At 68.7% G+C, this 53,284-nt stretch carries 63 protein-coding genes and 2 tRNA genes (1 of these 65 cut by a window edge); 35 read left to right on the top strand and 30 right to left on the bottom strand.

All coding sequences use genetic code 11. From position 1 onward, the window contains the following. The first annotated feature begins 32 nt into the window (after window positions 1-32). The 10 genes from ACLBX9_RS28735 to ACLBX9_RS28780 all read left to right on the top strand — a co-directional run bounded on the left by ACLBX9_RS28735 (window position 33) and on the right by ACLBX9_RS28780 (window position 5,880). Window positions 33-1,088 (top strand): peptidoglycan-binding protein, encoded by a 1,056-nt coding sequence (locus ACLBX9_RS28735; protein ID WP_447718184.1) that lies wholly within the window; start codon window positions 33-35, stop codon window positions 1,086-1,088. Next, the gene (locus tag ACLBX9_RS28740) at window positions 1,088-1,537 is read left to right on the top strand and encodes a hypothetical protein (RefSeq protein WP_447721299.1); all 450 of its coding nucleotides are present in this window, start codon (window positions 1,088-1,090) and stop codon (window positions 1,535-1,537) included. Before ACLBX9_RS28735 ends, ACLBX9_RS28740 begins: the two co-directional genes overlap by 1 nt. A 52-nt stretch (window positions 1,538-1,589) precedes the next feature. After that, window positions 1,590-1,784: a hypothetical protein gene (locus ACLBX9_RS28745; protein ID WP_447721300.1), complete on the top strand. Its 195-nt coding sequence runs from the start codon at window positions 1,590-1,592 to the stop codon at window positions 1,782-1,784. A 204-nt stretch (window positions 1,785-1,988) separates the two neighbouring features. Then, entirely contained in the window at window positions 1,989-2,246 is a 258-nt protein-coding gene (locus tag ACLBX9_RS28750) for a hypothetical protein (RefSeq protein ID WP_447718181.1), read from the top strand. Further along, window positions 2,243-2,710 carry a hypothetical protein gene (locus ACLBX9_RS28755; protein ID WP_447721301.1) on the top strand — a complete coding sequence of 156 codons (468 nt, stop codon included), beginning with the start codon at window positions 2,243-2,245 and terminating at the stop codon, window positions 2,708-2,710. Before ACLBX9_RS28750 ends, ACLBX9_RS28755 begins: the two co-directional genes overlap by 4 nt. A 465-nt stretch (window positions 2,711-3,175) precedes the next feature. After that, window positions 3,176-3,730: a hypothetical protein gene (locus ACLBX9_RS28760; protein ID WP_447721302.1), complete on the top strand. Its 555-nt coding sequence runs from the start codon at window positions 3,176-3,178 to the stop codon at window positions 3,728-3,730. Then, window positions 3,696-4,127, top strand: a complete 432-nt coding sequence (locus ACLBX9_RS28765) for a hypothetical protein (RefSeq protein WP_447721303.1) — start codon at window positions 3,696-3,698, stop codon at window positions 4,125-4,127. The genes ACLBX9_RS28760 and ACLBX9_RS28765 overlap by 35 nt, the downstream gene beginning before the upstream one ends. 1 nt (window position 4,128) lies before the next feature. Then, the gene (locus ACLBX9_RS28770) at window positions 4,129-4,581 is read left to right on the top strand and encodes a hypothetical protein (protein WP_447721304.1); all 453 of its coding nucleotides are present in this window, start codon (window positions 4,129-4,131) and stop codon (window positions 4,579-4,581) included. Window positions 4,582-4,696: 115 nt separating this feature from the next. After that, a complete protein-coding gene (locus ACLBX9_RS28775; protein WP_447721305.1) occupies window positions 4,697-5,071 on the top strand; it encodes a hypothetical protein in 375 nt (124 codons plus the stop codon). Window positions 5,072-5,301: 230 nt separating this feature from the next. Further along, window positions 5,302-5,880: a hypothetical protein gene (locus ACLBX9_RS28780; protein ID WP_447721306.1), complete on the top strand. Its 579-nt coding sequence runs from the start codon at window positions 5,302-5,304 to the stop codon at window positions 5,878-5,880. On the opposite strand, the gene ACLBX9_RS28785 is transcribed toward ACLBX9_RS28780, so the two are convergent. The 14 genes from ACLBX9_RS28785 to ACLBX9_RS28850 all read right to left on the bottom strand — a co-directional run bounded on the left by ACLBX9_RS28785 (window position 5,877) and on the right by ACLBX9_RS28850 (window position 14,582). Next, window positions 5,877-6,158: a hypothetical protein gene (locus tag ACLBX9_RS28785; protein WP_447721307.1), complete on the bottom strand. Its 282-nt coding sequence runs from the start codon at window positions 6,156-6,158 to the stop codon at window positions 5,877-5,879. The two genes, ACLBX9_RS28780 and ACLBX9_RS28785, sit on opposite strands and share 4 nt — an antisense overlap. A 2-nt stretch (window positions 6,159-6,160) precedes the next feature. Continuing rightward, complete coding sequence (locus ACLBX9_RS28790) at window positions 6,161-6,406, bottom strand: hypothetical protein (protein WP_447721308.1); 246 nt, start codon at window positions 6,404-6,406, stop codon at window positions 6,161-6,163. 4 nt (window positions 6,407-6,410) lie between these two features. Further along, window positions 6,411-6,647 carry a hypothetical protein gene (locus ACLBX9_RS28795; protein ID WP_447721309.1) on the bottom strand — a complete coding sequence of 79 codons (237 nt, stop codon included), beginning with the start codon at window positions 6,645-6,647 and terminating at the stop codon, window positions 6,411-6,413. Beyond that, entirely contained in the window at window positions 6,611-6,784 is a 174-nt protein-coding gene (locus ACLBX9_RS28800) for a hypothetical protein (RefSeq protein ID WP_447721310.1), read from the bottom strand. Before ACLBX9_RS28800 ends, ACLBX9_RS28795 begins: the two co-directional genes overlap by 37 nt. 39 nt (window positions 6,785-6,823) lie before the next feature. Beyond that, complete coding sequence (locus ACLBX9_RS28805) at window positions 6,824-7,006, bottom strand: hypothetical protein (RefSeq protein ID WP_447721311.1); 183 nt, start codon at window positions 7,004-7,006, stop codon at window positions 6,824-6,826. 2 nt (window positions 7,007-7,008) lie between these two features. After that, complete coding sequence (locus ACLBX9_RS28810; protein WP_447721312.1) at window positions 7,009-7,203, bottom strand: hypothetical protein; 195 nt, start codon at window positions 7,201-7,203, stop codon at window positions 7,009-7,011. Further along, window positions 7,200-7,382 carry a hypothetical protein gene (locus tag ACLBX9_RS28815; protein ID WP_447721313.1) on the bottom strand — a complete coding sequence of 61 codons (183 nt, stop codon included), beginning with the start codon at window positions 7,380-7,382 and terminating at the stop codon, window positions 7,200-7,202. Before ACLBX9_RS28815 ends, ACLBX9_RS28810 begins: the two co-directional genes overlap by 4 nt. Window positions 7,383-7,386: 4 nt before the next feature. Next, window positions 7,387-7,644 (bottom strand): hypothetical protein, encoded by a 258-nt coding sequence (locus ACLBX9_RS28820; RefSeq protein ID WP_447721314.1) that lies wholly within the window; start codon window positions 7,642-7,644, stop codon window positions 7,387-7,389. Window positions 7,645-7,723: 79 nt separating this feature from the next. Continuing rightward, a tRNA-Val gene (locus ACLBX9_RS28825) sits at window positions 7,724-7,799 on the bottom strand. A gap of 263 nt (window positions 7,800-8,062) precedes the next feature. Then, window positions 8,063-10,489 (bottom strand): endopeptidase La, encoded by a 2,427-nt coding sequence (lon, locus tag ACLBX9_RS28830; protein ID WP_447721315.1) that lies wholly within the window; start codon window positions 10,487-10,489, stop codon window positions 8,063-8,065. 246 nt (window positions 10,490-10,735) lie between these two features. Further along, window positions 10,736-12,007 carry an ATP-dependent Clp protease ATP-binding subunit ClpX gene (clpX, locus tag ACLBX9_RS28835; protein ID WP_010684321.1) on the bottom strand — a complete coding sequence of 424 codons (1,272 nt, stop codon included), beginning with the start codon at window positions 12,005-12,007 and terminating at the stop codon, window positions 10,736-10,738. Window positions 12,008-12,191: 184 nt separating this feature from the next. Further along, window positions 12,192-12,818: an ATP-dependent Clp protease proteolytic subunit gene (locus tag ACLBX9_RS28840; protein WP_010684320.1), complete on the bottom strand. Its 627-nt coding sequence runs from the start codon at window positions 12,816-12,818 to the stop codon at window positions 12,192-12,194. Between the two features lie 126 nt (window positions 12,819-12,944). Beyond that, a complete protein-coding gene (tig, locus tag ACLBX9_RS28845) occupies window positions 12,945-14,366 on the bottom strand; it encodes a trigger factor (RefSeq protein WP_010684319.1) in 1,422 nt (473 codons plus the stop codon). A gap of 131 nt (window positions 14,367-14,497) precedes the next feature. Further along, window positions 14,498-14,582 (bottom strand) — tRNA-Leu (locus ACLBX9_RS28850). Window positions 14,583-14,730: 148 nt separating this feature from the next. On the opposite strand from ACLBX9_RS28850, the gene ACLBX9_RS28855 reads away from it, so the two are divergent. Further along, entirely contained in the window at window positions 14,731-16,212 is a 1,482-nt protein-coding gene (locus ACLBX9_RS28855; protein WP_447721316.1) for a multicopper oxidase family protein, read from the top strand. A 7-nt stretch (window positions 16,213-16,219) separates the two neighbouring features. On the opposite strand, the gene ACLBX9_RS28860 is transcribed toward ACLBX9_RS28855, so the two are convergent. Further along, window positions 16,220-17,707, bottom strand: a complete 1,488-nt coding sequence (locus tag ACLBX9_RS28860; RefSeq protein ID WP_447721317.1) for an NAD(P)H-hydrate dehydratase — start codon at window positions 17,705-17,707, stop codon at window positions 16,220-16,222. A 195-nt stretch (window positions 17,708-17,902) separates the two neighbouring features. Between ACLBX9_RS28860 and ACLBX9_RS28865 the strand changes: the two genes are divergently transcribed. After that, the gene (locus tag ACLBX9_RS28865; RefSeq protein WP_010684316.1) at window positions 17,903-18,241 is read left to right on the top strand and encodes a P-II family nitrogen regulator; all 339 of its coding nucleotides are present in this window, start codon (window positions 17,903-17,905) and stop codon (window positions 18,239-18,241) included. A gap of 172 nt (window positions 18,242-18,413) precedes the next feature. Continuing rightward, window positions 18,414-18,593 carry a DUF2735 domain-containing protein gene (locus ACLBX9_RS28870; RefSeq protein WP_010684315.1) on the top strand — a complete coding sequence of 60 codons (180 nt, stop codon included), beginning with the start codon at window positions 18,414-18,416 and terminating at the stop codon, window positions 18,591-18,593. A 306-nt stretch (window positions 18,594-18,899) separates the two neighbouring features. Here the strand turns inward: ACLBX9_RS28870 and ACLBX9_RS28875 are convergent, their stop codons facing one another. After that, window positions 18,900-19,934, bottom strand: a complete 1,035-nt coding sequence (locus ACLBX9_RS28875) for a glutamine synthetase beta-grasp domain-containing protein (RefSeq protein WP_447721318.1) — start codon at window positions 19,932-19,934, stop codon at window positions 18,900-18,902. 334 nt (window positions 19,935-20,268) lie between these two features. Between ACLBX9_RS28875 and glnA the strand changes: the two genes are divergently transcribed. From glnA to ACLBX9_RS28900, 5 genes are all read left to right on the top strand, one after another. Next, a complete protein-coding gene (gene glnA, locus ACLBX9_RS28880; protein WP_010684313.1) occupies window positions 20,269-21,678 on the top strand; it encodes a type I glutamate--ammonia ligase in 1,410 nt (469 codons plus the stop codon). Between the two features lie 167 nt (window positions 21,679-21,845). After that, window positions 21,846-22,490, top strand: coding sequence for an RNase A-like domain-containing protein (locus ACLBX9_RS28885; protein ID WP_447721319.1), 645 nt, complete (start codon window positions 21,846-21,848; stop codon window positions 22,488-22,490). Window position 22,491: 1 nt separating this feature from the next. Further along, window positions 22,492-22,770, top strand: a complete 279-nt coding sequence (locus ACLBX9_RS28890; RefSeq protein WP_447721320.1) for a hypothetical protein — start codon at window positions 22,492-22,494, stop codon at window positions 22,768-22,770. A 13-nt stretch (window positions 22,771-22,783) separates the two neighbouring features. Continuing rightward, window positions 22,784-23,122, top strand: a complete 339-nt coding sequence (locus ACLBX9_RS28895; protein ID WP_447721321.1) for a hypothetical protein — start codon at window positions 22,784-22,786, stop codon at window positions 23,120-23,122. A 40-nt stretch (window positions 23,123-23,162) separates the two neighbouring features. Next, window positions 23,163-23,801 (top strand): VOC family protein, encoded by a 639-nt coding sequence (locus ACLBX9_RS28900; RefSeq protein ID WP_447721322.1) that lies wholly within the window; start codon window positions 23,163-23,165, stop codon window positions 23,799-23,801. 163 nt (window positions 23,802-23,964) lie between these two features. Here the strand turns inward: ACLBX9_RS28900 and ACLBX9_RS28905 are convergent, their stop codons facing one another. Next, a complete protein-coding gene (locus tag ACLBX9_RS28905) occupies window positions 23,965-24,588 on the bottom strand; it encodes a ribonuclease D (RefSeq protein WP_447721323.1) in 624 nt (207 codons plus the stop codon). An 86-nt stretch (window positions 24,589-24,674) separates the two neighbouring features. On the opposite strand from ACLBX9_RS28905, the gene ACLBX9_RS28910 reads away from it, so the two are divergent. After that, complete coding sequence (locus ACLBX9_RS28910) at window positions 24,675-25,103, top strand: cupin domain-containing protein (RefSeq protein ID WP_010684306.1); 429 nt, start codon at window positions 24,675-24,677, stop codon at window positions 25,101-25,103. A gap of 29 nt (window positions 25,104-25,132) precedes the next feature. Here ACLBX9_RS28910 and ACLBX9_RS28915 read toward each other — a convergent pair whose 3' ends face one another. Continuing rightward, window positions 25,133-25,465, bottom strand: a complete 333-nt coding sequence (locus tag ACLBX9_RS28915; RefSeq protein WP_447721324.1) for a WYL domain-containing protein — start codon at window positions 25,463-25,465, stop codon at window positions 25,133-25,135. A 242-nt stretch (window positions 25,466-25,707) separates the two neighbouring features. Then, window positions 25,708-26,619 (bottom strand): aromatic amino acid exporter YddG, encoded by a 912-nt coding sequence (gene yddG / locus ACLBX9_RS28920; protein WP_447721325.1) that lies wholly within the window; start codon window positions 26,617-26,619, stop codon window positions 25,708-25,710. A gap of 99 nt (window positions 26,620-26,718) precedes the next feature. Here yddG and ACLBX9_RS28925 point away from each other — a divergent pair, with 99 nt between their 5' ends. Beyond that, window positions 26,719-27,945 carry a glycerophosphodiester phosphodiesterase family protein gene (locus ACLBX9_RS28925; RefSeq protein ID WP_447721326.1) on the top strand — a complete coding sequence of 409 codons (1,227 nt, stop codon included), beginning with the start codon at window positions 26,719-26,721 and terminating at the stop codon, window positions 27,943-27,945. A gap of 212 nt (window positions 27,946-28,157) precedes the next feature. On the opposite strand, the gene ACLBX9_RS28930 is transcribed toward ACLBX9_RS28925, so the two are convergent. The 3 genes from ACLBX9_RS28930 to ACLBX9_RS28940 all read right to left on the bottom strand — a co-directional run bounded on the left by ACLBX9_RS28930 (window position 28,158) and on the right by ACLBX9_RS28940 (window position 31,296). Continuing rightward, on the bottom strand, window positions 28,158-28,397 hold the full coding sequence (locus tag ACLBX9_RS28930) for a hypothetical protein (RefSeq protein WP_447721327.1): 240 nt from the start codon (window positions 28,395-28,397) through the stop codon (window positions 28,158-28,160). An 872-nt stretch (window positions 28,398-29,269) separates the two neighbouring features. Then, entirely contained in the window at window positions 29,270-29,998 is a 729-nt protein-coding gene (phbB, locus tag ACLBX9_RS28935; RefSeq protein ID WP_010684300.1) for an acetoacetyl-CoA reductase, read from the bottom strand. Window positions 29,999-30,111: 113 nt separating this feature from the next. Then, on the bottom strand, window positions 30,112-31,296 hold the full coding sequence (locus ACLBX9_RS28940; protein ID WP_447721328.1) for an acetyl-CoA C-acetyltransferase: 1,185 nt from the start codon (window positions 31,294-31,296) through the stop codon (window positions 30,112-30,114). 326 nt (window positions 31,297-31,622) lie between these two features. On the opposite strand from ACLBX9_RS28940, the gene phaR reads away from it, so the two are divergent. Further along, window positions 31,623-32,213 (top strand): polyhydroxyalkanoate synthesis repressor PhaR, encoded by a 591-nt coding sequence (phaR, locus tag ACLBX9_RS28945; protein WP_010684298.1) that lies wholly within the window; start codon window positions 31,623-31,625, stop codon window positions 32,211-32,213. A 600-nt stretch (window positions 32,214-32,813) separates the two neighbouring features. Here phaR and rpmF read toward each other — a convergent pair. Beyond that, on the bottom strand, window positions 32,814-33,002 hold the full coding sequence (rpmF, locus tag ACLBX9_RS28950) for a 50S ribosomal protein L32 (protein ID WP_003601373.1): 189 nt from the start codon (window positions 33,000-33,002) through the stop codon (window positions 32,814-32,816). 227 nt (window positions 33,003-33,229) lie between these two features. Here rpmF and ACLBX9_RS28955 point away from each other — a divergent pair, with 227 nt between their 5' ends. Continuing rightward, window positions 33,230-33,595: a ComEA family DNA-binding protein gene (locus ACLBX9_RS28955; RefSeq protein ID WP_010684296.1), complete on the top strand. Its 366-nt coding sequence runs from the start codon at window positions 33,230-33,232 to the stop codon at window positions 33,593-33,595. 5 nt (window positions 33,596-33,600) lie between these two features. Here the strand turns inward: ACLBX9_RS28955 and ACLBX9_RS28960 are convergent, their stop codons facing one another. Together ACLBX9_RS28960 and ACLBX9_RS28965 are read right to left on the bottom strand one after the other, a co-directional pair. Beyond that, a complete protein-coding gene (locus ACLBX9_RS28960) occupies window positions 33,601-34,293 on the bottom strand; it encodes a hypothetical protein (RefSeq protein WP_447721329.1) in 693 nt (230 codons plus the stop codon). Beyond that, entirely contained in the window at window positions 34,290-34,592 is a 303-nt protein-coding gene (locus tag ACLBX9_RS28965; RefSeq protein ID WP_010684294.1) for a hypothetical protein, read from the bottom strand. Before ACLBX9_RS28965 ends, ACLBX9_RS28960 begins: the two co-directional genes overlap by 4 nt. Window positions 34,593-34,712: 120 nt before the next feature. On the opposite strand from ACLBX9_RS28965, the gene ACLBX9_RS28970 reads away from it, so the two are divergent. The 8 genes from ACLBX9_RS28970 (at window position 34,713) to ACLBX9_RS29005 (ending at window position 44,552) form a co-directional block, all read left to right on the top strand. Next, entirely contained in the window at window positions 34,713-37,601 is a 2,889-nt protein-coding gene (locus tag ACLBX9_RS28970; protein WP_447721330.1) for a phosphoenolpyruvate carboxylase, read from the top strand. 121 nt (window positions 37,602-37,722) lie between these two features. Further along, window positions 37,723-40,080, top strand: a complete 2,358-nt coding sequence (locus ACLBX9_RS28975; RefSeq protein ID WP_447721331.1) for an ATP-dependent helicase — start codon at window positions 37,723-37,725, stop codon at window positions 40,078-40,080. 419 nt (window positions 40,081-40,499) lie between these two features. Continuing rightward, window positions 40,500-41,216, top strand: a complete 717-nt coding sequence (locus tag ACLBX9_RS28980; RefSeq protein ID WP_010684291.1) for a PhoH family protein — start codon at window positions 40,500-40,502, stop codon at window positions 41,214-41,216. Between the two features lie 133 nt (window positions 41,217-41,349). Next, window positions 41,350-41,595, top strand: a complete 246-nt coding sequence (locus ACLBX9_RS28985) for a hypothetical protein (RefSeq protein WP_010684290.1) — start codon at window positions 41,350-41,352, stop codon at window positions 41,593-41,595. A 139-nt stretch (window positions 41,596-41,734) separates the two neighbouring features. After that, on the top strand, window positions 41,735-42,019 hold the full coding sequence (locus ACLBX9_RS28990) for an accessory factor UbiK family protein (protein WP_010684289.1): 285 nt from the start codon (window positions 41,735-41,737) through the stop codon (window positions 42,017-42,019). A 290-nt stretch (window positions 42,020-42,309) separates the two neighbouring features. Continuing rightward, window positions 42,310-42,819: a YbjN domain-containing protein gene (locus tag ACLBX9_RS28995; protein WP_447721332.1), complete on the top strand. Its 510-nt coding sequence runs from the start codon at window positions 42,310-42,312 to the stop codon at window positions 42,817-42,819. Window positions 42,820-42,857: 38 nt separating this feature from the next. Continuing rightward, a complete protein-coding gene (gene proC, locus ACLBX9_RS29000; RefSeq protein ID WP_010684287.1) occupies window positions 42,858-43,646 on the top strand; it encodes a pyrroline-5-carboxylate reductase in 789 nt (262 codons plus the stop codon). A gap of 102 nt (window positions 43,647-43,748) precedes the next feature. Beyond that, entirely contained in the window at window positions 43,749-44,552 is an 804-nt protein-coding gene (locus ACLBX9_RS29005; RefSeq protein ID WP_447721333.1) for a TetR/AcrR family transcriptional regulator, read from the top strand. A 297-nt stretch (window positions 44,553-44,849) separates the two neighbouring features. Here the strand turns inward: ACLBX9_RS29005 and ACLBX9_RS29010 are convergent, their stop codons facing one another. Further along, on the bottom strand, window positions 44,850-45,284 hold the full coding sequence (locus ACLBX9_RS29010; RefSeq protein ID WP_447721334.1) for a histidine kinase: 435 nt from the start codon (window positions 45,282-45,284) through the stop codon (window positions 44,850-44,852). 265 nt (window positions 45,285-45,549) lie between these two features. Between ACLBX9_RS29010 and argJ the strand changes: the two genes are divergently transcribed. The 3 genes from argJ to ACLBX9_RS29025 are packed head-to-tail and all read left to right on the top strand — an operon-like array spanning window position 45,550 to window position 47,929. Then, complete coding sequence (gene argJ, locus ACLBX9_RS29015; protein ID WP_447721335.1) at window positions 45,550-46,800, top strand: bifunctional glutamate N-acetyltransferase/amino-acid acetyltransferase ArgJ; 1,251 nt, start codon at window positions 45,550-45,552, stop codon at window positions 46,798-46,800. After that, window positions 46,797-47,504 carry an SIMPL domain-containing protein gene (locus ACLBX9_RS29020; protein ID WP_447721336.1) on the top strand — a complete coding sequence of 236 codons (708 nt, stop codon included), beginning with the start codon at window positions 46,797-46,799 and terminating at the stop codon, window positions 47,502-47,504. Before argJ ends, ACLBX9_RS29020 begins: the two co-directional genes overlap by 4 nt. After that, a complete protein-coding gene (locus tag ACLBX9_RS29025; RefSeq protein ID WP_039893346.1) occupies window positions 47,501-47,929 on the top strand; it encodes a (deoxy)nucleoside triphosphate pyrophosphohydrolase in 429 nt (142 codons plus the stop codon). The genes ACLBX9_RS29020 and ACLBX9_RS29025 overlap by 4 nt, the downstream gene beginning before the upstream one ends. Before the next feature lie 218 nt (window positions 47,930-48,147). On the opposite strand, the gene ACLBX9_RS29030 is transcribed toward ACLBX9_RS29025, so the two are convergent. The 4 genes from ACLBX9_RS29030 to ACLBX9_RS29045 form a co-directional block, all read right to left on the bottom strand. Further along, the gene (locus tag ACLBX9_RS29030) at window positions 48,148-49,125 is read right to left on the bottom strand and encodes a Gfo/Idh/MocA family protein (RefSeq protein WP_447721337.1); all 978 of its coding nucleotides are present in this window, start codon (window positions 49,123-49,125) and stop codon (window positions 48,148-48,150) included. 172 nt (window positions 49,126-49,297) lie between these two features. Next, a complete protein-coding gene (locus tag ACLBX9_RS29035) occupies window positions 49,298-49,729 on the bottom strand; it encodes a DoxX family protein (RefSeq protein WP_447721338.1) in 432 nt (143 codons plus the stop codon). Between the two features lie 37 nt (window positions 49,730-49,766). Further along, window positions 49,767-50,399 carry an alpha/beta hydrolase gene (locus ACLBX9_RS29040; protein WP_447721339.1) on the bottom strand — a complete coding sequence of 211 codons (633 nt, stop codon included), beginning with the start codon at window positions 50,397-50,399 and terminating at the stop codon, window positions 49,767-49,769. Window positions 50,400-50,459: 60 nt separating this feature from the next. Continuing rightward, window positions 50,460-51,395, bottom strand: coding sequence for a ring-cleaving dioxygenase (locus ACLBX9_RS29045; protein ID WP_447721340.1), 936 nt, complete (start codon window positions 51,393-51,395; stop codon window positions 50,460-50,462). A gap of 123 nt (window positions 51,396-51,518) precedes the next feature. Here ACLBX9_RS29045 and ACLBX9_RS29050 point away from each other — a divergent pair, with 123 nt between their 5' ends. After that, window positions 51,519-52,475, top strand: a complete 957-nt coding sequence (locus tag ACLBX9_RS29050) for a LysR family transcriptional regulator (protein WP_447721341.1) — start codon at window positions 51,519-51,521, stop codon at window positions 52,473-52,475. 279 nt (window positions 52,476-52,754) lie between these two features. After that, window positions 52,755-53,284 carry the 5' portion of a GntR family transcriptional regulator gene (locus tag ACLBX9_RS29055; protein WP_447721342.1) on the top strand. 166 nt of this gene lie beyond the right edge of the window, so 530 of the gene's 696 nt are visible here — the first part of the coding sequence; its start codon is at window positions 52,755-52,757; the stop codon falls past the right edge of the window.

Genomic DNA, 53,284 nt, shown 5'->3' on the forward strand with positions numbered 1-53,284 from the left:
TCTCCATCCCCTTCTGAACCCTGGTGCCCGTCATGACCGACTGGAAGCGGATCCTGCCCGCGGTCGCAGCCCACGCGCGCGCCGACATCGTGGCCGCGTTCATCGCGGCCGATGACCGGATCGCGGCGGCCGAGATCATCACGCCGCTGCGCATCGCCCACTTCGTCGCCCAGGTGGCCACGGAGACCGGCGGCCTGACCAAGCTCGAGGAGAGCCTGTTCTACACGGCCGAGCGGCTGTGCGCGGTCTGGCCAAAGCGCTTCCCGAACCTCGCCGCGGCCAGACCCTACGCCGGCAACCCGAAGGCGCTGGCCGAGAAGGTCTACGGCGGTCGCCTCGGCAACGTGCAGCCCGGCGACGGGTGGCGGTACCGCGGCGGCGGCGCGCTGCAGACCACGGGGCGAGCGAACTACCGCGCCGCCGGGTTCGAGGCCAATCCGGATCGCCTGCGCTCGCCGGCCGGCGCGATCGCGGCCGCGCTCACCTACTGGACCGACAACGACTGCAACGCGCTCGCCGACGCCGACGACGTCGAGGCCCTGCGCCGCCGCGTGAACGGCGGCACGATCGGGCTGTCCGAGTGCCGCGCCTACCTGGCCAAGGCGAAGGCGGCGCTGCGCGTGATCCCGGCCCAGGCGAAGCTCAAGGCGCTGCGCTATCCCGTGGGCAAGGTCGACGGCGACCACGGCGACCGCACCACGGCCTCCGTGCAGCTCCTGCAGAAGAAGGCCGGCCTGCCCGTCACGGGCGAGCTCGACGACGACACGCTCGCTGCGCTCGACACCGCCGAGGCGCTCCCCGTGGCGGCCAAGGACGCGAACCTGGCGCGGAGCCGCACCGTCCAGGGCGCGGGCGTGGCCGGGTCCTTCGGCTTCGCCGAGGTCGCCCAGAGCGTCAGCGAACTGAAGGACCAGGCCGAGAGCGCGCAGGCCCAGATCTCGGCCGGCACCGTCTTCGGCTTCGTCATGGGTGCGCTGATCGTCGCCGGCGCCCTCTACGCCCTGTACGCGCGCTGGGACGATGCCGGCCGGCCCATGCCGGACGTCCTCGCGCGCCGCTTCCCGAAGCTCACCGGAGCGCGCGGCTGATGTTCGACTTTTCCTGGACCGCCATCCTCCTGGCGGTCGCGCCCCTCATGCGGGCCGCGATCTCGCCGGTGACGCTCAAGATCCTGGCCGCGGCGTTCGCCGTCCTGGTGATCGGGCGGATCGTCCTGCCCGCGCGCCTGCGAATGGTCTCCCGGACGATGGCCGCCGGCGTCGCGGCCTTCGCCTTCTGCTGGCAGGTCGCGGTGACCGACGGGGCGCAGCGCATGCTCGCCCACGACCACGCCGTGGCGCTGCAGGCCGAGCAGCTGCGCGCCGAGAAGGCGGAGGCGATCACCCACGAGGCGCTGGAGCTGCGCGCCCGCGACCAGGCCGCCCACGACGCCGACCTCTCCAAGATCAAGGAACTGACCGATGCACTCGCCCGTGATCCGCGCCGCGATGGCGTGTGTGTGCCTCGCGATCTCAGTCGGCGGCCGCGCCAGCTTTAAGGGCGATGTCCCCGCGATCGATCCGCTCGCGCCGGCCGACATCCGGGTCACCTTGCCCGAGCCGCCCGAGGGCGTAGCCGCGTGCCTGCGCGAGGCCTTCCCTGATATCCCGGATCGATCGCTGACCCGGGCCGACGTCGTGCGCATCATCGGCCGGGCCAAGGTGCTCGACCGGTCGAAGGCGGCCTGCGGCGAGCGCGCCCTGGCCTGGATCGCCGCCGTCCGACGCGACTTCGCCAAGCCCTGACCGACACCAAGGCCTGCGAAAGTTTCGCGAGCCTTCCGGACGTCGCCGGGCCCTTTGTCTCCCACTCACAGCACCCAACGCGACTTGCCTCTCACCGGAGGCCGGTCCGTGCAAATCAACGCGCGACCGGAACGCCGGCGTGCGCCTCTCAGGCCTTGGGGGCCCACCATGCCCGATACCGGACCGGACGGTCGGAGCTCCTCGATGGAGGTCGCGTTCGCGCGCTTCGAGGGCTCGGTCTCGACCGAGATCAAGAACCTCGCTCACGACGTGAAGAACCTCGTGGCCTCGCTCGCCGCCTACGCCACCACGCGCGACCTCAGCGCGGCCGAGCAGCGGATCGACAAGCTGGAGCGCGCGCAGACTTGGCTCATCCGCACGATCGCGGGCGCCATCATCACCGCCTCGATCTCCGGTGTCGGCGGCCTGGTGTGGTGGGTCGCCAAGGCGGCGCACCCATGAGCGGCGCCGAGTTCCGGGCCTACAAGGCCGCGCTGGCCGCGTGCGTCGTCGCGTGGCTGCTGCTGCTCGCCTTCCTGGCCGGCCCCCACGTCGCGGCCGGTCTCTTCCCGGTCCGCACCGAGCTGCGCGTCGACCAGGTGGCGCGTACGCGTGAGCGCCTGTGCTGGGACCTGTCGGGGCTCAAGGTCCGCGACGGCGCGACCGACGACCTCGACGTTTTCTTGTACGCGGCCGGCATCGCCGGGCGCATGGTGGTCTCTGTCTATGGTGAGGCGGACGGCATCCCATGGCGCAGCATCGGCTCGACGCCGATCGGGCCGTTCCACAAGCGCTACTGCGTGGATCTCGGCCGCATCCCGGCTTCCGCTCCGGTCCGGCTGGAGATGACGGTCTACTACCCCGACGCCTTCGGTCTTTTGCGCGTGCCGTTGCGGATGCCGGACGTCAGCGCGCCAGGCACGTAGCGTCGCTTCACATCCTACTTCACACCGCTTCAGGCGCCTCGGCTTTGGCCGGGGCGCCTTTTGTCGTTTCAGGTGCAGGAACTGGCGCTCCGGTCGCGCGTCTACAGAGTTCCCAAGGCAATAACCTTCAACCCCGCCGGCACCGCCGCGCGGGGCTTTTTCGTGCGCGGTCCCGGGCCGGGACGATCTCCGCCCGGCCGTCGCCACCGGCCGCTAACCCGCCGCGGTCATCCTGCCCCCGAGCCGCGTTGCGTATCGGCTCGGCTCACACGCTGGTGAGATCGGACGCTCCCCCGCCCCGTGAGCAGATCGGGGCGGGGCCGAGCGGACGTGGTCAACAGGCGGCATGACAACACGCGGCTAGCGCACTAGGCAGGCGCGCCTTCGTGCAGTTTGTTGTTTTGAGACACACCCAATAATTTCCGCTAACCATAGCGACCCAAGGCCCTTCCGCAGACCGCGCCGTTGTCTTATATCACAACCCCACCTGCCATCGAGATCGCAGTCAGAGAGGGCAGACTATGCGAACTGATCCTAGAGTTTGATAGCGACCCGGTACGGCGTGGCCTGTTCGTCTATCCCCAGTTGAGAGACGATCTGGCGCGCGCTCGTGAAATCCCACGAATGGGCGCACTGAAAGGCGATCTTGAAGGGTTTGTTATTGGTCAGTTTCAAACTCTGGCCATGACGCCGCGCAAACATAAGAACGCAATGATGGGGCGTCTTTCCCCGCCATCAGCAGGAATATGGGACATTCGTTCCCGAAGAGATCCGCCCGGGATTCGGGTTTTTGGTGGCTTCGCAGCACGCGATGTCTTTGTCGCACTTAATTGGCATCCCCGATCCAGGCGAATTGAGGGATTCGATAAAGAGCCGCTAGGGGATCCGCAGAAAAGCTATGCGTTTGAGTTGGCGGCTTTGAACGCGGAAGATCTTTGGCAAGAAGCCCTTCCTCATCTGCCTCGAGTTGTAGGAGAAAATCCCGATGACTACCTCTCCGAAAACTTTAGTGCTGAGTGATATATCTGGCGCAGCTCCATTGCCCGATGGTACTAAAGAGTATCTTCGTCAGCGAGTGAGGCAGGCTTTTTTCAGTAGTGTCCGTGAAAAACTCGCCACTGCAGAGCGGGCAGGCCTTAAGCGCTCTGACTTAGCGCGACGTATGGGTAAGGGTAAAGCCAATTTGTCCCATCTTCTGGCAATGCCGGGTAATTGGACTTTGGATACCTATACAGATTTATTGGTTCATATTTCGCAGGAAGAACCTGTTCCCTCGTCTAAGCCCTACGCCGGCCGCGCCAAATCAAATCATGGTCCAATCGTACTACGAGATCCGTCACCTGCTCCTGTAAAACTTGATGTAAGCCCGCCCGGTGCAAACTCGGGATCGCAAAGCTATATTGTTGAGTTGCGCTGAAATGGCAAGAAAATCAGTCAGACTTGGGAACGTATTACTCTGCGATTATGTCGCAAGAGGGGAAAACAATAAATTTGTCTTGGTGAATGCATACTCCGGCGATATAGTAGTGCAGCAATTCCCTGCCAGTTTGCCGTTTGGACTATATTGCGAGCACTTGCCGGACAATGTTGGCCATTTCGAGTTGACGTTAGATATTAAAATTAGCGGACAGCTTCTATTTTCTGCTAATGTCGCATTAAGGATTTTCGAACTTGCCCCTCAAGTGATAGCGATACCTAATTTTTTAGCGAATATCGACTCTCCATCAACAATCGAGGTCGTGATAACCGCCGAAGGGTACAAAGATACGGTTGCACTTCTGAAGAGCATACGCATCGGCAACTTTGGAGTTGCTCAAGGCATCGCGTCCGAGCTGAGTCCTGAGCAAAATCCGTCCAATACGATGCGATGAATTTGGCATTTTAGAGTTAGTTCCTCTTCTTACCCTCTCTTCTAAGGGCGCGGTCTTCCGGAAGCTAACGCCGCCTGTGACCTCGACCAAATCAATCTGATTTTAACAGCCGCGAATGTCAGACCTCCCGCCCGCCGTCGCGTCCTGGCGCGACCAGATCGAACGCCTGTCCGAGCACGCCTCGCCGTGCCGGTATCTCGCGCCGGCCAAGTGGGCGGCGATCCGTGCGAACGCGCTCGCCTTCATCGACCAGCACGGCGCCGAGGCGCACCGGCTCGGCTTGACCGCGCCCGAGCTGTTCGGCGTGCACCCGATGACCGGGACCCTGCGCGTGGACTCCTGCGGCGTGCTGATGCTCGGACCAGGCGCGGCCGAGACGATCAGCGCCGATCGGATCGGCTTCGGACAGATGGCCGGCTATCGCTTCACCAAGGGCCAGACGCCCGGCATCCCGGTTTGGGAGTTCGCGGCGCGGGCCCGCGCCGGGTAATCGGCGAGCTGGGCGGCTAATGAAAACTAATCTGCCGCCATGTCTAAGCCAGGCTTGGCCCTAAGATGTTGCACATTTGTCGAGCGATCTGGGCTCCAATCAGTTCTCAGTAATTACACGCAGTAACAGCCCTTGCCAAAGCCTTGATCGATAACTACCCGGAGAATAGCGACGCTCTGCCGTCCATCAATTTGGGGTTAGTTATGAGAGGATCGAGGTGGGTCGCCGGGGTGAAGGCGCTGGCAGCGGTGACCGCGCTCGCTTGTATGGCGACAGCAGCATCAACAACCGCAAAGGCGGATGTCTATAATTATTCATTTTACGCAAACGGTTTGGCATCATTTACCGGCTCTTTTGAAGCAACAATTTCAGGAGTTGGGAGTAATATTTCTTCTTCGTCTCCGGTGACAATCACTTCTGGCACAGGAACGGCGGGCAGCCTAGCTTGGGTCGATTACGGCAATGGTGTTTTTGGACCTGGTCTTGTTTCCGGGCCGGTCAATAGTGTGTTCGGCACGTTCACTCTCAATAACGGCCTTGGAGCTTTTGCTGCAATTGCCAACAACTCTCAACAGCTTGCGAGTGGTCCAGTCTCTGGAACCAGCGACAATTTCTCTTTCGGCAATGTTCTCAACGGTCTTTTCTCTGCAGAAACTACAACATCCTCGAGTGGTGGCGGCGGTGGTGGCGGATCTGGCGGGGCCCCCTCACCCGAAGTGAACCGCTTCCTCGGCCTTGCCCTGGTCGGCGGCGCCTTCATGTTCCTCCGCCGCAAACGAGGCTCTCGCCACGAGGCGACGGCAGCCTAACGCGTTAGCGTCAAGCTGCATGCGGTTGGGCCGCGCTGCTGGGCAGGTTCGCCCGCATCGCGGCTCGGCTGCTTGCAGGGCTCGCGCTGCAGCCGCCGCTCCGCCTCATTCTCGGCTGCATGTCGCTTCTTCGCGGCGATCAGATCGTCGAGCCACGCGATCGCACTCTCGTGGGCCTGAACGACCCGGACATCGCCGAGGGCTTGTCCGATCTGCCAGCGGTGCCAAGCGCGCACATCCGACAGCGCCTGCAGGTAGCCCTTCTGCTCGTCAGTCACGGCTAGTCCGCCCGCACCTCATGCCGCCCGAGTTGGGCCAGCAGGTAGCGACCGGCGTGCGTCAGATACCACGCCGACCGCGTGCGTCCTGGGCCACGGGTAATTCGCGACTCGACCAGCCCCATCTCGACCAGCATCGGCATGACGGACGGATGCGCCTGCATCCGGAGGCCGCCTGGGTTGGCCGCTACGGCGCGCAGGGCCTTCAGCGCGAGGCCGCGGACCGGGGCGTGCGGTTCGGTGGGCATGCTTCTACAGGCCGACGACGGATATGAGCACCAGCGTGGAGACCGTTAGGAGGCTTCCGAAGAGCGCAAACGTGATGGCGTCGCGCCTCTTGACTGACTTTCGCTCCAAAACAGAGGCGATCAAGCTTGATGAGGTGTACCCGGTGATCGGACCGGCCACCCACATGATGACGAACAGGATCCAACCGATTGTCGTCTGCGGGGTCATGGCTTCGACGGGCGGCGTCTCGACGGGCGGCATCGTTGCTTCGGTGTTAGCGCCTTGTCGAGGATGCCAGTGATCATCTGGATAATCGGCTCGGCCGGCGTGCCGTAGATCGTTTCGCACGAGCCCTCAACGAGCGCGCGGATGCGCTTCAGCGCCTCCACGGGATCCATCGGCGGATCGAGCTCGTGTTCTTTAGGCATGCCGGCGAGCTATTGCAGCATCCCCGGCGAGTCCATCAGGCCCAGCCAGATAGCCAAAGCCAAAAGGTCGCTGTCGGTGAGCGCCTCGCTGTCGACCAGCCAGAGCGCGAAGTCGTCGCTCCAGGGCTCGACCGTTTTGCCGAGCAGCCGCAGCGCCTCAACGGCCTCTAGGATCGGATCGATGTCGCCCATCTTTACGTCAGTGCGATCAGCATCCAGGCGCGCGCCTTCGCCTCGATGTCGTGCTCGTCGGCCGATGGGTCGTCGGCGATGGCGCGGTTCACGATCTCCCGGGCGTCCACGCCGCTCATCCCGATACCTTGGATGAACCCACTGAGCCGCCCCATCAGACGGCTGGCCACAAGTTCGCGTCTTGCGTCGTCGCTCATGCTCTCCGCCGCCTGCGTCTAGGCTTCGCCGGAAGCGCCTTGGCCAGCACGTTCCGGATTTCGCGCAGGACCAAGTCGGAGGCGCCAGGGTTATCGACCTCTCCTGCGACGTTGACGAACAGCTCGATGAGCCTGAGCGCTTCGTATGGATCCATCAGCGGAGCGGGTTCTTCGGCCATCGCCTCACTCCTTCACCGGATGCGCCAGCAGCACCGCAGTCCGGATCATGTTGCGCTTCCACGCCGACTTGTCGGTCTCCAGCGCCTGGGCCGCGCGCTCGTTCGTCTCCAGCACCTCTACAAGGTCGAGGGTCCAGCCCTTCGCCAGCGGATAGGCCTCGGCGGTGAGGTCGGCTAGCACCGCGTCGACTGCGGCATAGGTCTCCTGGTCGGAGATTTCGGCGGCTTTGCGCAGCTCGGAGACGGTGGGGTCGATAGCCATGATGCTTACTATACGCTTACCGGACGAATGCTCTGGTAAGCACGATGAGTAAAAACGATCGCTAAGTCGCTGTAATATCTGGTGGGCGGTGAGGGACTCGAACCCCCGACCCTCTCCGTGTAAAGGAGACGCTCTACCAACTGAGCTAACCGCCCCGCGGCCCACCGTTACGGCATGGCACCGGTTTGGTGCAAGGCTTCGCGCGTCCGGTTGCGCCTAAGGGCGGCACTGCATAGCCTCCGCCGCCGAGCCGGGACACGTGCCCCGTAAATTGGATGCCCATAACGATCCGTTGGGCCGATCCGCAAGCCCGGAGCAGCGCTTGCATCATGGGGCAAGCAGTAGGCGTCCGGGCGTCAGGGCATCAAAAAGCCCCCGGCGCCGGGCACCGGGGGCTCGTCTCACACGCTCAAGTGGCTCAGTGCGCCACGAAGGCGGCACCGTCCTCCTCGGCCCGGGCGGGCTTGGCCACGGGCAGCGGCTCTTCCCACTCGATCGCCTCGGGCTGGCGGACCAGCGCCTTCTCCAGCACCTGATCCATCCGCGAGACCGGGATGATCTCCAAACCGTTCTTCACGCTGTCGGGCACCTCGGCGATGTCCTTGGCGTTCTCCTCGGGGATCAGCACCGTCTTGATGCCGCCGCGGAGCGCGGCGAGCAGCTTCTCCTTCAGGCCACCGATCGGCAGGACCCGGCCGCGGAGCGTCACCTCGCCGGTCATCGCGACGTCGCGACGGACCGGGATCCCGGTGAGCGTCGAGATGATCGCGGTCGCCATGGCGATGCCGGCCGACGGACCGTCCTTCGGGGTCGCCCCCTCCGGAACGTGGACGTGGATGTCGCGGCGCTCGAAGAGCGGCGGCTCGATGCCGAAATCCAGGGCTCGGGAGCGGACGTAGCTCGCCGCCGCCGAGATCGACTCCTTCATCACGTCCTTCAGGTTGCCGGTGACCGTCATCTTGCCCTTACCAGGCATCATGACGCCCTCGATCGTCAGCAGCTCGCCGCCGACCTCGGTCCAGGCCAGACCCGTCACCACGCCGACCTGATCGTCCGCGTCGATCTCGCCATAACGGAACTTCGGCGGGCCGAGGAAGACGGGCAGGTTCTCCGGTGTCACCGCGACCGACTTGGTCTTGGTGATCAGGATCTCCTTCACCGCCTTGCGGATCAGGTTGGACAGCTCGCGCTCCAGGTTGCGGACGCCGGCCTCCCGCGTGTAGCGGCGGACCAGCATCATCAGCCCGTCATCGTCGATCGACCACTCATGCGTCCCGAGGCCGTGCTTCTTCAGGGCGTTCGGGATCAGGTGCTTGCGCGCGATCTCGACCTTCTCCTCCTCGGTGTAGCCGGCGATGCGGATCACCTCCATCCGGTCCATGAGCGGGCCCGGAATGTTGAGGGTGTTGGCCGTGGTCACGAACATCACGTTCGAGAGGTCGTAATCCACCTCCAGGTAGTGGTCGTTGAAGGTGCTGTTCTGCTCAGGGTCGAGCACCTCGAGGAGCGCCGCCGACGGATCGCCGCGGAAATCCATGCCCATCTTGTCGATCTCGTCGAGCAGGATGAGCGGGTTCGAGGTCTTGGCCTTGCGCATCGACTGCACGATCTTGCCGGGCATCGAGCCGATATAGGTCCGGCGGTGACCGCGGATCTCGGCCTCGTCGCGGACGCCGCCGAGCGACATCCGGACGAACTCGCGACCCGTCGCCTTGGCGATGGACTTACCGAGCGAGGTCTTGCCGACGCCCGGGGGACCGACGAGGCACAGGATCGGACCGGTGAGCTTGTTCGCCCGCTGCTGCACGGCGAGGTACTCGACGATCCGCTCCTTGACCTTGTCGAGGCCGAAATGGTCCTCGTCGAGCAGCGCCTGGGCGCCGAGCAGGTCCTTCTTGATCTTCGAGCGCTTGCCCCACGGGATGCCGAGCATCCAGTCGAGATAGTTGCGCACGACGGTCGCCTCGGCCGACATCGGTGACATCTGCCGGAGCTTCTTCAGCTCGGCGGTGGCCTTGTCGCGGGCCTCCTTGGAGAGCTTGGTCTTCTCGATCTTCTCTTCCAGCTCGGCCAACTCGTCGCGGCCATCCTCGGAGTCGCCCAGCTCCTTCTGGATCGCCTTCATTTGCTCGTTCAGGTAGTACTCGCGCTGGGTCTTCTCCATCTGCCGCTTGACGCGGGTCCGGATGCGCTTCTCCACCTGGAGCACGGAGATCTCGCTCTCCATCAGCGACAGCACGCGCTCGAGGCGCTGCGCCACCGTAGGTGTCTCCAGGATGCCCTGCTTGTCGGAGATCTTGACGAGCAGGTGCGAGCCGATCGTGTCGGCGAGCTTGGACGGCTCGTCGATCTGGGTCACGGCGGAGACGACCTCGGGAGAGATCTTCTTGTTCAGCTTGACGTAGTTCTCGAACTCCGAGAGCACGGAGCGCGCGAGCGCCTCGGCCTCGACGCGGTCGCCGAGTTCGTCGTGCAACGCCTCGGCAGTGGCCTCGTAGAACTCGTCCGAGCGGGTGAAGTCCACGACCTTCGCGCGGCCGACGCCCTCGACCAGCACCTTCACGGTGCCGTCAGGCAGCTTCAGCAGCTGGAGCACGGAGGCGAGGGTTCCGATCTTGTAGATGGCGTCGGTCGCCGGATCGTCGTCGCCCGCATTGATCTGCGTGGCGAGCAGGATATGGCGGTCCGTGCGCACGGCCTCCTCAAGGGCGCGGATCGACTTCTCGCGGCCCACGAACAGGGGCACGATCATGTGCGGGAAGACGACGATGTCGCGCAGGGGGAGGACGGCGTAGGTGCCCGTCGAACCCGGGACCACCGGCTGGCGCGATTTCGACTGTGACATGCTGACTTCCTCTCAGGACGCCCGGGTTCGGCGCCCCCATGCACGGAGCGCGCCTACAGCCAGGGGCCGACCGGGCCGCGAGGGTCGGATTTCGCTAACTTTGCGGCTGGCGACGCGGACCGGACCTCGAAGGAGCGTGCGGCCACCGCGCTGAGCCTGAGGTGGCTGCGGGGAGCAACATTTTCAAGCCGATCCCCGCAGCGCGCCCGGCCGGAGCCGGGCGCTCAATGCAACCCTACCGGGCGCCTACGCGCTGACGCTGGCGGGCGCGTCCTTGTTGCGGTCGCCGTGGATGTAGAGGGGGCGCGACTTGCCCTCCACCACCTCCGGACCGATGACCACCTGCTCCACGGACTCGAGGCCCGGCAGGTCGTACATCGTGTCGAGCAGAATCGTCTCCAGGATGGAGCGCAGACCGCGGGCGCCGGTCTTGCGCTCGATCGCCTTGCGGGCCACGAGCGAGAGCGCCTCGTCCTGGAAGGTCAGATCGACGTTCTCCATCTCGAACAGCCGCTGGTACTGCTTGACCAGGGCGTTCTTCGGCTCCTGAAGAATCTTCTTCAGCGCGGCCTCGTCGAGGTCCTCCAGGGTCGCCAGGACCGGCAGGCGGCCGACGAACTCGGGGATGAGGCCGAACTTCAGCAGATCCTCCGGCTCGACCGAGCGGAAGATCTCGCCGGTGCGGCGGTCATCCGGGGCCTGCACGGTCGCGCCGAAGCCGATCGAGGTGCCCTTGCCGCGCTGGGAGATGATCCGCTCCAGCCCCGCGAAGGCGCCGCCGCAGATGAACAGGATGTTGGTGGTGTCGACCTGCAGGAATTCCTGCTGCGGGTGCTTCCGGCCGCCCTGGGGCGGGACGGAGGCGACCGTGCCCTCCATGATCTTCAGGAGCGCCTGCTGCACGCCCTCGCCCGACACGTCGCGGGTGATCGACGGGTTGTCGGACTTGCGGGAGATCTTGTCGATCTCGTCGATGTAGACGATGCCGCGCTGCGCCCGCTCGACGTTGTAGTCCGAGGCCTGGAGCAGCTTCAGGATGATGTTCTCGACGTCCTCACCGACGTAGCCGGCCTCGGTGAGCGTCGTGGCGTCCGCCATGGTGAACGGCACGTCGAGGATCCGGGCCAGCGTCTGCGCGAGCAGTGTCTTGCCCGAGCCGGTCGGCCCGATCAGCATGATGTTGGACTTGGCCAGCTCGACGTCGTTGTGCTTCGTCGCGTGGGCGAGCCGCTTGTAGTGGTTGTGCACCGCGACCGAGAGGACCTTCTTGGCGAAGTCCTGGCCGATGACGTAATCGTCGAGGACCCGGCGGATCTCCTTCGGCGTCGGCACCCCGTCGCGGCTCTTCACCAGCGAGGATTTCGACTCCTCGCGGATGATGTCCATGCACAGCTCGACGCACTCGTCGCAGATGAACACGGTCGGGCCGGCGATCAGCTTGCGGACCTCGTGCTGGCTCTTGCCGCAGAACGAGCAATACAGCGTGCTCTTCGAGTCGTTGCCGCCAGTCTTGCTCATATCGGTCTCCGATTCCCCGCGTCCGCAGCCGGCTACGGGCGGACGCGCATCGCATGAATGTAGGGGGCCCGTTTAAAGAAACAGTGTGCTGTGCGCCTTTGACCGAAGGGCCCGAACCTCGATGCAAACACGCTGCCGCGGCGGGATCAAGGCCGCGCCGCGGCGGTCGGACGACGCATTCCGCTTAGGTTGCGGCCGGCTCCGGACGCTTCTCGATCACCTCGTCGATGAGACCGAACTCCTTGGCCGCGTCGGCGGTCATGAAGTTGTCGCGCTCCAGCGCCGTATGGATCGTGTCGTAGTCGCGACCCGTGTGCTTCACGTAGATCTCGTTCAGGCGCCGCTTCAGCGCCTCGATCTCGCGGGCGTGGATCAGGATGTCGGTCGCCTGGCCCTGGAAGCCGCCGGAGGGCTGATGGACCATGATCCGGGCGTTCGGGAGGGCGAAGCGATGGCCGGGCTCGCCGGCGGTCAGCAGCAGCGAGCCCATCGAGGCGGCCTGGCCGACGCAGAGGGTCGTCACCGGGCAGCGGATGAACTGCATCGTGTCGTAGATCGACAGGCCCGAGGTGACGACGCCGCCGGGGGAGTTGATGTAGAAGGAGATTTCCTTCTTCGGGTTCTCCGCCTCGAGGAACAGCAGCTGCGCCACGATCAGGGATGCGCCGTAATCCTCCACGGGACCGGTGAGGAAGATGATGCGCTCACGCAGCAGGCGGGAATAGATGTCGAAGGCGCGCTCGCCGCGGCTCGACTGCTCGACGACCATCGGCACGAGCGCGTTGTTGTAGACGTCGATCGGATCTCTCATCTCGTCCTGCCCCAGAGTGAGGCCCGGGGCTGCCGCGAATCAGGGCAACCCCGGACATGTCAGCGAACACCGGCGATGCTTAACCATCGCCTAACCCTTGCCCGCCGTCCTGGGACAGGGCGGGACTCAGTCGGCCTTGGCCTCGGGCTTGGACTCGTCCTCGGCCTCGGCCTTGTCTGCCGGCTTGCCGCCGGTCGTGTCGTCGTCATCATCGTCCGCGAAAAGCGCCTCTTTCGAGACGGGCTCCTCGACGAGTTTGACCTGCCCGAGAACGTGGTCAACCACCTTTTCCTCGAACAGGGGCGCGCGGAGTTCCGCGAGCGCCTGCGCATTCTTCCGGTAGAAGTCCCAGACCTGCTGCTCCTGGCCCGGGAACTGCCGGACCCGGGCGATGAGGGCCTGGTTCACCTCGTCATCCGAGACCTTGATATCGGCGCTCTCGCCGACCTGCGCAAGCACGAGACCGAGGCGGACGCGGCGTTCGGCGATCTTCCGGTACTCGGCCTGGGCCTTCTCCTCGGTGGTGTCCTCGTCCTCGAAGGTCTTACCGCGGGTCTTGAGATCCTGCTCGACCTGCGCCCACACGGCGGCGAATTCCTGCGCCACCAGGGAGGGGGGCAGCTCGAAGGCGTACTTGCCGTCCAGCGCGTCGAGCAGGTCCTTCTTCAGGAGGCGGCGCGAGGCGGCCTCGAAGTCCCGGCCGATCGCCTCGGACACGGCCTCGCGGAGCTTCTCCAGCGACTCCATGCCCATGGACTTCGCGAGTTCGTCGTCGACCTTGGCCTCGCCCGCCGCCTGGATCTTCGTGACCGTCACGTCGAACTCGGCATCCTTGCCGGCGAGGTTCTCGGCCCCGTAGGCCTCCGGGAAGGTGACCTTCACGAGGCGCTTGTCGCCAACCTTGGCGCCAACGAGCTGCTCCTCGAAGCCCGGGATGAACGAGCCGGAGCCGAGCTCCAGATCGATGCCCTCGCCCTTGCCGCCCTGGAACTCCTCGCCGCCAATGCGGCCGACGAAGTCGATGGTGACGCGGTCGCCGCTCTGGGCCTCGGCGCCCTCCTCGCGCTCGGCGAACGGGCGGCTCTGGCCGGCCATGCGCTCCAGGGCCTCGTTCACCTCCGCGTCGGAGGGCTTGGCAACGCGCTTGGTCAGGCTGACGTCGGAGAGGTCGGCGAGCTCGAAGCTCGGCATCACCTCGAGGGCGACCTTGAAGGCGAGGTCACCCTTGGCGTCCAGCGCCTTCTCGACCTCGGCCTGATCGCTCGGGAACTCGACCTGCGGCTCCAGGGCGAGCTTGAGGCCGTTGTCGGTGACGATCTGGCGGTTGGCCTCGTTGACGGCGTTCTGCACAACCTCGGCCATCACGGAGCGGCCGTAGACCTTGCGCAGGTGCGCGACCGGCACCTTGCCGGGGCGGAAGCCCTTGAGCTGCACCTTGTCCTTCATGCCGGACAGCTCGTTGGTCAGGCGCTCCTCGAGTTCCTGGGCGGCCAGCAGCACCTGAAACTCGCGCTTCAGCCCCTGGGCGTTGATCTCGGTCACCTGCATCGTCGTCGTCGCTCTTCAAAGAAACCTGGGATCGCCGGCCGGGCCGACGTCGTGCTCGCGCGGTCCGGGATGCCGAGATGTCGGGTACGGGGCGGAGGGTCCCGAGGGGACCGCAACCTCAGCAGAGGTCCTGGTGCGGGCGGAGGGGCTCGAACCCCCACGTCTTGCGACACTGGAACCTAAATCCAGCGCGTCTACCAGTTCCGCCACGCCCGCGCGCGCCGACATCCGGCGCATCGCCGGCCGCCGGAAGCGCGCCCTATAGCATGGGCCGGCCGGCCCGCAGCAAAAAACTTGCCCCTGTGGCGCGGGAGCCCGCGCGCCGCTAAGGAGCGGACCTGTCGCGACCCGCAGCCGAGATCCCATGCCGCCATCCCGCATCGTGCCGCCGACCGATTCGCGTGCCGGCACGCCGTCGCGCCGGACCCTGCTCGCCGCCGCGGCGGCCTTCGGGCTCGCGCCGGAGGCCGCGCGGGCCCAGGCGCCGGGAGCGCCCTCCCCCGCCCAGCCGGAGCCCGCGGCCGCGCCGGCGACCCTACCGGCGGCGCCCGGCACGACGCGGTTCAGGCCGGAACCCGCGCCGGAGACGACGGTCTGGTGCTTCGACGGCAAGGCCCTGCCGCCGGTCGTCCGGGTGAAGCTCGGCCAGCCGGTGCGGCTGAAGGTCGAGAACAAGACCGACAAGCCGCTGTCGCTGCACTGGCACGGGGTGAGGAACGTCAACGCCATGGACGGCGTCGGCGGGGTGACCCAGGCGCCGATCCCGCCGGGCGGCGACTTCCTCTACGCCTTCACGCCGCCGGATGCCGGCTCCTACCTGATCCGGCCCCTGGTCGTCGGTGGGGCGAGCGAGCCGTCGGGCCGCGGCCTCGCGGGCATGCTGGTCGTCGAGGAGACCAACCCACCCGCGGTCGACGCCGATGTCAGCGTCGTCCTGCAGGACTGGCGGATCCAGGACGACGGCACCCTCATGCCGTTCGGACAGACGGCGCTCGCCGCCGCGAACGGGCGCCTCGGCAATCTCGTGACCGTCAACGGCAAGCCGGTGCCAGGCGCCTTCGAGGCCCGCTCGGGCTCCCGGGTCCGCTTGCGGCTGGGCAATGCCTGCAACGCCCGGGCGACGCGGATCAAGTTCGAGGGCGTGAAGGTCTACGTGGCGGCCGTCGACGGGCAACCGACCGACACGTTCGAGCCCCTGCGGGCCACCCTGCCCTTCCCGCCCGGCACCCGCTACGACCTGCTGGTCGACCTACCCGAGCAGGAGGGCGCCACCTGCGAGATCCACACGCTGATTGGCAAGGGACTCGTCCTGGCCAGCGTCACCACGAAGGGCCCCAGGATCACCGAGAAGCGGCCGCCGATCGGGCCGATCGGCGAGAACAAGCGCCTCCCGGCCGAGATCAAGCTCCAGAACGCCCTGCGCCGCGACGTGGTCATCACCGGCGGCGCCTTCGTGCCGAAGGACGCCAAGGAGAAGGTCAAGGACGGGGCGGCGCCCGAGCCCGTCTACACGGGCGACCCGCAGAAGGTCTGGTCGGTGAACGGCACCAGCGGCGTTGCCGGCCTGCAGCCGATCTTCTCGGTCAAGCGCGGCCAGGTCGTGGTCCTGGCGCTGCGGAACGAGACGGCCTTCCCGCAGGCCCTGCACCTGCATGGCCACTGCTTCCGCCTGCTCCACCCCCTGGACGACGGCTGGGAACCCTACTGGCTCGACACGTTCCAGCTGCTGGAGGGCCGGACTGCCCGGATCGGCTTCCTGGCCGACAATCCCGGCCGCTGGCTGATCAGCGCCACGGTGCTGGAGCGGTTCGATACCGGACTCTGGACGGCGTTCGAGGTCACCTGATCGCGGCTTACTCGAAGCCCCGCAGCACCGCGGGCATCAGCTCGGGGATGTCCTCGGCGATCAGGCCCGGGCCGTGGCGCAGGCCGGCGTCGCCGTGGAGCCAGACGCCGGCGGACGCCGCTTCGAAGGGCTCCATGCCCTGCGCGAGCAACCCGGCGATCAGGCCGCCCAGCACGTCGCCCGAGCCGGCGGTGCCGAGATAGGGGCTGCCGTGATCGTTGATGGCGGCGCGTCCGTCCGGGGCTGCGATGACGGTATCGGAACCCTTCAGGACGACGATTGCGCCGGTCAGGCGCGCAGCCGCCCGGGTCCGCACGACCTTGTCGACGCCCTCCACCGTCGCCTCCGTGCCGTCGAACAGCCGCGCGAACTCGCCCGCATGCGGCGTCAGCACCGCCTGCGCGCCGCCGTCGGCGAGATGCGCGGCCAGCAGCGGCGCCTGCCCGGCGAAGCTCGTGAGCGCGTCGGCGTCGAGGACGAGCCCCCGCCCGGCCGCCGCCGCCACCGCGACGCGCTCCCGAGTGGGCTCGCCGGTGCCGAGGCCTGGTCCGGCCAGGACCACGTTCAGACGCTCGTCGGTGAGCATGTCGTCGAGGTCGTCGGCGCTCTCGCACGGACGCAGCATGATCGCCGTGAGGTGCGCGGCGTTCTCGGGCAGCGCGGCGACCGGCGAGACGACCGTCACTAGTCCGGCGCCGACCCGAAGAGCGCCGCGGGCCGCGAGCCGGGCGGCACCGGTCTTGGTGGCCGGTCCCGACAGCACGAGAGCGTGGCCGCGGGTGTATTTGTGGCTCGTGCCGGTCAGGCGGGGGAAGTCCCGCGCCCAGAGATCCGGACCGTTCCGGTAGGTTGGCACACAGGCAGCGAGACCGGCCTCAAAGGCGGCTGGCCCGGTGCCGATATCGGCCACGCTCAGCTGACCGCAGAGGCTGCGGCCGGGTTCGAGCAGGTGGCCGGGCTTGAGGGTCACGAAGGTCACGGTCTCGACGGCGCGGATTCCGGCGCCGCGCACCGCCCCGGTGTCGCCGTCGACGCCGCTCGGCACGTCCACAGCGAGGACCGGCGTCCCGCTGGTATTCACCGCCTCCACCAGCGCGCGGGCGACACCGTCGAGGTCGCGGGCGAGACCGGCGCCGAACAGGGCGTCGACCACAAGATCACAGGCAGGAAGCGCCTCCGGATTCGCCCTTCCGACCGGGCCGCGCCAGGCCTCGGCGGCGCGGGCGGCGTCGCCCTTCAGCGTCGCGCGGTCGCCCAGGAGGAGAAGCTCGACGGTGGCACCGCCCTCCGCCAGCAGACGCGCGGCGACGAAGCCGTCGCCGCCGTTGTTCCCTGGTCCACACAGGATCACGATCCGTCCGCCCGCCGGCAACCGGGCACGGGCGCGGGCCGCCACCGCGGCGCCGGCCGCCTCCATCAGCGTGAGGCCCGAGGTCCCGCCATCGATCGCCGCGGCATCGACCCGCCTCATTGCCGCGACCGTCAGCAACCGCATGTCCGCCTCCAACCCTGCCCGTGCGCCGATCAAGCCTTGGCTAAAGACGCGCCACAAAAACCCGAAATGCCCTAAGGATGTGCTGGAATCGCACATTGATTAGGCACCATGCTCCGGTGCGCCGAGAAATCGGCATGGCGGACACGTCACGAGGATGTTAGAAATGCCAGCCACCGCAGAGCAGGCCCGAGCGGCATGAAGAAGATCGAAGCGATCATCAAGCCTTTCAAGCTCGACGAAGTGAAGGAGGCGCTCCAGGAGGTCGGCCTCCAGGGCATCACCGTCATCGAGGCGAAGGGTTTCGGCCGGCAGAAGGGCCATACCGAGCTCTATCGCGGGGCCGAATACGTCGTGGACTTCCTGCCGAAGGTGAAGCTGGAGATCGTGCTCTCCGACGCGCTGGTCGAGGGCGCGGTGGACGCGATCCGCAAGGCGGCCCAGACCGGCCGCATCGGCGACGGCAAGATCTTCGTGTCGACCATCGAGGAGGCGATCCGCATCCGCACCGGCGAGACCGGCACGGACGCGATCTGACCGGCGATTGCGCTTGGGCCAGCCGGCACGGTTCGGTGACTGCCTAAGTTTTCGCTCTGCACGAATGTCCGGCATCGGCGCTTTTCGCCATGGAGCGCCGCGTTCCGCACCCCACATCATCGGGAACGGCCGACGCGATCGGTCGCCGAGACCTGATGCAGGAGGATGTGCGATGGCCGGTACGGACCCGCGCGAGACGGCCAAGATCTACGATCTGTCCGCGTTCCGGCGCGCCCGCGCGACGCCCAGGACCATTACGGAGGCGAAGCCCGCCCCGACGCCGAGCTTCGGCGGCGGTGCGTGGTATCACGACGCTGCGATCCGCGAAGACGAGCGCCCGCGCCGGTCCTGAGCCGCAAGCCCTTTTCCCCGGGCGCATGCAGCGCCAGCGGAGTGCGATCCGGGATCCATCGTAAAACGTCGCAAAGCGGCTGCGCGTAACAAGCTGCGCCGCTCGCGCGGCGCGTCCTGTACCGGACCACCGTCCACTGCGTCCGGGAAAGGCGTGCGGCTCGTCGGGTGATTGGCAACGTCGCGCGGCGCTCGCAGCCAAACGTCCGGGCCGTACTGCCGGCAGCCACCTTTTGGAAGGCGCTCTCGAAACGGCGAAGCCGGACCCGAGGGCCCGGCTTCGTAGCGTCTGTCGAAGCTTCGCGTCTTACGCGGCTGCAGCGGCCTCGGTCGGCACGGAAGCGATCGTCTTCAGCACCTGCGAGGCGATCTGGTAGGGGTCGCCCTGCGAGTTCGGACGGCGGTCCTCCAGGTAGCCCTTGTAGCCGTTGTTGACGAAGGAGTGCGGCACGCGGATCGAGGCGCCGCGGTCGGCCACACCGTACGAGAACTCGTGGATCGAGGCGGTCTCGTGCTTGCCGGTCAGGCGCATGTGGTTGTCCGGACCGTAGACCGCGATGTGCTCCTCGCGGGCGTTCTTGAACGCCTCCATGAGCTTCTCAAAGTAGGCCTTGCCGCCGTGCTCGCGCATGAACGCGGTCGAGAAGTTGCAATGCATGCCCGACCCGTTCCAGTCGGTGTCGCCGAGCGGCTTGCAGTGGTACTCGACGTCGATGCCGTACTTCTCGCAGAGGCGCTGCAGGAGGTAGCGGGCCATCCACATCTCGTCGGCGGCCTTCTTGGAGCCCTTGCCGAAGATCTGGAATTCCCACTGGCCCTTGGCCACCTCGGCGTTGATGCCCTCGTGGTTGATGCCGGCATCGAGGCAGAGGTCGAGGTGCTCCTCGACGATCTTGCGGGCGACGTCGCCGACGTTCGAGTAGCCGACGCCGGTGTAGTACGGGCCCTGCGGCGCCGGGTAGCCGGAGGCCGGGAAGCCGAGCGGGCGGCCATCCTTGTACAGGAAGTACTCCTGCTCGAACCCGAACCATGCGCCGGCATCGTCCAGGATGGTGGCGCGCTTGTTGGACTCGTGCGGGGTCACGCCGTCCGGCATCATCACTTCGCACATCACCAGCACGCCGTTCTTACGGGCCGGGTCGGGGAAGTGGCGCACGGGCTTCAGCATGCAGTCGGAGCTGCCGCCCTCGGCCTGCTTCGTGGACGAGCCGTCGAAGCCCCACATGGGGAGCTGGTCGAGGGTCGGGAAGCTGTCGAAATCCTTGATCTGCGTCTTACCGCGGAGATTCGGGGTCGGCGTGTACCCGTCGAGCCATATGTACTCGAGCTTGTATTTGGTCATTCCGGTTCTCTCGTCCGTATCGATGCGCGACCGGGGCACCCCCTGGACAACGCGAACGGCTTGCCGCCTCGGCGACGGCCGATGCCGCCTTTGCACGGAGCGTGCCAGACGGCTCTTGCCGCGGGTCTGCCCGCGCTACACACGTGATTTCTCGATCACGGATCCGAGAGCGCGCGGCAAGGCGGCGCGATCAGCCCACCCGAAAGGCCGATTCCGCCGCTCGCCGGGTGGCAAGGGGCGCCCGCGCCAGATATCAAGCGCCGCTTGCCGGCGCGGCGAACCGGTTCGGACGCGCGACGAGAGAGTGTTCAGAAATCCCTGGAGGATGCCCACGATGACCACTGCGGCCGAGGTGCTGAAGACGATCCGGGACAACGACGTGCGCTACGTGGACTTCCGGTTCACCGACCCGCGCGGCAAGTGGCAGCATGTCACGTTCGACGTGTCGCTCATCGACGAGGAGATCTTCGACGAGGGCACCATGTTCGACGGCTCCTCGATCGCCGGCTGGAAGGCGATCAACGAGTCCGACATGCTCCTGATGCCGGATCCGGTGACCGCCACCCTGGATCCGTTCTTCTCGGCCGCGACGATGTCGATCGTCTGCGACGTGCTGGAGCCGGCCACCGGCGAGCCCTACGGGCGCGACCCCCGCGGCACCGCCAAGCGCGCTGAGGCCTACCTACAGCAGACCGGCATCGGCGACACGATCTATGTCGGCCCCGAGGCCGAGTTCTTCGTGTTCGACGACGTGAAGTTCGGCGCCGACCCGTACCGCACCGGCTTCGAGCTCGATTCCACCGAGCTGCCGACCAACGGCTTCACCGATTACGAGGGCGGCAACCTCGGCCACCGGGTGCAGACCAAGGGCGGCTACTTCCCGGTCCCGCCGCAGGATTCGGCCCAGGACATGCGCGGCGAGATGCTGGCCGCCATGCAGTCCATGGGCGTGAAGGTCGAGAAGCACCACCACGAGGTGGCCTCGGCCCAGCACGAGCTCGGCATGAAGTTCGACACGCTGACCCTGCTCGCCGACCACATGCAGATCTACAAGTACTGCATCCACAACGTGGCGCAGAGCTACGGCAAGTCGGCGACGTTCATGCCCAAGCCCGTCTACGGCGACAACGGCTCCGGCATGCACGTCCACCAGTCGATCTGGAAGGACGGCAAGCCGGTCTTCGCGGGCGACAAGTATGCCGGCCTGTCCCAGGAATGCCTCTGGTACATCGGCGGCATCATCAAGCACGCCAAGGCGCTCAACGCCTTCACCAACCCGTCGACCAACTCGTACAAGCGTCTGGTGCCGGGCTACGAGGCGCCGGTGCTGCTCGCGTACTCGGCGCGCAATCGCTCCGCCTCCTGCCGCATCCCGTGGACCAAGAGCCCGAAGGCCAAGCGCGTCGAGGTCCGCTTCCCCGACCCGATGGCGAACCCCTACCTCGCCTTCTCGGCGCTGCTGATGGCCGGCCTCGACGGCATCCGCAACAAGATCGACCCGGGCCCGGCCATGGACAAGGACCTCTACGAGCTGCCCCCGCGGGAGCTGAAGAAGATCCCGACCGTGTGCGGTTCGCTCCGCGAGGCCCTCACCAGCCTCGACAGGGACCGGGCCTTCCTCAAGGAGGGCGGCGTGTTCTCGGACGACCAGATCGACTCGTTCATCGAGCTGAAGATGACCGAGGTGCTGCGCTACGAGATGACCCCGCACCCGATCGAGTTCGTGCAGTACTACTCGCTGTGAGGTGAGAGGGGGGCCGGGCGTGATGCCCGGCCCCGCTCGTGACCGGTGTTGGCCGTGTCACTCACCCGCACCTTCCCCATTTCGAGAACAAAACAAAAACATTGTTGATCTACAAGACAATTATCCTATCGTAGGCCCTGCGCTTTTGGCGAGGGTAATTCATGTGCTTGAAAGAGACCTTCGTCGCCCGGACGCAATGGCAGCTTGTAGCCCTTCGCGTAGAGGTAAAGCTACTTCGGCTCGGACTAGTACTACACGCCTACAATCCCAGCCAACCACGCGTGCCGGCCGGTCAGCCAGACGGTGGCCAGTGGACACATGAGGGCGGTATTGGAGAAGTTGCAACCGGCGATGATGCGCATTTCATCCTCGTGGGCAATGACGATCAGAAGTACAGAGTCGATCTGAAAGCTGAAGAAGGTCGAGGCGGACACACTCTCGGGAAGCACGTTGGCAAATCCGACGACGAATTGTTCGAACGCGTGCGGAAATCTCAGTGGCGCTCTTGGATTGCCCATGGAGGAATGCGGCGAAATGGGAGCTTTGATTCTATCGAATCAGCCAATGATCTGGTGAATCAGACACTTGCGTCCAACCAAGAGGCCGTTGATCGCGTCGCATCCGGCTTAGATGATCGCAAATTTATTACTAGGTCGTTCGACCATAAAACTGGAAGGGAGGCTTACAGCACAGACGAAGGCGTCGTCTACATGCGCAACACACGCAATGCCGGCGTCGAATTAAGACATGACCCCACCTCTCCGCGAGGATTCCGCATACGAACCGCCTATCCTTTAACGGAGGGAGACTGAGATGAAATTGTCGACTGAATTTCTTGAGTTTAGTTTGCAGTTCTATCAAGATATTTTGGACGATGTATCCAGCGAAGACGAGATGATTGATACGGTGCTGTCTCCCCTGAAAGACGAGGGAAAGCGAATAAATTTGCGGAAATATTTGGATACGATCACCAGCTATCAGATTTCTGACGAAGAATTAAAAAAACTGTGGTGGTCGTCATCTGCCGATGTCGTGTTCCACGATGGCGCCGCGCTCAGAACCTTCCTCAGAAAGGTGCGGGACAGGTTATGACGCGAGAGCATTCGTGAGCCGGCGGAGCAAGCTGATCAACCGGGCGCAGCGGAAGTCGGGGCGTTTGCCCGCGACACCCGAATTCATCCGCTTCGGTGAGCGGTTCAATCAGAGCATCGACTATCTGTACGGGTCGTTGGAGGAAGCCACTGCCGCGATTCTCAGCAGCTTCAAGGGTGAGGATCGGCGTCGCCTGCGCGATTTCGTCGCCTCGATCCTGGCGAGCGACCTGACGCCGGACGAACAGATGAAACTCTGGGCCAGAGCCTGCACGGATTGGCGTTTCCGCGGCCCGGACGATCTCAGGCGCTTCCTGACCCAGGTCCATCTCGACCTGCGGAAGGGCCTGTGACACGGCAGCGTCTCAATCATCCAAGACAGCGTATGCGCGCATGCTCACCCTCGACCACCTCGCCGTCGTCGCCCCGAACCTCGCCGAGGGCGTCGCGCATGTCCGCGACTGCCTCGGCCTCTCCATGCCGGAGGGCGGCCGCCATCGGGAGATGGGCACCCGCAACCACCTGCTGCGCCTCGGAGCGGCCACGTTCCTGGAGGTGATCGCCGTCGATCCGGAGACACTCGTCCCGGCACGCGCCCGCTGGTTCGGCCTGGGCGACGCCGCGCAGGTGCGGGCGGACTGGGATTCGGGCCGGCGGCTGCGCGGGTTCGTCGCCCGCACGGACGACCTCGACGGCGTGCTCGCCGCCCATGGCGACCTGCTCGGGCAGGCCGCCACCATGACCCGCGGCGCCCTGGCGTGGCGCTTCGGCGTGCGCCCGGACGGAGCTTGGCCGGCGGACGGCGCCGCGCCGTATGTGATGGATTGGGGTCCTCGTGGTAGCCCCGCCGCGTCGATGCCGGACCTCGGCGCCCGCCTTGAGGCCGTCGTCCTGACGCATCCGGATCCGGACGCGGTGACGCAGCTTCACGCCGCACTCGGCCTCGCCGATCCCCCGACCATCGTGGATGGCCCCGGCCCGCGCTGGAGCGCACGGATCACGACGCCCTCCGGCACCCGGACGCTGACTTGACGACGGACCCTCCTCGCCGGCCTGATCGGGATGGTGACCGGCGAGGAGGGCCTGGCCGGGACTCGGAGGCCGCGGCGCAGGCAGCCTAGCAGTGGCGTTTCGCGGCGCGGTGACAGGAAAGGCTCACCCGGTACGGGAATCGCGCAGGATCCCGCCGAAACGGTCATGTGTGCGCGAAGATGTCGGTCTCGGGCCAGCCGTCGAGGTCGAGGCGGGCGCGGGTCGGCAGGAAGGCGAAGCAGGAAGCGGCGAGGTCGGTGCGACCCTCGCGCGCCAGCATGGCGTCGAGCCGCTCGCGGGCGGCGTGGAGGTGGAGCACGTCGGAGGCCGCGTAGTCGAGCTGCGCCTGCGACAGGCTCTCGGCGCCCCAGTCGGAGGATTGCTGCTGCTTGGACAAATCGACGCCGACGAGTTCGCGGACCACGTCCTTGAGCCCGTGCCGGTCGGTATAGGTGCGGGCGAGCTTCGAGGCGATCTTGGTGCAGTAGACCGGCTGCGGCATCACCCCGAACGCCTTGAACAGCACCGCCACGTCGAAGCGGGCGAAGTGGAAGATCTTCAGGATTCCGGGATCGGCCAGGACGCGCTTGAGCACGGCCGGCTCGGGGCCGGCCTGCGGGATCTGCACCACGTCGGCGGTCCCATCGCCGGTGGAGATCTGCACCACGCAGAGCCGGTCGCGGTGCGGGTTCAGCCCCAGGGTCTCGGTGTCGATGGCCACCGCCCGGCCGGCGTCGTAGTCGGCGGGCAGGTCGCCGCGGTGGAGGCGTACAATCGGGCTCGGCATGATGTGAGGACCTTGAGGGTTTTCGGCCGGTAGCATCGGTGCCAAGTGGCGGCAAGCCGCGGACGGTCCGCGGCAGGGAGGCGTACATGACTGCGGCCGAGGTGATCGCAACCCTGGGATTGAAGCCGCACCCGGAGGGGGGCCACTACCGCGAGACGTTCCGCGATCCGCGCACCGTCGAAGGCCGCTCGGTCGGCACGGCGATCTACTTCCTGCTGGATCTCGGCGAGGTCTCCGCCTGGCACCGGGTCGACGCCACCGAGATCTGGCACTGGCATGCGGGCGCGCCGCTGGTGATCACCACGAGCCCGAACGGGCACGACGCCGAAGCGCGGCATCTCGGTCCTGACCTCACCGCCGGCCAGCGCCCGCAATGCGTGGTTCCGGCCGGCCATTGGCAGACCGCCACCAGCCTCGGGGCCTGGACGCTCGTCGGCTGCACGGTCTCGCCGGGCTTCGACTTCTCAGGTTTCGAGATGGCGCCGCCGGACTGGCGGCCGACGCCGCGGGGTTAAGGTCTGATTGGGTCCGTCTCACGACGGGCTCACGCTCTCTCAAGCCGCATCCGCGATCTCCAAGGCTTCCAGATAGGCCCGCAATAGGGAGGCCCGTCCCGGCCGGAAGCTGCCGCTCTGGCGACGCGCTTCGACGATGCGATCAATCTCCGAAACATCCGGGACGCCGCGCGCAGGCGGCACCACGCCAGGACGACCAGGCGCCCCTCCGTGTAGATGATCGCCTGCGGCGGGATCGACCGCTGCGTGACTGACCCGTGTTCGTCCGTATAGTCGATGGTGAAGGCTTCCTCCCGCCAGCACGCCCGCCGGATCGCTCCGAGGCTCGGCGGGGGCGTGTAGCGCGCGTCGGGGCGGTACACCTTCGATACAGCGTGGAACAGGTGGTCTTCGCGGTCGCCCGGCAGGATCGCCGCTCTACGAAATGCTCACGGATCGGTTCGGCGTGACGTGGGTCCCGGACGTGATGGCTCCGTGAACGGATCTGCCTGCCGGCAGACGAGCGGACGACTGTTCGCGCTCCGGCCGCGCAGCTGAAACGTAGGGCGATCGAGCGGGCGTTCGGAAGTAGCCATCCCTCGGTCGAGGCGGCGGGCCACTTCTCCTACGCACGCCGCACCGCCCGCGAGGCCTGCACCGCCGTGAGCGCGCCGGCCACGATAAGAAGGCAGGCGAGCGCCAGGACGGGACTCGGGCTGGCATAGCCCGTCGCTACCAGGATCAGCGTCGAGAGGACTGGCGCCGCATAGGCGGTGACCCCGAGCAACCGGACGTCCCCGCGCTTGCAGCCGATGTCCCAGAGATAGAACGCGGCACCCACCGGCCCGAGGCCGAGGAGCAGCACCGCGCCCCACTGGACGGCGTCGGCCGGCCAGACCGTCGTCTCGAAGGCCAGGTGGCAGACGAGGCTCAGCGCGGCCGTGACGAGGCAGAAGCCCGCCACTGCGTCGGTCGGCACCTGCCCGACCCGGGCGGAGAGCACCGAGTAACCCGCCCAGACGAAGGCCGCCGCCAGGGAGGCGGCGTAGCCCGGCAACGCGCCCGCGGCGAAGTCCAGGTCGCCCCGGCCGGCGAACAGGGCGGCGACGCCGGCAAGGCCCAGAACCGCGCCGGCGAGATGGCCCCGGCGCAAGCCCCCCGAGCCCGGCAGGCGGGCGGAGAACAGCACGATGAGCAGCGGCCAGAGATAGTTGATCAGCCCGGCCTCGGCCGGCGGCGCGAGCCGGAGCGCGCTGAAGTAGAGCGCGTGGTAGCCGAACAGGCCGCCGACGCCGAGCAGCCAGACCGGCCAGGGCTGGACCAGAACCCGCGCGCGGCTCGGACGGGCGATCCAGGTGGCGCAGCCGCACAGGCCGCCGACCAGGAAAGTCATGGCGGCGAGTTGAAACGGCGGCACCGTGCCGGAGGCGGCGGTGAACAGGGCGAGGAGCGACCACAGCAGGATCGCGCCGAACCCCGCGATCGTGGCGGACGCGTTCGGCGTGCGGGCGGCGGAGATTGATGCGGACCGGCTCATGCCCCGCGGCTATCATGCGGCATCCGAGTCGGCGAGGCCGGGGTCACCCGGCTGTCACCGCCGCTCTTTACCGGCGGCTCGGAACGGGGGAGATCTGCGATGCGTGCGATCCTGGCAGCGGTGGCGCTGATCCTGGCGGTCGGGCCGGCACGAGCCGGCGAAGCCGCGCAACTGGGCCCCCGGCCGTTCTACCTCGTCGACCAGCTCAAGCCCGGCCCCCTCAAGGACAAGCTCGCCGCTTGCGGGGTCGACCGGACCTACACGCCCAGGACCTTCTCGATCTCGCACCGGGGCGCGCCGCTCATGTTCCCCGAGCACACCCGCGAGGGGCTGATCGCTGCCGACCGGATGGGGGCCGGGATCATCGAGTGCGACGTGGCCTTTACCAAAGACCGCCAGCTCGTCTGCCGCCACAGCCAGTGCGATCTGCACACCACCACCGACATCCTGGCCCGGCCCCAGCTCGCGGCGAAATGCAGCCAAGGCTTCACGCCGGCCGATCCGGCCAGGGGCCGCAAGGCCTCGGCCAAGTGCTGCACCAGCGACCTGACCCTCGACGAGTTCAAGTCGCTCAACGGCAAGATGGACGCGGCCGACCCCGAGGCCACGACGGTGGCCGCCTACCTGAACGCGACGCCGCGCTGGCGCACGGATCTGTACGCCACCACCGGCACGCTCATGTCCCACAAGGAGTACATCGCCCTGGTGAAGGGCATGGGCCGGAAGTTCACCCCCGAGCTGAAGGCGCCGCAGGTCCCGATGCCCTTCGACGGCACCTACACCCAGGACATGTACGCGCAGCAGCTGATCGACGAGTACAGGCAGGCCGGCATCCCGGCCGCGGACGTCTACCCGCAGAGCTTCCAGCTCCGGGACATCCTGTACTGGCTGGACAAGGACCCGGATTTCGGCCGTCAGGCGATCTTCCTCGACAACCGCGACGAGACCACCCAGGGCTTCGACCCGGAGAAGGCCGCCACGTGGCAGCCCGGCATGGCCGAGCTGGCGCAGAAGGGCGTCCGGATCCTGTCCCCGCCCCTGTGGATGCTGGTCCGCCCGGGACCGGGCGATACGATCGAGCCCTCCACCTATGTGCGGGCAGCGAAGCAGGCGGGCCTTGACCTGATCGCTTGGTCGCTGGAGCGGTCGGGGCCGCTGAAGGATGGCGGGGGCTACTATTATCAGTCGATCAAGCCGGTGGTGACCGGGGACGGCGACATCCTTCGACTCCTCGACGTGCTGCACGGGCAGGTCGGCGTCCGGGGCGTCTTCTCCGACTGGCCGGCGACCACGACCTTCTACGCCAACTGCGTCGGCGCGCCGTAGCGGGCTCAGTCGGCCCAGAGGGCCACCAGGGCGAAGAAGCCGGCCATCGCGACGTTGACGACGACGCAGCCGGCGATGATCAAGTCGAGCGCCATGGTGGCCTCGAAGGTGGGGCACTAGAGCGGGAACGGGATCGGAGCCTGGCCGAGCCGCGGGCACGGCTGTCCGGCGAGCCCCGCGGATCGTCCGCGCGGGCCGTGCCGGATGTCGCCTCAGGACGGGCCGAGCACCCGCATGAGGTCGAACAGGTAGTCGGCGCTCAGCGGTTTCCACCCGAGCCGTCGCCGGATCAGGCCGTAGCCCACACAGAGCACCGCGGCGCAGCCGATCACGGCCAGCGTGAACCATACGAGATCGCCGCTGGCGAAACCCACCGCGGCTCCGAACAAGGACGTCGCCACGAAGATGATCCGGCTCGGATGGCCCGGGCCGCGCGTCGTCACGTCAGACATGGGAACCTCCTTCGATCCGGGTCAGCGGGCGCGGCAGTTGAGGCCGAACCACGTCGGGGTCCGGCGATCCATGCCGCTCGGCCAGCTGGGCTTGCCGGTGGAGGGTGCTGTTGGCCTGGGCGACGGCGCGCTGCCGGTGCAGGCCCGGGGTGCAGGCCGCGGCCATCGCGATCTTCGCGGCCGTCGGAAGGCGGTGAGGACGGCGTTGCCCAGACGCGCCGGCGGACAGCGTAGACAAAGGACGGTGGTCGCGAACAGATTGAACGTCGTCTTTACCGTAACACTGCTGGGTCATGATACGTGTGGCCCGGTCTCCTGTCGGCGCGGCCATCCGCGACCCGACGGAACGAGACCTAGACCGACCTGCACGGGTTGTTCGTGCCCCAGAGCACGTGAACAATCCCGTCCGGCGGGCAAAACCGTGCACACGGAACCGACGCATTGGGAAAACCCGCGCCGTCCCATGACAGGCGCGATCAGATTACCGTCATCTGACGCTGAGCTGCCGCGGTTCCGGAATGAGTACCGGCGCACATTCGAACAGATTTCTTCTGTGAAGCCTGTCCGACCTGAATTTTCCAATCCTCAGCCTCATCCTGAGGTGCCCGCGCCAGCGGGCCTCGAAGGAGGGCTCCAGGGATCTCTGCGGGTTCTGGAGGCCTCCTTCGAGGCCTCCGCTGCGCTCCGGCGCCTCAGGATGAGGGCGCGGACTGGAGACCGGCCACCGCCGAACGCACCGGGCTTTCGACATCAGACAGGCTGTCAGATCTCGAGGGACTCGGCCGGAGCACGCCGCACGCAGGGTCGCTCAAACAACAACGGGCGCGCCGGCCTCGGCCGCACGCGCCCGCAGGACGATCCGGTCGCGACGATCAGACGAAGTGCTGGCCGCCGTTGATGGTCAGCGTCGAGCCGTTCACGAACCCGGCCTCGTCGCTCGCCAGATACTCGACCGCGTGGGCGATCTCGTCGGCCTCGCCGAGGCGGCCGGTCGGGATCGTGGAGATGATCTTGTTCCGGATTTCCTCCGGCACCGCCATCACCATCTCGGTGGCGATGTAGCCCGGGGCCACCACGTTCACCGTGATGCCCTTGGAGGCGCTCTCCTGCGCCAGGGCCTTGGCGAAGCCGATCACGCCGGCCTTGGCGGCCGAGTAGTTGGTCTGGCCGGCCTGGCCCTTCTGGCCGTTGATCGACGAGATGATGATGATGCGGCCGAAGTTGCGGCTGCGCATGCCCTCGATCAGCGGCCGCGTGCAGGTGAACATCGAGTCGAGGTTGGTCTTGATGACCGCCTGCCACTTGTCGAAGGTCATCTTGTGGAAGGCGCCGTCCCGGGTGATGCCGGCGTTGTTCACCAGGACGTCGATCGGGCCGACCTCGGACTCGATCGCCTTGATGCCGGCCTCGCAGCTCGCGAGATCGCCCACGTCGAACTTGAAGACCGGGATTCCGGTCTCGGCCTTGAAGGCGTTGGCGGCCTCGTCGTTGCCGCCGTAATTGGCGGCGACCTTGTAGCCCCTGTCCTTGAGCCGCTTCGAGATCGCCGCGCCGATACCGCGGGTGCCGCCCGTGACGAGGGCGACGCGTCCTTGAGCCATTGTTTCCTCCTGTTCGCATCCCGTGATGCCGCGTGCGGATGGCGTCCGCACGCGAATTTTTCTGATCTTGGCCTTAAGTCTAAATTGTCGATCGGGCCGACGTTACAGACCGATCACGTCCGCTCGACACACATCGCGACACCCATGCCGCCGCCGATACACAGCGTGGCAAGGCCCTTCTTGGCATCGCGCCGCTTCATCTCGTGCAGCAGGGTGACGAGGACGCGGGCGCCCGAGGCGCCGATCGGGTGGCCGATGGCGATGGCGCCGCCGTTGACGTTCACCTTGGCGTCGTCCCAGCCCATGTCCTTGTTCACGGCGAGCGCCTGCGCCGCGAAGGCCTCGTTGGCCTCGATCAGGTCGAGGTCGGACGGCTTCCAGCCGGCCTTGTCCAGGGCCTTGCGGGAGGCGGGGATCGGCCCGGTGCCCATGATCTTCGGGTCGACGCCCGCGGTCGCCCAGGACTTGATCCTGGCGAGCGGGGTCAGGCCGCGGCGCTCGGCCTCGGAGGCCGACATCAGCACGATGGCCGCCGCGCCGTCGTTGAGGCCCGAGGCGTTGGCGGCCGTGACGGTGCCCTCCTTCGAGAAGGCGGGCTTCAGCTTGGCCATCGCCTCGATGGTGGCACCGTCGCGGATGTACTCGTCGGTGTCGACGACCGTGTCGCCCTTCTTGCCCGGGACGGTGACGGGGACGATCTCGTCCTTGAAGCGCCCCTCCTTGCGGGCGGCCTCGGCCTTGTTCTGCGAGCGGGTCGCGAACTGGTCCTGCTGCTCGCGGGTGAGCTGGAAGGCCTGGGCGACGTTCTCGGCGGTCTGGCCCATGTGGTAGCCGTTGAAGGCGTCCCAGAGCCCGTCCTTGATCATGGTGTCGACGAGCTTGAGGTCGCCCATCTTCTGGCCGCCGCGCAGGTACTGCGCGTGGGGCGAGAGCGACATCGACTCCTGGCCGCCCGCCACGATGACCTTGGCGTCGCCGTTGGCGATCTGCTGCATGCCGATGGCGACCGTGCGCAGGCCCGAGCCGCAGACCTGGTTGAGGCCCCAGGCGGTGGCCTTCTCGGGGATGCCGGCCTTGATGGCGGCCTGCCGGGCGGGGTTCTGGCCGGCGCCGGCGGTCAGAACCTGGCCGAAGATCACCTCGTCGACGTCGTCGGGCGAGACCTTGGCGCGCTCCAGGGCGGCCTTGATCGCCGTTGCGCCGAGCTCGTGGGCCGGCACAGCGCCGAAGGCGCCGCCGAACGAGCCGACCGGCGTGCGCGCGGCGCCGACGATGACGATCTCTTCGTTGCCTGCCATGTGAACGTTCTCCTCTCGCGAGCCGGCGCGCCTTCCGATGTCCGGGCGCGCTCTGAAGCCGGACCTCGGATGAAGGGCGCCGGATCGGCGAAGTCAAGGTTGTCGAACAAGACGCGAAAAGGCGTGGATGACGCGATCGCGAGACTGAAATGGCGCAGAGCGGCCGGATCGCCTGCATTATTCTGCGCTGAACAGTTGCAGTTTGCTGTTTTCTGCGCCCTTGGAAGGCTTTAAGGATCGTGTTGCGGGCGCGAAGACGGCCCCGCCGGGCCGCATGGTCTGCCCGCCACGCCCCTTAGGTCCCGAGTCCAGAAAGGCCGTTCCCGATGGCGGATACCGTCAAGGCCACCCAGACCGTCATCAAGAAGTACGCCAACCGGCGCCTCTATCACACCGGCACCTCGACCTACGTGACGCTGGAGGACCTCGCCACGATGGTCCAGAACGGCGAGGATTTCGTCGTCTACGACGCGCGCACCGGCGACGACATCACCCGCTCGGTGCTCACGCAGATCATCTTCGAGCAGGAGAACAAGGCGGGCGCGGAGAATCTGCTTCCGGTGGCCTTCCTGCGCCAGCTGATCCGCTTCTACGGCGACAGCATGCGCACGATGGTGCCGAGCTTCCTGGAATTCTCGATGGCGAATTTCGCCAAGGACCAGGACGGGCTGCGCGAGAAATTCGCCCAGAGCTTCGGGCCGGCCGCGTTCCAGAACGCGATCGAGCAGCAGGTCCGCACCAACATGAACTTCTTCGGCGACGCCATGAAGATGTTTACCGGCTTCGCGCCGCCCGCCGCCGGGGCGCATCCGTCGGCTCCCGCGGCCCCCGCCTCCTATGCCGGTGGCGAGCTGGACGACCTGAAGCGCCAGATGCTGGAGATGCAGCAGCGGCTAGAGGCGCTCGCAAAGAAATAATGATCGCCGGCTCGGCGGTATCGATGGTTGACGATTAGTAAACGCCGGCCCCATCTTTGCGACATCGGCACGGAAACGTGCGGAGGGCGCGGCGATGGTGCGGATCGAAACAGGCAGCCGTCCCGGGCCGGCACAGGTCCGGCCCACGCGCCGCGTGCCCGACGCGACAGAGCCGGCGCCACAGGCGGGCACGCGGCCACCACACGGAACCGCCGCATCGTCCGCAGAGCGGGCACTCGTCGTGATCGATGGGGGACGATCCGAGGAGGCCGGCAGACCTGCGACAGCGGAGCGCGCGGCCGCGGGAAAGCCTCGCGCCGGCTTCGTCGCACAACTGCTCACGGCCGGAGACCCGACGCTGCTACCGTCGCGCCTGGAACGGACCCGGATGGCCGCCGCGTCCTACGCGGAGACCGCGCGGCGCCTCGCGTGAGACGGCGCGGCGACGGTCTTCGATCCGCTCCGAAAGCAGCGAAGTCTTAGAGACACGTCCACGTCATTCCGGGACTGCGCAGCAGGGCCCGGAACGACGGACCGGCGACCCGTCTCGCGTCTTCGAGGATGGCGGCTGCCTGAGGACGGCGGCCGCCGCGCCGCGGCTCAGGCCTCGGCGGACTTCACCTTGAGGACCTGACGGCCGCGATACATGCCGGTCTTCAGGTCGATGTGGTGCGGACGGCGCAGTTCGCCCGAATCCTTGTCCTCCACGTAGGTCGGCGCCTTCAGGGCGTCGGCCGAGCGGCGCATGCCGCGGCGGGAGGGGGAAGTCTTTCGCTTCGGAACGGCCATGGTGATGATCCTTCGTGACGCCGCGGACAAAGCGGCGCGCGGGCGGCTCCTCGATGGAGGATCGCCTCGCACACCGCAGGATACGGATGAGGGCGGGCTTATAGCCCTGGGGCAGGCCCGTGGCTAGAGGCGCCGGAGCACAACCGTTAAGCGCGGGTTCAACCGGGACAGCCCAAACCTGAGGTGACGGTGCCGCGCTGCGGACCGCGACTCTCGGGAGTACCACCATGGCTTCCCCCACCAAGACGCTCGCCCTCCTCGCCCTTCTCTCGAGTCTGGTCGCGGCGCCCGCGCTCGCTCAGGCCCCGGCGCCGCAGGCCCCCAGCGCGGCGTCCCCTGCCGCGCCCGCCAAGCCCGTGGCGCCGAGCGCCCCGGTCGCCGGCTCGCCGAACGCCGCCAAGGGCGCGCTCATCGACCTCAACAGCGCCAGCGCCGAGGAACTCGACGCGCTGCCCGGGGTCGGCTCCGCGCGCGCCGCAGCGATCATCAAGGGCCGCCCCTATCGCGGAAAAGACGATCTGGTCTCCAAGAAGATCATCCCGGCGAACGTCTACGACGGCATCAAGGACAAGGTCATCGCCAAGCAGAAGTAGCCGCCCTACTCGGCGATCGCCCCCTGCGGCATGGAGAAGCCGGGGGGCGTCTTCTCGGCCGCCTTCGGCGCCGCGCGCCGGGCGGGGGCCTTCTTGCGGGCCTCCGCCTTGGGCGCCTTCACGGCGGGTGGCTCGTCGCAGGCCTTGAAGGCGAGCTTCGCCAGAGGCGTACCCTCCTCTGTCACGATGACGATCGGATCGGGCAGCGCCGGCAGGGCCGCCTGCCAGTGGATCGGGCCGCCCAGCATGGCCTCGATGCCCGCCGGGGCGCCGCCGCGCCGCAGCGTGGTGAAATCCGGACCGTAGGCCGTCGCGACCTTCCCGGCGATCACGACCTGCAGGACCTCGTTGACCTCGGGCGTCAGGGGTCGGAGCGGGTTCGTCGTGCGGATCTCCCCGGCCCGGGTGATCACCATCTTGAACCCCTTGCCGTTCTCGAAGCGCGCCGCCCGGCTGCCGCAGGGCTGCTCGGCGGCGGGCGCGGCCGCCGGCGTGGGGTTCGGGGCCTGCGGCGGAGGCGGCGTCGAAGCGGATGGCGTGTCGGCGGGTGCCGGTGCGGCCTGGGCGGGTGCGGTCTGGACGGGTGCGGCCCGGGCAGCTGCCGGCCGGGCCGCCCCGTCGGGCGCGCCCAGCGCGGCCGACGGGGCGGCTGGTGCGGCGAGCACGAGGGCGGCCGCGAGGCGGGCGAACGGCCTCACTGTCCGGCCTCCGTCCGATCGCGCCGCGACGCCTCCCCCCGGTCCGCCCGGCCGAGCTTTCTGATCGGTTCCAATTCGTTCGCTTCCAGGTCGAGCACGTGGGGATCGAGCACCTGCGCGCTGCGGTCGATGGGGCTCCTGCGCGTGCCGACCGAACCGAGGACGAGGTCCTCGTGCTCGACGTCGAGCTCGGTCTCCAGACGCAGCGGCGCGCGCCGGCTCCGGGTCACCATCGAGACGACGGACACCACGGCGACGGCGAAGATCAGTATCGCCAGGACGATCAGCAGGCGCTCCATGCTGCGCGCAGCTCTAACCCGCGCGGAGGGCCGCCGTCACCCCACCGTCACGCGCGGAACGCTCCTTGCGTGGTGCGCTGGACCGGGTAGATGCGGGCGGACCGGAGGCGGGATCGATCGATGCAGCACCAGCCGAGTCGCGAGCCCGAAGAGCTGGAGGGCCACCTCCTCGGGTTGATCGAGGGGGCACGGGATCAGGCCCGGGAGGATCCGTTCCGCAACCCCGTGCTGGCCGTGACGCTGGCCATCACGCGGCGGTTCGACCGGGACGAGATCTCGCTTAGCGACCTCGAAGGCCTGTTCGTCCGGCTGCGCGCCGCTGCCCTGTCCGCGCGGGCGGCGCGGCTGCGGGCCTATGTCGGGCTGGAAGCGGGGCCGGCGGCGTCGCAGGATCCGCAGGCCGCGATCCCGGCGCGCCTCGTGGCCGCCGTGCCCGAACGGCCCGACGCCGTCGCGGACTTCGCGCGCTTCATCCACCGCACCGCCTTCGCGGTGGTCTTCACGGCCCACCCGACCTTCGGCATGCCGCGGGCCGTGGCGGGCCTCCTCGCCGAGGCCGCGAGCCTCCCCGATGAGGCCGCCCGCGCCGAGCTGATCGCCCGCGCCGCCAAGCTCTCCACACGGCCGGACGTGCCGATCACCCTGGACGTGGAGTTCGAGCAGGCCTGCGCGGCGGCCAATAACGGGCGGCTCGCCCTCGACGCCTTCAACGGCGCCCTCCTGGACGCGGCCCGCGCCCGCTGGCCCGACCGGTGGACCGAGCTGACGCCCCGCCCCTTCGCCATCGCCAGCTGGGTCGGCTGCGACACCGACGGGCGCACCGACATCGGCTGGTGGGACACCCTGCGCTACCGGCTGATCTCGAAGCGCATGCAGTTCGACCGGGTGATGCGCGAGTTGCCCGAGATCGCCGCCTGCCGCGAGGTCCGCGGGCTCGCCGAGGGCGCGCTGGCCGCGGTGAACCGCCAGCTCGCCGTCGCGCCGCGCCTCGGCGACCAGCCCTCGCTCGAATCGGTCCACCGGTTCGCCCTGGCGCTGATCATCGAACGCGACCGCGCGCAGACCGACGCCAGCATCCTCGTGGCGGGGCTGACCCGGGCCCTGGAGGCGGCGGAGGATCCGGCCGACCAGCGGCGGATCGCCATCCTGCGGTCGGGCGTCGCCACGCACGGCCTGTCGAACGCCCTGCCGCATTTCCGGCTGAACGCCAGCCAGATCCACAACGCGGTCCGCCGGGTCATCGACCTCGAGGGTGAGCCCACCGACGCGGCGCGGCGCCGCTCGCACCTCGCCACGATCCACGCGCTCCTGAACGACGTCCGCCCGGTGGCGGTGGATTTCGGCGCGCTCGCCGCCGAGCGCGCCTCGGCTGCCCGGCTGATGATGACGATCGCCCAGATCCTCAAGCACGTGGACGGCACCCACCCGGTGCGCTTCCTCATCGCCGAGACCGAGACCGGCTACACGCTGCTCGCCGCCCTCTGGCTGGCGCGCCACTACGGGATCAGTGACAAGCTGGAGATCACACCGCTGTTCGAGACGGCGAGCGCCCTGGAGCAGGGCATCCGGGTGCTCGACGACGCTCTGCGCAACCCGCACTGGCGCCAATATCTGAAGCGCATCGGCCGGCTGACCGTGCAGTTCGGCTATTCCGATTCGGGCCGCTATGTCGGCCAACTCGCCGCCACCTTCTGGATCGAGCGGCTGCGCCTGCGCATCACCGAGATGCTGGTCCAGAACGGCCTCGCCGACATCGAGCTCGCGATCTTCGACACGCACGGCGAATCGATCGGCCGCGGCGCCCATCCGACCAGCTTGCGCGACCGCCTCGCCTACCTCGCGCCCGAGGATGCGCGCGACCGCGCCCGCAAGGCCGGCATCAAGGTGCGGCTCGAATCGAGCTTCCAGGGCACCGACGGCTACCTGCTCTACGGCACCGAGGCGCTGGCCCGCGCCAGCGTCGACCGGATCGCCGAGCACGTCTACGCCCTGGACGTGGCCGAGGACGACAGCTTCTCGGACTACGCCCTCAACGACGGCCCGCGGGAGGCGGATCCCGCGGACGATCCGATCTACTCCGAGCCGGACTTCGCCCTCGAGTTCTTCACCGCGGCCCGCCAGGACATGGAGGCGCTGGTCGACGATTCGGGCTACGCCGCCCTGCTCGGCACCTTCGGCCCGAGCCTGATCGACCGCACGGGCTCCCGCCCCGTGGCGCGCCAGAGCGACAATGGCGGGCCGGCCCGCATCACCCATCCGCGTCAGATTCGGGCGATCCCCAACAACGCGATCCTGCACCAGCTCGGCTTCCTGGCGAATTCCCTCCACGGGATCGGCCGCGCCGCCCAGCGCGGCCCCGACCTGTTCCGCGACATGCGCCGCGACTCGGTGCGCTTCTCCCGGGCCTTCCGGCTGGTCCAGCACGCGGCCTCCGTGGGCGACCTCGACGTGCTGCGCGCCTACATCGACACCCTCGACCCGGCCGTGTGGCTGGAGCGGGCGCGGCGGACGCAGAAGGATTTCCGCCGGGACGAGCTGGTGGTGATCGCGGGCGCCCTGGAGCGGCTCGACCTCGCCTCCGCGCTCCGGAGCCTGTTCGGCCGGCTGACCCGCGACTGGCTCGCCCTGACGGCCGCCGCCCCCGACCTGCCGGGCATGTCGGCGCGGCTGACGCTGCTGCACGCGCTCCGCCTCGCCCTGATCCATCGGATCTGGTTCCTGGCGGTGCACATCCCGGGCTTCCGGCCGCAGGCGGGCATCTCCCGCGAGCAGCTGCTGGAGCGGTTCCTGCGCCTCGATATCGACGGCTGCCTGAAGCTCCTCGACGAGATCTTCCCGGTCACCCCCGACCCGACGCTGGGCCTCAACTTCGGCGAGCCGGCGGGCCCGCGGGATGTCGGCACCTACGCGGCCGAGCACGCCAACCTGTTCGAGCCGATCCGCCGGATGTTCGAGCAGGTGCGCGAGATCTCCGGGATGATCCAGCACGAGGTCGGCGCGTTCGGGTAGCGCGCCGGGGCGGCCAGCGTTTCGGGATCGCCCCCCGCGAGACCGGCCGCACGCACACGCTCCGGTGGCATCCGCCGCGAACGGCCTCGACGCCGTTCGCGATTTGGTCCAGGGATGCGGGATGCAGAACCGCCCGCACGCGCTGCCCGCCGGGGACGGCGCCCCGTCCTCCTCCATCGCCGCCCGCGCCATGGGCGCGCTCCGCCGCGACGCCGCCGGCTACCTCGAAGGGCTCAACCCCGAGCAGCGCCGCGCGGTCGAGACCACGGAGGGCCCGGTTCTGGTGCTGGCCGGGGCCGGCACCGGCAAGACCCGGGTGCTGACCACCCGCATCGCCCACCTGATCGCCACCAACCGGGCGCGGCCCTTCGACATCCTGGCGGTGACCTTCACCAACAAGGCCGCCCGGGAGATGAAGCACCGGATCGGCAGCCTGATCGGCCCCGCCGGCGAGGGCATGCCCTGGCTCGGCACCTTCCACGCCATCGGCACCAAGATCCTGCGCCGCCACGCCGAGCTGGTCGGGCTGAAGTCCGACTTCACCATCCTCGGCACCGACGACCAGCTCCGGCTGATGAAGCAGGTCATCCTCGACCAGAACGTCGACGAGAAGCGCTGGCCGGCCCGGGCCCTGTCGCACGCCATCGACGGCTGGAAGAACCGCGGCCTCGGCCCCGAGCAGGTGCCTCCCGGCGAGGCGTCGTCCTTCGCCTTCGGCAAGGGCGGCACCCTCTACACCGCCTACCAAGCCCGGCTCGCGACGCTCAACGCCGTCGATTTCGGCGATCTCCTGCTGCTCTGCCTCAAGCTCTGGCGGGAGAACCCCGACGTCCTGGCCAACTACCAGGACCGGTTCCGCTACATCCTGGTGGACGAGTACCAGGACACCAACGTCGCCCAGTACCTCTGGCTGAGACTGCTGGCGCAAAATCGCAAGAACATCGCCTGCGTGGGCGACGACGACCAGTCGATCTACGGCTGGCGCGGCGCCGAGGTCGACAACATCCTGCGCTTCGAGCACGACTTCCCCGGCGCCGTGGTGGTGCGGCTGGAGCGCAACTATCGCTCCACCGGCCACATCCTGGCCGCCGCCTCCGGGCTGATCGCCCGGAACGAGAGCCGGCTCGGCAAGACCCTGCGCACCGACGACGAGCCGGGCGAGCGCGTCACCGTGACGGGCGCGTGGGATTCCGAGGAGGAGGCGCGGCTGCTCGCCGAGTCGATCGAGTCGCTCCAGTCCAAGAAGCACCCCCTGTCGGAGATCGCCGTGCTGGTGCGGATCTCCGCGCAGATGCGCGAGATCGAGGATCGCTTCGTCCAGCTCGGCCTTCCCTACCGGGTGATCGGCGGCCCGCGCTTCTACGAGCGGGCCGAGATCCGCGACGCGCTGGCGTATCTGCGCGCCACCGTGAACGTCAGCGACGACCTCGCCTTCGAGCGGATCGTGAACACGCCGAAGCGCGGGCTGGGCGACGCCACCCTGCAGCAGCTTCACGGCTACGGTCGCGCCAACCGGGTGCCCCTGCGGATCGCCGCCCAGCGCCTGTGCGAGACCGACGAGCTGAAGCCCCGGGTCCGCTCCACCCTGCGGGCGCTGACCGAGAGCTTTTCCCGCTGGGCGCGGCTGGTGGAATCCCAGCCGCACAGCGAGGTCGCGCAGATCATCCTCGAAGAGTCCGGCTACACCGAGATGTGGCAGAAGGACCGCTCCGCCGACGCCGCAGGCCGGCTGGAGAACCTGAAGGAATTCGTCCGCTCCATGGAGGAATTCCCCGACATGGCGGCCTTCCTGGAGCACGTCTCCCTGGTGATGGAGGCCTCGGAGACCGAGGGGGCCGAGCGGGTCTCCCTGATGACCCTCCACGCCGCCAAGGGGCTCGAGTTCGACACCGTGTTCCTGCCCGGCTGGGAGGACGGCCTGTTCCCCAGCCAGCGGGCGCTCGACGAGAGCGGCCGGGCCGGCCTTGAGGAGGAGCGGCGCTTGGCCCATGTCGGGCTCACCCGGGCGCGCAAGCGGGCGAAGCTCTCCTTCGCGGTGAACCGGCGCATCCACGGCCTCTGGTCCTCGACCATCCCGTCCCGGTTCATCGACGAATTGCCGGAATCGGCCGTGGACGTGGTTGAGGCGCCCGCCCATTTCTCCGCCGGTGCCTCGCGGTTCGACCGCAACCCCACGCCGTTCGGGTCGAGCTACGGCACGCCGGGCTGGCAGCGGGCGCAGGCCAACACCGCGCAGGCGGGCACCCGTGGCGGCTTTGGGTCGGCGCCCGGCGGCCGGTCCGGCGGCCCCCGCCAGATCGAGGGCGAGCTGATCGCAAAATCCTCGGGCGCGCCGTCCGCGTTCCAGGGCGGTCAGCGGGTCTTCCACACCAAGTTCGGGCCCGGAACCGTCGCGGCCGTCGACGGCAACAAGCTGACCGTTGACTTCGACAAGGCCGGTCGGAAGATGGTCCTCGACAGCTTCGTCCAGGCCGGATGAGGCCCGTCCCGCCGACCAAGCCCGGACGTCTCAGGGCGGCAGGGTCGGCCGGCTTCGCCCCTGCGGGCGGGGAGGATGGTGACCGTGCCGGATGCCGCGTTACCGCGACCTCCCCGTCCCGAACCTGATGCATCCGCGCCAGCGACGCGGCTTTTTCGAAGCCTCTCCACCAACCGTCACCCCCTAGTCACACCCGGCGCGCAATCGTCGGGCGCGAATCGCGCTGGTGCGCCAGTTGCATCGCGTATTCGGCCGCGCACGGAACGTCGTGACGCTCTCCACAGGCGGACGAGCGCGGGACGGAACCTTCGGCCCGGGGCCGGTATTGAGTTCCGCAAACGAGTAGAGCCGGGAGCAAGCAGGTAAACGGCAGTTCAGCGACAGATCCAGGTTGGCTAGTCCCGTTGGAGTGTACATCCATGAAGAGACGCCGCGCACGACTTGAACTTGTTGAAGACCGCACGTCCCGCATTCACCGCACACGCTTCGACGAAGAACGCAATCTCGCTCCCATCCAGCCGCTCACCGAACGCCAAGCCGAGTATCTCGACGCCCTGGCCCGCTCGCCCCAGGTGATCGTCCTGGGCCCCGCCGGCACCGGCAAGACCTTCATCGCCGGGACCCGCGCCGCCGACCAGCTCCGCCAGCGCCGCATCGCCAAGGTCGTCATCACCCGCCCGAACGTGCCCTCGGGCCGCTCGCTCGGCTACTTCCCCGGCACCCTCGAGGAGAAGATCGCCCCGTGGGTCGCCCCGCTCACCGAGGCCATGAAGGAGCGCATGGGCGCCGCCGCCTTCGAGATCGCCCTCAAGACCGGCGACATCGAGATCGTCCCGTTCGAGGTGATGCGCGGCCGCACCTTCAAGAACTGCCTCGTGATCCTCGACGAGGCGCAGAACACCACCGTCAACGAGATCAAGATGTTCCTGACCCGCATCGGCGACGATTGCCAGGTCATCATCAACGGCGACGTCTCGCAGACCGACCTGCGCGAGACATCGGGGCTGCGCACCGTCATGCATCTGATCAAGAGCCGGATGATGCCGATCCCGGTGGTGGAGTTCACCCGCAACGACATCGTCCGCTCGGGCATCTGCGCCGAATGGGTGAAGGCGTTTGAGGAAACGAATCTCTGATCCGGCAGTTGTTGGCGGCGGGCCCTCGCCGGCCCGCCGTGCCGCCTCTTGGCACGAGACGACTCTCCGCACCTCCCATCCGGGAGGATGAACCGGGCTTCATACCCGGCCATCAGAGAATTGGAGTCTCCTCGTGAGGAAACTGACCTTCGCCTTCGCCGTCCTGGCCTCCCTCGGCGGTGCCGCCCTCGTCCAGCCGGCCTCCGCGGCTCCGGCCATGCCGGGTGCCGTCGCCGCTCCCGACGCGGTGACCCAGGTCCGGATGACCCCAATGGAGCACCGGATGATGCACCGTCGCATGGAGCGGCGCATGATGCACCGCCGGATGGAGCGCCGCATGATGCGGCACCGGATGCACCGCCGCATGCACCGCATGTGATCTTCGGCAGCGGACGGGGCCGACCGGCCCCGTTTCGCCGCCTCGGGCGTTGCTCGCGCCCGGGAAGATTCCTATCTCGTCGCCTCGAATCGTGCAGCCAGGCGGCCGTCGCGGCAGCCGGCCGATCCGGGAGACCAGGATGCCCCCCTCCAACCGACTGTTCGACGATCTCGCCCGGCTGATGACGGACGCCGCCGGCGCCGCCCAGGGCGTCCGGCGCGAGGCCGAGACCGTGGTCAAGGCGCAGCTTGAGCGCGTCGTCCGCGATCTCGACATCGCCTCGCGGGAAGAACTCGACGTGCTGCGCGACCTCGTGACCAATCTGCAGGCCCAGAACGAGGCTTTGTCGGCGCGCGTGGCCGCGCTGGAGGCGAAGTCCGGCAGCGCCGGCGCGGGCGCCGCGGGCCTGAGCGAGGTGGTCTGAGTCCGCTCGGCAACGCCGACGGCTTTTACACAGGAAGCGGCGTCGACGATCCGGTTTCCTGTTCACTGAACGGGGCCAGCACTTTGTGTCGCGAGTCACGGCCGGTCTATAGTCAGGCATAGGGTGATTCGAGGGCCGCGGGGCGATGTCTTCGGAGCTTTGACAGTCGATCGCATCACCACCGGCGCCGATCTGCCGGCCGTTCAAGTTCTCGGAGTGTTCTCACGCTCCGGATTCGTGTCACCGTCACGTCAGGCTTGGCATCGCCCGGGCCGTCCTTTTGGATCGTCATGCCGCTTCTCAACGTCGACTTCCACGATCCGGACCGGAACGAGCATCCACTGGACGTCGTCGAACGTCTTGCGTCCCTGCGCGACTGGATTTTCGATCGGGCCGAGACCGACGAGATGTCGGTTACGAGCCCCGGCCGATGGACCGACTACAATGTGGCCTTCACCTGGATCGAAGACGTGGAGGCCCTCCACGTCGCCTGCGCGTTCGACCTCAAGGTGCCGGAGCGGCAGCGGACCGAGGTGATGCGTCTGGTCGCGCTGATCAATGAGCAGCTCTGGGTCGGTCATTTCGATCTCTGGTCGACCGACAGCGTGGTGATGTTCCGCCACGCGCTGCTGCTGACCGGCGGGGCGGTCCCGACTCACCCGCAATGCGCGACCATGATGAAGACCGCGGTCGACACCTGCGAGCGCTACTTCCAGGCGTTTCAATTCGTGCTCTGGGCGGGCAAGAGCGCCCGCGAGTCGCTCGACGCCGTGCTGTTCGAGACAGAAGGCGAGGCGTGACGGCGTCGCCGACCGGGACCGGCATGCCCGCCTCCCTGATGCTGGCCGGGGCCGGCAAGATGGGCGGCGCCATGCTGGCCGGCTGGCTGGACGCGGGGCTGAATCCGCGCCGCGCGACCATCATCGATCCCGTTCCCACCCGCGAAATCGCGGACCTGTGCGCGGGCCGGGGCGTCGCACTGAACCCGCCGGATCCCGAGCCCGCAGCCGTGCTGGTCCTGGGGATCAAGCCGCAGGGCCTCGACGGGGCCGCACCCGCCCTCGACCGGCTCATCGGCCGCGACACGCTCCTCGTCTCGATCCTGGCCGGCAAGACCGTCGCCGACCTGCGCGGGCGGCTCCCCCGGGCCCGGGCCGTCGTCCGGGCGATGCCGAACCTGCCGGCCAGCATCGGCCGGGGCGCCACCGGCGCCTACGCCAATCCCGAGGTTGCGCCCGGGCAGCGGACCGCTGCCGAGGCGCTGCTCGCCGCCAACGGGACCGTGGCTTGGCTCGCCGACGAGACGCAGATCGATGCTGTGACGGCGGTGTCCGGCTCCGGTCCAGCCTATGTGTTTCTCCTCGCGGAAGCGCTGGCCGAAGCGGGCGTCGCCGCGGGGCTCGCACCGGACGTGGCGCGCGACCTCGCCCGGGCGACCGTGGTGGGTGCCGGCGCGCTACTCGCGGCGAGCCCGGCCGAGGCCGCGGAGCTACGCCGCAACGTCACCTCGCCGGGCGGGACCACGGCGGCGGCCCTCGACGTCCTAATGCGCCCCGACGGCCTCGGGGCGTTGATGCGGGAGGCGGTGGCGGCGGCCCAGCGCCGGGCGGGCGAACTCTCCGGCTGAGCGGAGCTTGCGCCGTGCGGCAAGGTCGCGCGATGACCCTGCCCTTCGGCGGCGCCCTGCCTACATGAGGCCCGACGACCGACAGGAGCGGGCGACAGACCGATGACCGAGAGCAAAGCCCCGTCGAAGCGCACCCGGAAGGGTGCGACCGCCCAGGCGGCCGCCTCCCTCGAGGCCGTGAAGGACAGCGCGGCGCGGGACAGCGTCGGCCAGAGCGAGAGCCCACCGAAGCTTCCGCCCCGGGAGGCCGCCGTCGAGGCCCTGATGCGGCTCGCCGCCGAGCAGCCCTGGAACGACATCGAGGTCAGCGACATCGCCCGCGAGGCCGGACTGACCCTCGCCGAGCTGCGGGACCTGTTCCCGTCGAAGGGCGCCGTGCTCGGCGGACTGACCCGGATCATCGACCGCAAGGTCCTGGAGGGCGACCTCGCGGGCCTCGAAGAGGAGCCGACCCGCGAGCGCCTGTTCGACGTGCTGATGCGCCGCCTCGACGCCATGGAGCCCTACAAGCCGGCCCTGCGCCGGATCGCCTATGCGCTCCGCGGCGAGCCGCTCGCGATGCTGGCGCTGAATGGCGTGATGCTGAACTCGCATCGCTACATGCTGGCGGCGGCCGGGATCGACACCGAGGGTCCTCTCGGTCAGTTCAAGCTCCAGGGCGTGGTGATCGCCTTCGCCCGCGTCACACAGGTCTGGCTCGACGACGACGACCCGGCCCTGGCCCGGACCATGGCGCGGCTGGACAAGGAGATCCGCAGCGGCGAGCGCATCATGGAGCGGGCCGAGGATGTCCGGCGGCTCACGGCCCCTCTGCGGGCCCTCGGGCGCTCGTTCCTGGACCGTCGCCCGCGCGCGCGCCGCGACCGCGATGACGGCGACGAGACGGATCCCGCCGCGGCGATCTAGCGTCGCTGACGGGACATCCGGCATCTGGCGGGCGAGGGCATCGCCCGCCTCGCGCAGGCTTCGCCTTGCCGTCAGCAGTGGCGTGCCATTGAGCTCCAGACGCTCGAGCGCGGACGTCATGGCCGTGGCGTTCTCGACAATCCCCGGTGGAGCGCGCGCCCGGAGAGAGCCTCGATCCTCTGACGTGCCTCTTCCCGGGCGGTGAGGTGCTCGGCGTTGACGTCCATCCGACGCCACATGATTCGTGAGCGGCGGCTCGGGTGCAGCCCGATTGCGCAGCGCCGCGAACCGCCCGGTTCAGGCGGCGCGATTGGCCAGGGCTTCGCGCATCAGGCTCGCCATCATCCCGTTCTGGAACTGATCGTGCGGGACGAGGAGCGCGTCCGGGATCCGGGCCGACACCTTCGGCTCCGGCGCGTCGGCCGGGTCGCCGGCGACGACGATGCGCAGGCCCGGTCGCAGGGTGCGCGCCTCGACCGCCAGTTGCGCGCAGCACAGGCCGCCCTGCAGGGCCGCGTCCACCACCATCACGTCCACGGGCAGGCCGAGGGCCAGGACGCCCATGGCGTCGACGCCGCGGTCGCAGGCGGTGACCTGATAGCCCAGCATCCGCACCTGCGCCGACACCGCGTCGCGCCAGCGCTTGTGCCGGCCGACCACCAGAACCTGGATCCGATAGCAGCTGCCCTGGGGCAAGCTGCCGGGGTCAGTCTCGACGTCGGCTGGGGGCATTCCGCACTCGACTTCGGGCTGGCGTTGCGATGCAGCATGCTAGTCTGGGATACAATCCGCACGCAAGCCCGTACCAAGCCTGCACGAGGTTTAACCGGTGCGCCGGACCGGCCCGCGCGGCTGCACGGCGCGGATGCCGCACGGACCGGGATCGTCGGCTTGGCTCGCGGTTGACGCCGCGGGGGGTGCGCGGGCAACACCGGCCCGCCGCGGGGACTCAAGGACCGCGGCGACTCAGAGCCGCGCAGTGCCGGAGCCCGAGCCGATGTCGTCCGCGAAATCCCCGCCCGTCTCTCCCCTGGCGCCGGCCACGACGCCAGACCTGCCGCCCGTGCCGGGGGTGCGCCTCGCCACCGCCCAGGCCGGGATCCGCTACAGCGGCCGCACCGACGTGCTCTACGTCGCCCTGGAGGACGGCACGCAGGCGGCGGGCGTGTTCACGCGCTCGAAATGTCCGTCCGCCCCGGTGGACTGGTGCCGGGAGGCGCTCGGCCACGGGAGCGCGCGGGCGCTCGTGGTCAATTCCGGCAACGCCAATGCCTTCACGGGCCGGGTCGGCCGCGAGGCGGTGGCGCGCACCGTCGCGATCGCCGCGGACGCCGCGTCCTGCGATCCGCGCGCGGTCTACGTCGCCTCCACCGGCGTGATCGGCGAGCCGCTCCCGGCGGAGCGGTTCGAGGGCGTGCTGGCGGATTGCGCGGCCCGCGCCGAGGCCGGACCGGCGGCCTGGGCCGCGGCGGCCCGCGCCATCATGACCACCGACACCTTCCCCAAGCTCGCGACCCGGACCGCCGAGATCGACGGCGTGCGCGTGACCGTCAACGGCATCGCCAAGGGCGCCGGCATGATCGCCCCCGACATGGCGACGATGCTGTCCTTCGTCTTCACAGACGCCGCCCTGCCCCAGGGGGTTCTGCAGGCCCTGCTGTCGGCCGGCACCAAGACCAGCTTCAACTGCGTGACGGTGGACGGCGACACCTCCACCTCCGACACCCTGATGCTGTTCGCCACCGCCAAGGCGGGCAACGCGGCGGTGACCGATCCCGGCGATCCGCGCCTCTCCGGCTTCCGGGCGGCGCTCGACAGCCTGCTGATCGAGCTGGCGCAGCTCGTCGCCAAGGACGGCGAGGGCGCGCGCAAGTTCGTCACCGTGCGGGTCACGGGTGCCGAGAGCGACGCTTCCGCGCATCGCATCGCGATGTCGATCGCCAACTCGCCGCTGGTGAAGACCGCGGTGGCGGGCGAGGACGCCAACTGGGGCCGCGTGGTGATGGCGGTCGGCAAGGCCGGCGAGCCCGCCGACCGGGACCGGCTGGCGATCTGGTTCGGCGACGTGCGGGTGGCCGTCCAGGGGGCCCGCGACCCGGACTACAGCGAGGCGGCGGCGAGCGCCGTGATGCGCGAGCCCGAGATCGAAGTCCGGGTCGATCTCGGACTCGGCGACGGCAAGGCCCGTGTCTGGACCTGCGATCTGACCAAGGCCTACGTCGAGATCAACGGAGACTACCGCTCGTGAGGGCGGCCCTCGCCTGCGCCATCCTGGCGGCCATGGCCGCGCGGGCGCAGGCCGACGATTCGGCCTGCAAGCGGCAGATCAGCGTCGTCGGGCGGGCGGCGGAAACCCGGGCGCCGGACTTCGCCGAGGTGACGGTCGGGATCGAGGCGCGCGGCGCGACCGCGGCGGCCGCCCTCGACGCGGCCTCGAAGGCGGTGGCCGGCCTCTCGGCGCAGGCGCGCGCCCTCGGCGTGCCGCCGGCCGATATCGGCACGGCCGCCGTGTCGCTGCAGGCGGCGACCCGCTCGGTGACCCGCCCCGGCGGGGCGGTGACCGAGGAGCCCGACGGCTACCGCGCGGGCAACATGGTGAGCGTCCGCCTCGGCGACATGGATCGCCTCGGCGACCTGCTCCGGCAGGCCCTCGAATCGGGCGCGAACCGGATCGACGGCGTGAGCTTCGGTCTGCGCGACCCGGACAAGGCCGAATTGGCCCTGCAGCTCGCGGCGGCACGGGACGCGCGGGTGCGGGCCGAGGCCCTCGCCGACGCGGTCGGCGCCAAGCTCGGTCCGCTCTGCACGCTGAGCACCGGGGGCGCGGCGCCGATGCCGGTGATGTCCCGCGCGCTCGCGGCGCCCATGCCGAAGGGCCGGCGCGTCCCGATCGAGGCCGGGACGCTCCAGCTGTCCTCCGAGGTCTCGGCCAGCTTCGCGGTGATGCCGTGAGCGCGCCCGGACAGCCGGCCCTCCGCCTGCTCCTGGTGGTCGCGGTGGCCCTCGTCGATGCTGACGGCCGCGTGCTCGTCAGCGAGCGCCCGGCGGGGAAGCAGCTCGCCGGGCTGTGGGAGTTTCCCGGCGGCAAGGTCGAGCCCGGCGAGCGTCCGGAGGGGACCCTGATCCGGGAACTGGCGGAGGAGCTCGGGATCCGCGTCGAGGAGCCCTGTCTCGCGCCGCTGACCTTCGCGAGCCACGCCTACCCGGATTTCCACCTGCTGATGCCCCTCTACGTCTGCCGGCGCTGGACGGGGACGCCGCGGTCCATGGAGGGTCAGGCGCTGAAATGGGTCCGGCCGAGGGCCCTGCGCGACTTGGCGATGCCCCCCGCCGACGCGCCGCTGATCCCGTTCCTGATCGACCTCCTGGAGGTCTGATCCGATTTCCGTTTGGACGCTTCGGCTGACGCGTCTCCTCCGTCATCACGCGCGCAGCGAAGTGACCCAGGGCAGCGCGACCTCGCGTGTGCGGAGCGCCGCTGGATTGCTTCGCTCCGCTCGCAAGGACGGCGGATCCCGAGGCTTCAACCGGTTACGGCATTCCGCGCCGTCCGTTCGAAGGTTCGGCGTCGATGCAGGTCCGTCGCGGCCCGCGCTCACAGCGCGAGGATGCCCTCGACCGCGTCCTGGACATCGAGTGCCTCGGCGAAGGTGGCGAGGTGGTGGGGCTCGCCGCGCGCCATCCGGACGACGCCGTCGAGCTGCCGCCGCAGGGTGATCGGCCGCAGCCGCGCGTTGGGGATCGCGTCGGGCTCCCGCTCGAAGGAACCGTCCGCCTTCCGGCGCTCGGCGATGGCCCAGTCGCGCAGCCGCACGGCGCCCGCGTCGCCCTCCAGCGTCCAGGTGTTGTGGTCGTCGGCCTCGGTGCCGCCAACCTGGCCCTTCAGGGTCACGGGGATCCCGCCGGCCGCGAGCGTCACCGCGATGGCGCGCTCGGACCGGCCGGCTTCCGGAAAGGCGACGCGGCCCTCAAGGCCTTGCAGGGGCCCGAGGAGGCGGCGGGCCAGGAACAGGAAGTGCGAGACCACCTCGCGGGTGAAGCCGCCCTCGGCGCGCCCGTCGAGCCAGCGGGCCGCGTCGACCTGCCAGGGTCGCGGCCAGCGCGCGAAGGCCACCGTGATGGCGAGGTGCCGGGGCTGCCCGACGACGCCTTCCGCGATCCAGCGCTCAAGCGTCGCCACCCCAGGCGAGGAGGCGAAGGGGAAGTTCACCGCGCCGGCAGACCCGGCCGCCGCCACGAAGGCGCGGGCCTCGGATCGATCGATGGCGAGGGGCTTCTCGCAGAAGATGCTGCGTCCGGTTTCCAGGGCGGCGCGAGCATGGGCGAGGTGCGAGGCCGGCGGCGAGGCGACGTACACGCAGGCGCTTGCCGCCACGACGGCGGCGGCATCGGCGACGCGCGGCACGCCGGGGAAAGCCGCGCCGACGCGGGCCAGGGCCTCCGGGGCCGGATCCCAGATCGCCGCGACCCGGACGGGCGAGTCCGGCGCCTCGTGGATCGCGTTGAGCAGGCGCTCGCCCATGATCCCCGCGCCGATGATCCCGAGGGCGAGGCGTTCGTCGGTGGTCGGCATGCTGGGTCCCGCGGCTGACGGGCCGCGATCCGCGGTCCGCCGCAGGCTTTAGGGAGCCCGCGGCGGACAGGAAAGGGCGCGACCGCCCAGGGCGCGCGTCAGGGCGCACTGCGGCAGCGAACGGCCGGGCCTTTTCGGCACGCCGGCCCGCGCCGACGGGTCAAAGCCCTGGTCAGATCCGGCCCTGTCGGGAATCCAGGCTGAAGGGCCCGGCGCCGAAGGCGGCGGCCTGGAGGAGGCCGCCGGCCATGGCGAGGTTCTTCAGGAAGTGGAACATCTGGTTCTGGTCCCCCAATGCGGTGTGGAATGTCACCGCGGTGGCGACGGCGAAGGCGGCCAGGATCAGCGCGACCAGCCGGGTCCGGTAGCCGGCGATGAGCAGCAGGCCGCCGACGACCTCCACCAGCGTCGCCACCGCGTAGGCGAACGACGGCAGCGGCAGCCCGGCCGCCTCGATCGTGGCCAGCGTCGCGGCGGGCGCGGCGAGCTTGCCGGCCCCGCTCACGAGGAAGATCGCGCTCATCAGGATCCGGCCGGTCACCGCCGGCAGGCCGGAGAGCGATGGGCCGGCGGCGGTCGAGGTGCGGGAGATCGCGGAGGTCATGGGGTGATCCGTCCTGTCAGCGACTGGGTGGTGGATTTCACGCCGCGCGGGATAGCGCGGCGTTCCGGAGCCATGCCGACGCGAGGCTGACATCGGCCTGCGACAGGCCGTGTCCGGTGGGCAGGATCCTGTGTTCGACCGCCGCGCCGGCGGCGGTGAGCTGCGCCGCGAGCCGGCGGGCGTTCTCGGCCGGCACGATCGGGTCCATGGCCCCGGAGAGGATCAGGACCGGCCGGCCGCCGAGATCGGCCGCCGGCGGCTCGGCGAACGGCACCATCGGGCGGATCAGCACGGCGCCCGCCAGCACCCCCGGCCGCAGCATCAGCAGCGACGCGGCGATGTTGGCGCCGTTGGAGAAGCCGAGCGCCAGAGGCGCCCCGAGGCCGTAGCGGTCCCGGGCCTCGGCCACGAAGGCGGCGAGATCCCCGGTGCGGCGACGCAGGTCGGCCTCGTCGAAGACCCCCTCGGCCAGGCGCCGGAAGAAGCGGGGCATGCCGTTCTCGGTCACGGCCCCACGCGGCGCGAGGAGCGCGGCGTCCGGCGCGACCATCCGGCCGAGCGGCACGAGATCGTGCTCGTCGCCGCCGGTCCCGTGCAGGAGCAGCAGCGGCCGCGCGGCATCCGTGCCGGGCTCGAAGTGGTGGACGAAGCCGAGGGATTCCTGGGTCATGGCAACCTCCTGCGTGGGATCTTCACGCCCGCCCCGCTGCGCGCGGGGCGGGCTCAGGGGTCAGGCGACCTTCGGCAGCACGGCCTCGATCTCGGCCCGGTGCGGCTCGAGGCCGGCGGGCAGCTTCAACGCGCTGCCGAGGGCCTCCACCGGCTCGTCGACCGCGAAGCCGGGCGCGTCGGTGGCGATCTCGAACAGCACGCCGCCGGGCTCGCGGAAGTAGATCGACCTGAAGTACTGCCGGTCGCGCTGCTCGGTAACGTGGAGGCCGCGGGCGGCGAGGGCCTCGCCCATCGCGGCCTGCGCGGCGTCATCCGCCGCCCGGAACGCGATGTGGTGGACCGAGCCGGCTCCCGGCCGGCCGCGGAGGAAGCCGCCGACAGCCCGAACGGTGACGAGGCCCCCGATCGCGGCGCTACCGGCGAAGCGGATCAGGTTGCCCTCGCGGGCGACCTCGCCGAGACCGAGCACCTCCGTGAGGATCGCGGCCGTGGGCTCGGCCTTGTCCAAGAGGAGCGTCACCCCGTGCAGGCCGCGGATGGCGTGCTCGGCCGGGACTTCGCCCGAGGCCCAGCCCTCCGTCCCGGCGTCGTCCGCACCGGGATCCACGCCGACCAGGGCCAGCATCATGCCGTCCGGATCGCGGAAGCGCAGGGTCGGCTCGCCGAAGACCTGGACCAGCGGCTCGTGGGCGACGCCCTTCTCGATCAGGCGGTGGGTCCACCAGCCGATGGAGGCACGGGGCACCCGGAAGGCCGTCTCCTGCGTCTCGCCGATCCCGACGCGGCCGGGGGCCGCGTGCTCGATCGGGAAGAAGGTCAGGATCGTCCCGGGCCGTCCGGCGGCGTCGCCGTAATACAGGTGGTAGGTGCCCGGATCGTCGAAGTTGACGGTCTTCTTGACCAGCCGCAGCCCGAGGATCCGGGTGTGGAAGTCGAGGTTGCGCAGGGCCGGGCCGGAGAAGGCCGTGACGTGATGGAGACCGGTCTGAACCATGGCGATGTCTCTCAGGGTGCCGCCACGGGGGACCGCGGCGCGTTTGCGATGACCGCAATGTGCCCCTTGTCATCAGTCCCGAAAATAGAAACAAAGGAAATCCATCGTTTCCGGTTTTGACCGATGCGGCTACCTGATTTCGAGGCCTGGGCGGTGTTCGCCAAGGTGGTGGAGACCGGGTCGTTCGGACGGGCAGCCGCGGATCTCGGGCTGTCGAAGGGCACCGTCTCGAAGGCTTTGAGCCGGCTCGAGGTCCGGATTGGCGCCCGGCTGTTCAACCGCACCTCGCGCAAGCTCGCTCTCACCGAGGCGGGACAGGCCGCGAAGGCCGGCGCCGCGCGGATCCTCGCCGCGGGCGAGGCGGCCGAGGCGCTGGCGATGGCGGGCGCCGCCGAGCCGCGCGGGCTCGTGCGACTCGCCGCGCCGATGACCTTCGGCGTGATGCACGTGGCGCCGCTGCTGCCGGATTTCCTCGCACAGTACCCCTTTGTCTCGGTGGATCTGCACCTGTCCGACGCGGTGGTCGACCTCGTGGGCGGCGGCTTCGATATCGGGCTGCGCATCGCGGCGCTGCCCGACTCGTCCCTTCGGGCGCGGCGGCTCTGCGCGGTCCGCCGGTCCCTGGTGGCTACCCCGGCCTATCTCGACCGAGCCGGCCGCCCGAAGCATCCGGACGACCTCGCCCGCCATACCTGCCTCGGCTACGCCTACCTGCCGACCCCGGACCGCTGGCGGTTCCTCGACGAGGCCGGAACCGAGGTCGTGGTCCAGCCCGCGGGCCAGCTTCGGGCGAACAACGCCGAGGCCCTGGCGCCCGCGCTCCGGGCGGGCCTCGGCTTGGCGCTGCAACCCGACTTCATGATCTGGGACGATCTGGAGGCCGGCCGGCTGGAGCGGGTCCTGCCCGGCTGGTCGCCGCCCCCGATCGCGCTGCACCTGGTGACCCCGCCCGGCGATCCCCGCCCCGCGCGCGTGACGGCCCTCATCGCGTATCTCGGCCAGACGCTCGCCCATGCGCCGTGGGCCGGCCCGCAATCGCCTTCGGAGCGGCCGGCGATGCGTCCCGGGGGTCAAAGCTGATTCAGGTCAAGGCGCCGCGGCGGATTCCAGCAGAAGCTGCACGGTGGACCGTCGGGGATGCGCGGGCCGGGACTTTTTCAGCGTCGCACGCGTCTTGCAAAGAGAGCAGTCGATGGCGGCGAAGGGATGTGTGCCGGCCTGCAACCTGCCCGGGTTTGTCCGGCGATGAATCCGCCTATCGCAACCTGACGTTATAGAAAATGTATCCAAACCTGGATAATAAGACTTCCGCGCAGCTTCACGTTATGTATAGATGCATACGGCGAAGTTGAGGCCCCGATGTCCATAGCGGTCACCGCCCGACCGGAAACAGGTCGGCTGCGGCACAAGACGGTTTCTGCCGCCGTGGCGGAGTCGCTGCGCCAGAGGATCCTGAACGGGGAACTGCCGCCCGGCGTGCAGCTCCGTCAGGACGCGCTGGCCGACGAATTCGGGATCAGCCGGATCCCGGTCCGGGAAGCGCTGCTGCAACTCGAGGCCAGCAACCTCGTGCGGATCATGCCGCATCGCGGCGCGGTGGTCACGGGCGTGTCGCTGGAGGAGCTGGAGGACATCTTCCAGCTCCGGGCGCAGCTCGAACCGCAGCTGCTGCTTCTCTCGGCGCCGCGTCATACCCGCGATGACCTCATCGCGCTCCGCGCCATCGCGACCACGTACGGCGACGCGCTCAAGACGAACGAGACCTCCCGGTGGGGCGAGCTGAACCAGCGCTTCCACCTCGATCTGCTGCGGCACGCGCAGCGGCCGCGCTCATTGAGCATCCTCTCCGGACTTCTGCAGGATTGCGACCGTCCGACCCGCCTTCAGCT

It is taken from the genome of Methylobacterium sp. A49B, from assembly GCF_053346215.1.

Bases quoted from the DNA above. Each gene is read 5' to 3' on its own strand.
- ACLBX9_RS28855 (WP_447721316.1), top strand. From the start codon at position 14,731: ATGCCGCCATCCCGCATCGTGCCGCCGACCGATTCGCGTGCCGGCACG.
- ACLBX9_RS28875 (WP_447721318.1), bottom strand. From the start codon at position 19,934: ATGACCAAATACAAGCTCGAGTACATATGGCTCGACGGGTACACGCCG.
- ACLBX9_RS29035 (WP_447721338.1), bottom strand. From the start codon at position 49,729: ATGACCTCCGCGATCTCCCGCACCTCGACCGCCGCCGGCCCATCGCTC.
- ACLBX9_RS28735 (WP_447718184.1), top strand. From the start codon at position 33: ATGACCGACTGGAAGCGGATCCTGCCCGCGGTCGCAGCCCACGCGCGC.
- phbB (WP_010684300.1), bottom strand. From the start codon at position 29,998: ATGGCTCAAGGACGCGTCGCCCTCGTCACGGGCGGCACCCGCGGTATC.
- clpX (WP_010684321.1), bottom strand. From the start codon at position 12,007: ATGAGCAAGACTGGCGGCAACGACTCGAAGAGCACGCTGTATTGCTCG.
- ACLBX9_RS28860 (WP_447721317.1), bottom strand. From the start codon at position 17,707: ATGCGGTTGCTGACGGTCGCGGCAATGAGGCGGGTCGATGCCGCGGCG.
- phaR (WP_010684298.1), top strand. From the start codon at position 31,623: ATGGCGGATACCGTCAAGGCCACCCAGACCGTCATCAAGAAGTACGCC.
- ACLBX9_RS28930 (WP_447721327.1), bottom strand. From the start codon at position 28,397: ATGTCTGACGTGACGACGCGCGGCCCGGGCCATCCGAGCCGGATCATC.
- ACLBX9_RS28770 (WP_447721304.1), top strand. From the start codon at position 4,129: ATGGCAAGAAAATCAGTCAGACTTGGGAACGTATTACTCTGCGATTAT.
- ACLBX9_RS28800 (WP_447721310.1), bottom strand. From the start codon at position 6,784: ATGGATCCCGTGGAGGCGCTGAAGCGCATCCGCGCGCTCGTTGAGGGC.
- ACLBX9_RS28865 (WP_010684316.1), top strand. From the start codon at position 17,903: ATGAAGAAGATCGAAGCGATCATCAAGCCTTTCAAGCTCGACGAAGTG.
- ACLBX9_RS28815 (WP_447721313.1), bottom strand. From the start codon at position 7,382: ATGGCCGAAGAACCCGCTCCGCTGATGGATCCATACGAAGCGCTCAGG.
- lon (WP_447721315.1), bottom strand. From the start codon at position 10,489: ATGTCACAGTCGAAATCGCGCCAGCCGGTGGTCCCGGGTTCGACGGGC.
- ACLBX9_RS28995 (WP_447721332.1), top strand. From the start codon at position 42,310: ATGCCGCTTCTCAACGTCGACTTCCACGATCCGGACCGGAACGAGCAT.
- rpmF (WP_003601373.1), bottom strand. From the start codon at position 33,002: ATGGCCGTTCCGAAGCGAAAGACTTCCCCCTCCCGCCGCGGCATGCGC.
- ACLBX9_RS28790 (WP_447721308.1), bottom strand. From the start codon at position 6,406: ATGCCCACCGAACCGCACGCCCCGGTCCGCGGCCTCGCGCTGAAGGCC.
- ACLBX9_RS28980 (WP_010684291.1), top strand. From the start codon at position 40,500: ATGAAGAGACGCCGCGCACGACTTGAACTTGTTGAAGACCGCACGTCC.
- ACLBX9_RS28755 (WP_447721301.1), top strand. From the start codon at position 2,243: ATGAGCGGCGCCGAGTTCCGGGCCTACAAGGCCGCGCTGGCCGCGTGC.
- ACLBX9_RS28925 (WP_447721326.1), top strand. From the start codon at position 26,719: ATGCGTGCGATCCTGGCAGCGGTGGCGCTGATCCTGGCGGTCGGGCCG.
- ACLBX9_RS28750 (WP_447718181.1), top strand. From the start codon at position 1,989: ATGGAGGTCGCGTTCGCGCGCTTCGAGGGCTCGGTCTCGACCGAGATC.
- ACLBX9_RS29010 (WP_447721334.1), bottom strand. From the start codon at position 45,284: ATGCCCCCAGCCGACGTCGAGACTGACCCCGGCAGCTTGCCCCAGGGC.
- ACLBX9_RS28840 (WP_010684320.1), bottom strand. From the start codon at position 12,818: ATGAGAGATCCGATCGACGTCTACAACAACGCGCTCGTGCCGATGGTC.
- ACLBX9_RS28910 (WP_010684306.1), top strand. From the start codon at position 24,675: ATGACTGCGGCCGAGGTGATCGCAACCCTGGGATTGAAGCCGCACCCG.
- ACLBX9_RS28900 (WP_447721322.1), top strand. From the start codon at position 23,163: ATGCTCACCCTCGACCACCTCGCCGTCGTCGCCCCGAACCTCGCCGAG.
- ACLBX9_RS28955 (WP_010684296.1), top strand. From the start codon at position 33,230: ATGGCTTCCCCCACCAAGACGCTCGCCCTCCTCGCCCTTCTCTCGAGT.
- ACLBX9_RS28965 (WP_010684294.1), bottom strand. From the start codon at position 34,592: ATGGAGCGCCTGCTGATCGTCCTGGCGATACTGATCTTCGCCGTCGCC.
- ACLBX9_RS29030 (WP_447721337.1), bottom strand. From the start codon at position 49,125: ATGCCGACCACCGACGAACGCCTCGCCCTCGGGATCATCGGCGCGGGG.
- ACLBX9_RS28810 (WP_447721312.1), bottom strand. From the start codon at position 7,203: ATGAGCGACGACGCAAGACGCGAACTTGTGGCCAGCCGTCTGATGGGG.
- ACLBX9_RS28775 (WP_447721305.1), top strand. From the start codon at position 4,697: ATGTCAGACCTCCCGCCCGCCGTCGCGTCCTGGCGCGACCAGATCGAA.
- ACLBX9_RS28890 (WP_447721320.1), top strand. From the start codon at position 22,492: ATGAAATTGTCGACTGAATTTCTTGAGTTTAGTTTGCAGTTCTATCAA.
- ACLBX9_RS28870 (WP_010684315.1), top strand. From the start codon at position 18,414: ATGGCCGGTACGGACCCGCGCGAGACGGCCAAGATCTACGATCTGTCC.
- ACLBX9_RS28765 (WP_447721303.1), top strand. From the start codon at position 3,696: ATGACTACCTCTCCGAAAACTTTAGTGCTGAGTGATATATCTGGCGCA.
- ACLBX9_RS29045 (WP_447721340.1), bottom strand. From the start codon at position 51,395: ATGGTTCAGACCGGTCTCCATCACGTCACGGCCTTCTCCGGCCCGGCC.
- ACLBX9_RS28975 (WP_447721331.1), top strand. From the start codon at position 37,723: ATGCAGAACCGCCCGCACGCGCTGCCCGCCGGGGACGGCGCCCCGTCC.
- ACLBX9_RS29005 (WP_447721333.1), top strand. From the start codon at position 43,749: ATGACCGAGAGCAAAGCCCCGTCGAAGCGCACCCGGAAGGGTGCGACC.
- ACLBX9_RS28795 (WP_447721309.1), bottom strand. From the start codon at position 6,647: ATGCCGCCCGTCGAGACGCCGCCCGTCGAAGCCATGACCCCGCAGACG.
- ACLBX9_RS28740 (WP_447721299.1), top strand. From the start codon at position 1,088: ATGTTCGACTTTTCCTGGACCGCCATCCTCCTGGCGGTCGCGCCCCTC.
- ACLBX9_RS28820 (WP_447721314.1), bottom strand. From the start codon at position 7,644: ATGGCTATCGACCCCACCGTCTCCGAGCTGCGCAAAGCCGCCGAAATC.
- tig (WP_010684319.1), bottom strand. From the start codon at position 14,366: ATGCAGGTGACCGAGATCAACGCCCAGGGGCTGAAGCGCGAGTTTCAG.
- glnA (WP_010684313.1), top strand. From the start codon at position 20,269: ATGACCACTGCGGCCGAGGTGCTGAAGACGATCCGGGACAACGACGTG.
- ACLBX9_RS28940 (WP_447721328.1), bottom strand. From the start codon at position 31,296: ATGGCAGGCAACGAAGAGATCGTCATCGTCGGCGCCGCGCGCACGCCG.
- ACLBX9_RS28905 (WP_447721323.1), bottom strand. From the start codon at position 24,588: ATGCCGAGCCCGATTGTACGCCTCCACCGCGGCGACCTGCCCGCCGAC.
- ACLBX9_RS29050 (WP_447721341.1), top strand. From the start codon at position 51,519: ATGCGGCTACCTGATTTCGAGGCCTGGGCGGTGTTCGCCAAGGTGGTG.
- ACLBX9_RS28970 (WP_447721330.1), top strand. From the start codon at position 34,713: ATGCAGCACCAGCCGAGTCGCGAGCCCGAAGAGCTGGAGGGCCACCTC.
- ACLBX9_RS28805 (WP_447721311.1), bottom strand. From the start codon at position 7,006: ATGGGCGACATCGATCCGATCCTAGAGGCCGTTGAGGCGCTGCGGCTG.
- yddG (WP_447721325.1), bottom strand. From the start codon at position 26,619: ATGAGCCGGTCCGCATCAATCTCCGCCGCCCGCACGCCGAACGCGTCC.
- ACLBX9_RS28990 (WP_010684289.1), top strand. From the start codon at position 41,735: ATGCCCCCCTCCAACCGACTGTTCGACGATCTCGCCCGGCTGATGACG.
- proC (WP_010684287.1), top strand. From the start codon at position 42,858: ATGCTGGCCGGGGCCGGCAAGATGGGCGGCGCCATGCTGGCCGGCTGG.
- ACLBX9_RS29040 (WP_447721339.1), bottom strand. From the start codon at position 50,399: ATGACCCAGGAATCCCTCGGCTTCGTCCACCACTTCGAGCCCGGCACG.
- argJ (WP_447721335.1), top strand. From the start codon at position 45,550: ATGTCGTCCGCGAAATCCCCGCCCGTCTCTCCCCTGGCGCCGGCCACG.